General features: G+C 53.7%; 59 protein-coding genes and 1 tRNA gene (2 of these 60 running past the window's edge). 40 read left to right on the top strand and 20 right to left on the bottom strand.

Annotation, left to right across the window (positions count from 1 at the left end):
* The 3 genes in view from AC1931_RS11570 to AC1931_RS11560 are tightly spaced (at most 41 nt apart) and all read left to right on the top strand, a layout consistent with a single transcriptional unit that may run on beyond the window.
* Positions 1-538, top strand: the 3' portion of a protein-coding gene (locus AC1931_RS11570) for an ABC transporter ATP-binding protein (protein ID WP_483877448.1). Its footprint begins 170 nt before the window's first position; only the last 538 of its 708 coding nucleotides appear in the window; the start codon falls outside the window, past its left edge; it ends in the stop codon at positions 536-538.
* 41 nt (positions 539-579) lie between these two features.
* On the top strand, positions 580-1,389 hold the full coding sequence (locus AC1931_RS11565) for a universal stress protein (RefSeq protein WP_483877424.1): 810 nt from the start codon (positions 580-582) through the stop codon (positions 1,387-1,389).
* Complete coding sequence (locus AC1931_RS11560) at positions 1,356-2,798, top strand: sigma-54 interaction domain-containing protein (protein WP_483877423.1); 1,443 nt, start codon at positions 1,356-1,358, stop codon at positions 2,796-2,798. Before AC1931_RS11565 ends, AC1931_RS11560 begins: the two co-directional genes overlap by 34 nt.
* Positions 2,799-2,806: 8 nt before the next feature.
* Here the strand turns inward: AC1931_RS11560 and AC1931_RS11555 are convergent, their stop codons facing one another.
* Entirely contained in the window at positions 2,807-3,652 is an 846-nt protein-coding gene (locus AC1931_RS11555) for a DNA ligase (RefSeq protein WP_483877422.1), read from the bottom strand.
* Positions 3,653-3,772: 120 nt separating this feature from the next.
* Here AC1931_RS11555 and AC1931_RS11550 point away from each other — a divergent pair, with 120 nt between their 5' ends.
* The gene (locus AC1931_RS11550) at positions 3,773-4,075 is read left to right on the top strand and encodes an MGMT family protein (RefSeq protein ID WP_483877421.1); all 303 of its coding nucleotides are present in this window, start codon (positions 3,773-3,775) and stop codon (positions 4,073-4,075) included.
* Between the two features lie 44 nt (positions 4,076-4,119).
* On the opposite strand, the gene AC1931_RS11545 is transcribed toward AC1931_RS11550, so the two are convergent.
* Positions 4,120-5,028: a YitT family protein gene (locus tag AC1931_RS11545; RefSeq protein ID WP_483877420.1), complete on the bottom strand. Its 909-nt coding sequence runs from the start codon at positions 5,026-5,028 to the stop codon at positions 4,120-4,122.
* 335 nt (positions 5,029-5,363) lie between these two features.
* Between AC1931_RS11545 and AC1931_RS11540 the strand changes: the two genes are divergently transcribed.
* From AC1931_RS11540 to AC1931_RS11425, 24 genes are all read left to right on the top strand, one after another.
* Positions 5,364-5,441, top strand: a tRNA-Glu gene (locus tag AC1931_RS11540).
* Positions 5,442-5,532: 91 nt separating this feature from the next.
* Positions 5,533-5,991, top strand: a complete 459-nt coding sequence (rnhA, locus tag AC1931_RS11535; RefSeq protein ID WP_483877419.1) for a ribonuclease HI — start codon at positions 5,533-5,535, stop codon at positions 5,989-5,991.
* 132 nt (positions 5,992-6,123) lie between these two features.
* Positions 6,124-6,564, top strand: a complete 441-nt coding sequence (gene ndhC / locus AC1931_RS11530) for an NADH-quinone oxidoreductase subunit A (protein ID WP_483877418.1) — start codon at positions 6,124-6,126, stop codon at positions 6,562-6,564.
* Entirely contained in the window at positions 6,561-8,942 is a 2,382-nt protein-coding gene (locus AC1931_RS11525) for an NADH-quinone oxidoreductase subunit B/C/D (protein ID WP_483877417.1), read from the top strand. The genes ndhC and AC1931_RS11525 overlap by 4 nt, the downstream gene beginning before the upstream one ends.
* 7 nt (positions 8,943-8,949) lie before the next feature.
* Positions 8,950-9,462, top strand: coding sequence for an NADH-quinone oxidoreductase subunit NuoE (gene nuoE / locus AC1931_RS11520; protein WP_483877416.1), 513 nt, complete (start codon positions 8,950-8,952; stop codon positions 9,460-9,462).
* Positions 9,459-10,736 carry an NADH-quinone oxidoreductase subunit NuoF gene (nuoF, locus tag AC1931_RS11515; protein WP_483877415.1) on the top strand — a complete coding sequence of 426 codons (1,278 nt, stop codon included), beginning with the start codon at positions 9,459-9,461 and terminating at the stop codon, positions 10,734-10,736. The genes nuoE and nuoF overlap by 4 nt, the downstream gene beginning before the upstream one ends.
* 10 nt (positions 10,737-10,746) lie before the next feature.
* Entirely contained in the window at positions 10,747-13,101 is a 2,355-nt protein-coding gene (gene nuoG, locus AC1931_RS11510) for an NADH-quinone oxidoreductase subunit NuoG (RefSeq protein ID WP_483877414.1), read from the top strand.
* Positions 13,094-14,086, top strand: a complete 993-nt coding sequence (nuoH, locus tag AC1931_RS11505) for an NADH-quinone oxidoreductase subunit NuoH (protein WP_483877413.1) — start codon at positions 13,094-13,096, stop codon at positions 14,084-14,086. Before nuoG ends, nuoH begins: the two co-directional genes overlap by 8 nt.
* Before the next feature lie 4 nt (positions 14,087-14,090).
* On the top strand, positions 14,091-14,621 hold the full coding sequence (nuoI, locus tag AC1931_RS11500; RefSeq protein ID WP_483877412.1) for an NADH-quinone oxidoreductase subunit NuoI: 531 nt from the start codon (positions 14,091-14,093) through the stop codon (positions 14,619-14,621).
* On the top strand, positions 14,618-15,145 hold the full coding sequence (locus AC1931_RS11495) for an NADH-quinone oxidoreductase subunit J family protein (RefSeq protein WP_483877411.1): 528 nt from the start codon (positions 14,618-14,620) through the stop codon (positions 15,143-15,145). Before nuoI ends, AC1931_RS11495 begins: the two co-directional genes overlap by 4 nt.
* The gene (gene nuoK / locus AC1931_RS11490; RefSeq protein WP_483877410.1) at positions 15,142-15,447 is read left to right on the top strand and encodes an NADH-quinone oxidoreductase subunit NuoK; all 306 of its coding nucleotides are present in this window, start codon (positions 15,142-15,144) and stop codon (positions 15,445-15,447) included. The genes AC1931_RS11495 and nuoK overlap by 4 nt, the downstream gene beginning before the upstream one ends.
* Positions 15,447-17,306, top strand: a complete 1,860-nt coding sequence (nuoL, locus tag AC1931_RS11485) for an NADH-quinone oxidoreductase subunit L (protein WP_483877409.1) — start codon at positions 15,447-15,449, stop codon at positions 17,304-17,306. Before nuoK ends, nuoL begins: the two co-directional genes overlap by 1 nt.
* 64 nt (positions 17,307-17,370) lie before the next feature.
* Positions 17,371-18,849 carry a complex I subunit 4 family protein gene (locus AC1931_RS11480; protein WP_483877408.1) on the top strand — a complete coding sequence of 493 codons (1,479 nt, stop codon included), beginning with the start codon at positions 17,371-17,373 and terminating at the stop codon, positions 18,847-18,849.
* Positions 18,846-20,261 (top strand): NADH-quinone oxidoreductase subunit N, encoded by a 1,416-nt coding sequence (locus tag AC1931_RS11475; protein ID WP_483877407.1) that lies wholly within the window; start codon positions 18,846-18,848, stop codon positions 20,259-20,261. The genes AC1931_RS11480 and AC1931_RS11475 overlap by 4 nt, the downstream gene beginning before the upstream one ends.
* A gap of 37 nt (positions 20,262-20,298) precedes the next feature.
* Positions 20,299-20,700, top strand: a complete 402-nt coding sequence (locus AC1931_RS11470; RefSeq protein WP_483877406.1) for a CoA-binding protein — start codon at positions 20,299-20,301, stop codon at positions 20,698-20,700.
* 131 nt (positions 20,701-20,831) lie between these two features.
* Complete coding sequence (locus tag AC1931_RS11465) at positions 20,832-21,680, top strand: HDOD domain-containing protein (RefSeq protein ID WP_483877405.1); 849 nt, start codon at positions 20,832-20,834, stop codon at positions 21,678-21,680.
* 44 nt (positions 21,681-21,724) lie between these two features.
* On the top strand, positions 21,725-22,816 hold the full coding sequence (locus AC1931_RS11460) for an AAA family ATPase (protein ID WP_483877404.1): 1,092 nt from the start codon (positions 21,725-21,727) through the stop codon (positions 22,814-22,816).
* A gap of 52 nt (positions 22,817-22,868) precedes the next feature.
* A complete protein-coding gene (locus tag AC1931_RS11455) occupies positions 22,869-24,143 on the top strand; it encodes a tetratricopeptide repeat protein (protein WP_483877403.1) in 1,275 nt (424 codons plus the stop codon).
* Between the two features lie 148 nt (positions 24,144-24,291).
* Positions 24,292-25,383: a two-component system sensor histidine kinase NtrB gene (locus AC1931_RS11450; RefSeq protein WP_483877402.1), complete on the top strand. Its 1,092-nt coding sequence runs from the start codon at positions 24,292-24,294 to the stop codon at positions 25,381-25,383.
* A 19-nt stretch (positions 25,384-25,402) separates the two neighbouring features.
* Positions 25,403-26,464: a DUF4388 domain-containing protein gene (locus AC1931_RS11445; protein ID WP_483877401.1), complete on the top strand. Its 1,062-nt coding sequence runs from the start codon at positions 25,403-25,405 to the stop codon at positions 26,462-26,464.
* Between the two features lie 53 nt (positions 26,465-26,517).
* Positions 26,518-26,868: a hypothetical protein gene (locus tag AC1931_RS11440; RefSeq protein WP_483877400.1), complete on the top strand. Its 351-nt coding sequence runs from the start codon at positions 26,518-26,520 to the stop codon at positions 26,866-26,868.
* Positions 26,869-26,873: 5 nt separating this feature from the next.
* Complete coding sequence (locus AC1931_RS11435) at positions 26,874-27,221, top strand: hypothetical protein (RefSeq protein ID WP_483877399.1); 348 nt, start codon at positions 26,874-26,876, stop codon at positions 27,219-27,221.
* Between the two features lie 48 nt (positions 27,222-27,269).
* The gene (locus AC1931_RS11430; RefSeq protein ID WP_483877398.1) at positions 27,270-27,794 is read left to right on the top strand and encodes a nitroreductase family protein; all 525 of its coding nucleotides are present in this window, start codon (positions 27,270-27,272) and stop codon (positions 27,792-27,794) included.
* Positions 27,795-27,924: 130 nt separating this feature from the next.
* Positions 27,925-28,356: an FKBP-type peptidyl-prolyl cis-trans isomerase gene (locus tag AC1931_RS11425; RefSeq protein ID WP_483877397.1), complete on the top strand. Its 432-nt coding sequence runs from the start codon at positions 27,925-27,927 to the stop codon at positions 28,354-28,356.
* A gap of 78 nt (positions 28,357-28,434) precedes the next feature.
* On the opposite strand, the gene AC1931_RS11420 is transcribed toward AC1931_RS11425, so the two are convergent.
* Entirely contained in the window at positions 28,435-29,379 is a 945-nt protein-coding gene (locus AC1931_RS11420) for a rhomboid family intramembrane serine protease (protein ID WP_483877396.1), read from the bottom strand.
* A 130-nt stretch (positions 29,380-29,509) separates the two neighbouring features.
* Here AC1931_RS11420 and AC1931_RS11415 point away from each other — a divergent pair, with 130 nt between their 5' ends.
* Together AC1931_RS11415 and AC1931_RS11410 are read left to right on the top strand one after the other, a co-directional pair.
* Entirely contained in the window at positions 29,510-30,007 is a 498-nt protein-coding gene (locus AC1931_RS11415) for a SprT-like domain-containing protein (protein WP_483877447.1), read from the top strand.
* 104 nt (positions 30,008-30,111) lie between these two features.
* On the top strand, positions 30,112-30,939 hold the full coding sequence (locus tag AC1931_RS11410) for a DUF4405 domain-containing protein (protein WP_483877395.1): 828 nt from the start codon (positions 30,112-30,114) through the stop codon (positions 30,937-30,939).
* A gap of 59 nt (positions 30,940-30,998) precedes the next feature.
* Here AC1931_RS11410 and AC1931_RS11405 read toward each other — a convergent pair whose 3' ends face one another.
* Entirely contained in the window at positions 30,999-31,466 is a 468-nt protein-coding gene (locus AC1931_RS11405) for a peroxiredoxin (protein WP_483877394.1), read from the bottom strand.
* 5 nt (positions 31,467-31,471) lie between these two features.
* Positions 31,472-31,741, bottom strand: a complete 270-nt coding sequence (locus AC1931_RS11400) for a hypothetical protein (RefSeq protein WP_483877393.1) — start codon at positions 31,739-31,741, stop codon at positions 31,472-31,474.
* A 171-nt stretch (positions 31,742-31,912) separates the two neighbouring features.
* On the opposite strand from AC1931_RS11400, the gene AC1931_RS11395 reads away from it, so the two are divergent.
* Complete coding sequence (locus tag AC1931_RS11395; protein WP_483877392.1) at positions 31,913-32,746, top strand: GGDEF domain-containing protein; 834 nt, start codon at positions 31,913-31,915, stop codon at positions 32,744-32,746.
* A 27-nt stretch (positions 32,747-32,773) separates the two neighbouring features.
* On the opposite strand, the gene AC1931_RS11390 is transcribed toward AC1931_RS11395, so the two are convergent.
* The 6 genes from AC1931_RS11390 to AC1931_RS11365 all read right to left on the bottom strand — a co-directional run bounded on the left by AC1931_RS11390 (position 32,774) and on the right by AC1931_RS11365 (position 39,697).
* Positions 32,774-33,511: a FadR/GntR family transcriptional regulator gene (locus AC1931_RS11390; RefSeq protein ID WP_483877391.1), complete on the bottom strand. Its 738-nt coding sequence runs from the start codon at positions 33,509-33,511 to the stop codon at positions 32,774-32,776.
* Between the two features lie 96 nt (positions 33,512-33,607).
* The gene (locus AC1931_RS11385) at positions 33,608-34,366 is read right to left on the bottom strand and encodes a response regulator (RefSeq protein ID WP_483877390.1); all 759 of its coding nucleotides are present in this window, start codon (positions 34,364-34,366) and stop codon (positions 33,608-33,610) included.
* A gap of 11 nt (positions 34,367-34,377) precedes the next feature.
* On the bottom strand, positions 34,378-35,757 hold the full coding sequence (locus AC1931_RS11380; RefSeq protein ID WP_483877389.1) for a sensor histidine kinase: 1,380 nt from the start codon (positions 35,755-35,757) through the stop codon (positions 34,378-34,380).
* A 55-nt stretch (positions 35,758-35,812) separates the two neighbouring features.
* Positions 35,813-37,411 (bottom strand): thiolase family protein, encoded by a 1,599-nt coding sequence (locus AC1931_RS11375; RefSeq protein WP_483877388.1) that lies wholly within the window; start codon positions 37,409-37,411, stop codon positions 35,813-35,815.
* A gap of 185 nt (positions 37,412-37,596) precedes the next feature.
* Positions 37,597-39,021, bottom strand: coding sequence for a sensor histidine kinase (locus AC1931_RS11370; RefSeq protein WP_483877387.1), 1,425 nt, complete (start codon positions 39,019-39,021; stop codon positions 37,597-37,599).
* A 1-nt stretch (position 39,022) separates the two neighbouring features.
* A complete protein-coding gene (locus AC1931_RS11365; RefSeq protein WP_483877386.1) occupies positions 39,023-39,697 on the bottom strand; it encodes a response regulator in 675 nt (224 codons plus the stop codon).
* A 349-nt stretch (positions 39,698-40,046) separates the two neighbouring features.
* Here AC1931_RS11365 and prmA point away from each other — a divergent pair, with 349 nt between their 5' ends.
* From prmA to AC1931_RS11350, 3 genes are read left to right on the top strand one after another with little or no spacing between them, the layout of a single operon-like run.
* The gene (gene prmA / locus AC1931_RS11360; protein WP_483877385.1) at positions 40,047-40,973 is read left to right on the top strand and encodes a 50S ribosomal protein L11 methyltransferase; all 927 of its coding nucleotides are present in this window, start codon (positions 40,047-40,049) and stop codon (positions 40,971-40,973) included.
* A gap of 32 nt (positions 40,974-41,005) precedes the next feature.
* Positions 41,006-41,710, top strand: coding sequence for an RsmE family RNA methyltransferase (locus AC1931_RS11355; protein ID WP_483877384.1), 705 nt, complete (start codon positions 41,006-41,008; stop codon positions 41,708-41,710).
* A gap of 29 nt (positions 41,711-41,739) precedes the next feature.
* A complete protein-coding gene (locus AC1931_RS11350; RefSeq protein WP_483877383.1) occupies positions 41,740-42,987 on the top strand; it encodes an RDD family protein in 1,248 nt (415 codons plus the stop codon).
* A 1-nt stretch (position 42,988) separates the two neighbouring features.
* Here AC1931_RS11350 and AC1931_RS11345 read toward each other — a convergent pair whose 3' ends face one another.
* Both AC1931_RS11345 and AC1931_RS11340 read right to left on the bottom strand, forming a co-directional pair.
* A complete protein-coding gene (locus AC1931_RS11345) occupies positions 42,989-43,606 on the bottom strand; it encodes a hydroxyacylglutathione hydrolase family protein (protein WP_483877382.1) in 618 nt (205 codons plus the stop codon).
* A complete protein-coding gene (locus AC1931_RS11340) occupies positions 43,600-43,818 on the bottom strand; it encodes a hypothetical protein (RefSeq protein WP_483877381.1) in 219 nt (72 codons plus the stop codon). The genes AC1931_RS11345 and AC1931_RS11340 overlap by 7 nt, the downstream gene beginning before the upstream one ends.
* Positions 43,819-43,925: 107 nt before the next feature.
* Here AC1931_RS11340 and dapF point away from each other — a divergent pair, with 107 nt between their 5' ends.
* The 5 genes from dapF to AC1931_RS11315 all read left to right on the top strand — a co-directional run bounded on the left by dapF (position 43,926) and on the right by AC1931_RS11315 (position 47,598).
* Positions 43,926-44,765 (top strand): diaminopimelate epimerase, encoded by an 840-nt coding sequence (gene dapF, locus AC1931_RS11335; protein WP_483877380.1) that lies wholly within the window; start codon positions 43,926-43,928, stop codon positions 44,763-44,765.
* Positions 44,766-44,965: 200 nt separating this feature from the next.
* Positions 44,966-45,619, top strand: coding sequence for a pyrimidine 5'-nucleotidase (locus tag AC1931_RS11330; RefSeq protein ID WP_483877379.1), 654 nt, complete (start codon positions 44,966-44,968; stop codon positions 45,617-45,619).
* Complete coding sequence (locus AC1931_RS11325) at positions 45,619-46,485, top strand: deoxyribonuclease IV (RefSeq protein ID WP_483877378.1); 867 nt, start codon at positions 45,619-45,621, stop codon at positions 46,483-46,485. Before AC1931_RS11330 ends, AC1931_RS11325 begins: the two co-directional genes overlap by 1 nt.
* A 123-nt stretch (positions 46,486-46,608) precedes the next feature.
* Positions 46,609-47,058 (top strand): D-aminoacyl-tRNA deacylase, encoded by a 450-nt coding sequence (dtd, locus tag AC1931_RS11320; RefSeq protein ID WP_483877377.1) that lies wholly within the window; start codon positions 46,609-46,611, stop codon positions 47,056-47,058.
* A gap of 12 nt (positions 47,059-47,070) precedes the next feature.
* Positions 47,071-47,598 (top strand): DUF4124 domain-containing protein, encoded by a 528-nt coding sequence (locus AC1931_RS11315; protein ID WP_483877376.1) that lies wholly within the window; start codon positions 47,071-47,073, stop codon positions 47,596-47,598.
* A gap of 27 nt (positions 47,599-47,625) precedes the next feature.
* Here the strand turns inward: AC1931_RS11315 and AC1931_RS11310 are convergent, their stop codons facing one another.
* The 6 genes from AC1931_RS11310 to AC1931_RS11285 all read right to left on the bottom strand — a co-directional run bounded on the left by AC1931_RS11310 (position 47,626) and on the right by AC1931_RS11285 (position 53,117).
* Positions 47,626-48,429 (bottom strand): ABC transporter ATP-binding protein, encoded by an 804-nt coding sequence (locus AC1931_RS11310; protein ID WP_483877375.1) that lies wholly within the window; start codon positions 48,427-48,429, stop codon positions 47,626-47,628.
* The gene (locus AC1931_RS11305; protein WP_483877374.1) at positions 48,426-49,217 is read right to left on the bottom strand and encodes an ABC transporter permease; all 792 of its coding nucleotides are present in this window, start codon (positions 49,215-49,217) and stop codon (positions 48,426-48,428) included. The genes AC1931_RS11310 and AC1931_RS11305 overlap by 4 nt, the downstream gene beginning before the upstream one ends.
* A 5-nt stretch (positions 49,218-49,222) precedes the next feature.
* Positions 49,223-50,137 (bottom strand): ABC transporter substrate-binding protein, encoded by a 915-nt coding sequence (locus tag AC1931_RS11300; RefSeq protein ID WP_483877373.1) that lies wholly within the window; start codon positions 50,135-50,137, stop codon positions 49,223-49,225.
* A gap of 35 nt (positions 50,138-50,172) precedes the next feature.
* Positions 50,173-51,207, bottom strand: coding sequence for a biotin synthase BioB (locus tag AC1931_RS11295; protein WP_483877372.1), 1,035 nt, complete (start codon positions 51,205-51,207; stop codon positions 50,173-50,175).
* 124 nt (positions 51,208-51,331) lie between these two features.
* Positions 51,332-51,775 (bottom strand): rhodanese-like domain-containing protein, encoded by a 444-nt coding sequence (locus AC1931_RS11290; protein ID WP_483877371.1) that lies wholly within the window; start codon positions 51,773-51,775, stop codon positions 51,332-51,334.
* A 40-nt stretch (positions 51,776-51,815) separates the two neighbouring features.
* A complete protein-coding gene (locus tag AC1931_RS11285) occupies positions 51,816-53,117 on the bottom strand; it encodes a (Fe-S)-binding protein (protein WP_483877370.1) in 1,302 nt (433 codons plus the stop codon).
* Between the two features lie 164 nt (positions 53,118-53,281).
* Between AC1931_RS11285 and AC1931_RS11280 the strand changes: the two genes are divergently transcribed.
* Positions 53,282-54,187, top strand: coding sequence for a selenium metabolism-associated LysR family transcriptional regulator (locus AC1931_RS11280; protein WP_483877369.1), 906 nt, complete (start codon positions 53,282-53,284; stop codon positions 54,185-54,187).
* Between the two features lie 220 nt (positions 54,188-54,407).
* On the opposite strand, the gene AC1931_RS11275 is transcribed toward AC1931_RS11280, so the two are convergent.
* Positions 54,408-55,403, bottom strand: partial view of an AMP-dependent synthetase/ligase gene (locus AC1931_RS11275; RefSeq protein WP_483877368.1) — the 3' portion only. Its footprint extends 912 nt past the window's final position; 996 of the gene's 1,908 nt are visible here — the last part of the coding sequence; its start codon lies beyond the right edge, outside the window; the stop codon is at positions 54,408-54,410.

Below are 55,403 nucleotides of genomic sequence, written 5' to 3'. Positions count from 1 at the left end.
AATTCGTTTCAAGGGGCAGGAGCTGACAAAAATACCGGCGCATAAAATTGTTAAACTCGGGATCAGTCACTCACCTGAGGGGCGTCGCGTTTTTGGCGTATTAACGGTCGAAGAGAATCTGCTGTTGGGGGCATATACCCAGAGTAAGGTCAATGCCAAAACGCTGCGCTGGATTTATGAGATGTTTCCCCGTCTTGAAGAGCGCCGCAAGCAGTTAGCCGGAACCTTGTCAGGCGGTGAACAGCAGATGCTTGCTATCGGTCGGTCCTTGATGTGTGATCCGGAAATGTTGCTGCTGGATGAGCCCTCATTAGGAATCGCCCCGATTCTGGTCAAGGCAATCTTCGAACAGATAAAGGAAATCTCGCGCCAGGGAGTGACGGTCCTGCTGGTTGAACAGAATGCCAAGGCAGCGCTGAGACTTGCTGATCGCGGTTATGTTCTTGATGTCGGGCGGATCGCCCTGGAAGGAACTTCCGCGGAACTGCTGGCCTCCGATAAAGTTCAAGAAGCTTATCTGGGGAAAAAACACGAATGAACACTACCACCGGGTGGCGGTTCTGACCAAGGAGCAACATAATGAATTTAAAGGATATTCTTGTCCATATTGATGATCGGCCGACCTGCTCCTCGCGGGTTGAGGCCGCGGTGCAGCTGGCCCGTCATCAGGGTTCTTATCTGACGGGGATCTATATTATTTCACAGCTGTATTTCCCCCATCATCGCTCCGAATTAGTTGCCCGGGCCGAAACTGCGCGCAAGAAGTTTGAAGAGCAGGCAGCAAAATTCGATGTCCCTACCGAGTGGATTCTGGTCGATTGTCAGACCAGTCGTATTGATCTGATTAATGCCCTGAACCTCCATGCTCACTATAATGATCTACTGGTGATCAGCCAGACTGATACCTCGGCCCAGGAGCAGGGAATTCCTGACAACCTTCCTGAAAGGGCGATCCTTGGCAGCGGTCGTCCGGTGCTGATAGTTCCTTACGCCGGGCGCTACAAACACGATTACAAGCAGATTCTCATGGCTTGGCGTGGCGGACCTGAATCCTGCCGGGCACTGCACGACTCCATGCCGATTCTGCGCCACGCGGATCATGTCCGGGTGGTGACGGTTCACGGCCCGGGAGGGGATGAAGCCTACCATGCTCACAAGGCTGATATCAGTCAGCATATGACTCGTTACCAGCTGCCCCTTTCTTGCGAAAAGCGAGTCAGCGGCGATTTGAGTATTGGTGATCTGCTGTTGAACATGGCTGCTGATTGTGGCGCTGATCTGCTGGTGATGGGGGCAACCTCGCAGACGCGCCGTGGTCAGCAGACTCTGGGCGAGACCGGACGTCACCTGCTTAAATGTATGACGTTGCCGGTACTGATGTCTCATTAATGCCTGATCGCCCTTTGCAGGAGCTGACCAGTGAGCTCGATGCGATCATCGACTCCTCCTCCGATGGTCTGTTTGTCTGTGATGCCGGCGGGCGAATCTTGCGTGTTAACCCGGCTTCGGCACGCATCAATAATGCCACCCCCGAGCAGCTTGAGGGGCGCGATTATCTCGATGTTGCCAATGAAGGGCTGGTATTGCTTCCTTCCGCCGCCCTGGAAGCCATCAAAGCCAGAGCCCAGGTCAGTCTGCTGCAGGAGAGCCGTACCGGCCGCAAGCTGATTTCCACCGCTACACCGGTCTTTGATGATCAGCAACAACTGATTCGGGTGGTCGTCAGTGAACGGGATATCACTGAGATCGAACGGCTCAAACGGGAATTAGAAGATCAGCAGGAGATGGGGATTCAATTTCGCCGGCAGCTATCCCAGTTGCAGCGCGAGCAATTGCGCGGCCGCGATATTATCGCCGAAAGTCCGCTGATGGCAGCGACCCTTAAACAGGCCCGGCGGTTAAGTCAGGTTGATTCAACGGTGCTGCTGTTGGGTGAATCGGGGGTTGGTAAGGGGTTGATTGCCGATCTGATCCACGTCGGGTCCCATCGCGCCCAGCAGCCAATGATCAAACTCAATTGCGGCGCTATCCCGGAATCCCTGATTGAAGCAGAGCTGTTCGGCTATGAGCGTGGGGCCTTTACCGGCGCGGTTGCCAATAAACCGGGGCAGCTGGAGTTGGCTGACAAGGGAACGGTTTTTCTCGATGAAATTGCTGATTTGCCATTGTCTGCCCAGGTAAAATTACTGCGTTTTATGGAAGATGGCCGGTTAACCCGTCTCGGCGCCACCAAAGAGCGACAGATTGATGTGCGGATGATTGCGGCAACCAACTGTGATTTGAAGCAACGGGTCGAAAACGGACGGTTCCGGGAAGATCTTTATTATCGTCTCAGCGTGATCCCCGTACATATTCCCGCCCTGCGCCAGCGTCGGGAGTGCGTGGTGCCGTTGTTGAGAGCTTATCTCCAGTATTTTGCCGAGCGTGACGGCGTTCGCCGCCAGTTGACCCCCGCTGCCCTTGATCTGCTCTGCGATTATTCGTGGCCGGGAAATGTGCGCGAGCTGATGAATCTGTGTGAACGCCTGGTGGTGATGTCCGATGCGCCACTGATTGATGTCAATCACCTGCCGGCGACGGTTTTATCGAGTGGCGCGAGCGGAAGGGAGATATCCACCCGGTGGCCGCCGCCAATGACCATGGCGCAGATTCTGACAAGTGTCGAGCGGGAGGTCCTTTATCTCGCTCATAAGCGCTACGGCAGACAGTGTCTGATTGCCGAAAAACTGGGAATGAGTCAACCCACGGTAGCACGCAAATTGCGCCAATACGGGATCGGCAGGTTCAGCAGCGAATAATGCCGGCATCACAGCCCATGGTCGCTGCGTACGCGCAAATAAGATGGAAACTTTGGAATCCCGGAGGGGTAGTTACCGTAATATCGATAGCTGATCACCGCGCCGATGTCCGGAGGGTTGTCACGCTCTGCGTCAGAGAGACCGGTGCCGATTCGAAATGTCGTTCCCTTATCATTCTGTACCAGTAAGGCCCCCAGTCGCCCGCTGTTGCGGCCCTGTCCCGGCAGATGAGCAATCACTGTCGCTTCGGCGTCACTGAAGTTTTTCACCTTGAGGATTTGGGAGCGACGACCCGACTGGTAGTTGGCTTCGGGATCACGGACAATCAACCCTTCGCCGCCCGCAGAAGCGATTCGGTCCAGTTCGCCAAGAAGCTGTTCGTGGTCCTCGACAGGTATCTGCTCAATCACAAAAGCATAAGGGCAAGGGTGCTGTTCAAACCAGTCGATGGCTGTCAGAAGCCGTTGACGGAACGGCCCAGGTGCCTGTGGTACATCGAAAATCGCGAATTTCAGTTGTTGCCATCCGCGGTGGGGTTGTTGCCGCATGACGATGGAGCTGGTCTGTTCAAATGTCCCTCGACCGCCCCAGAGTTCACCCTCCAGTGAAAAGGGTGGCAGTCCGGCGGTAAATTCCGGTGGTGCAGCAAGGCGGCTCCCATTTTTACTGTACAGCTGTGAGCCGTCCCAGTAACCGCGGATACCGTCGAGTTTTTCACTCATCCACCAGCCATCGACGATTGCATCCGGCGAATAGGTTTGCGGCAGCATCGGTTCGAATGCTGTCGCAGGAGTGAAGATAAAGAGCAGCAGAGACAGACACAGCACAGCTGTGGACCTGATGATTTTTGACATGTTTCCCCTCCATGTTTTAAAAAAACGACACAAATGATCAGACGGATCTGATAATTATCTAAACAACAAATATTCCTACAGGTACAGCTATCGGTCCTGTTCGGCCGATCGGGTTCAGTTATGAGTGATGTCTCTTTGTATCAGCGGATTTATGCACTGGTAAAGCAGATTCCACCGGGTCAGGTGGTCAGTTATGGTTATCTTGCTGGTGTGGCCGGAACCTCCCCGCGGGTGATTGGTTTTGCCCTGGCGGCCTTGACCGAACAGAGTGATGTGCCCTGGCAACGGGTCATCAACAGTCAGGGCAGGATCAGCGCCAGGAAGGACAGCGACCGGGCAACGCTGCAACGGGTGTTGCTGGCAGCAGAAGGGATTTGCTTTGATTCCTCCGGCAGGGTCTTGCCAATCCATCTGTTGGACTAGGGATGCTGACGCAGTCTGATAGAGATAGCTTGTCAAAATGAGGTTCAGCCGATTGAGCTGATCTTGAAGCGTCCGGCAATGCCATCGACCTCGTTGTGATAGAGGAACGATTCCGGGTCTTTGTCACGGACGTGACGCAGCAATAAAGGTAGCTCCTCCTGGGTGACAAGCAGCGAAAGAACCTCGCGCGGGCTGTTTGAATAGCCCCCGACGCCTGTTTGTTTGGTATAGGTTCGCTCCGGAAGGATGGTTCGAACAACCCGGTCTGTTCTGCTGGCATCCGTTGTAATGATGGTGACCAGAGAAAACTTGAATTTACGAAAGAAGGTATTCAAGGTTTCGGCGCTGGCGAAAATATAGATGGCGGTATACATCAAGGTGTTGACCACCGTTGAAATATCGCCGGTTTTCATGAATTCGAGAGAAAGGCCGTAAACCGTTGACACCCCGGCAGCAACAATAGCGACGCTGCCAACGGGCTTGCGTAACCGCTCAGCGACATAGGCGCCGATGATGTCTTCATCGCCGGTTGACCCTCGATTCCAGAGGGCCAGGGCCTTGGCCAGTCCACCGATGATGCCACCAAAAAGAACCAGAACCATGCGTTCATTTTCTGATTCGGGGGCGGCAAAGTGAAGATCCGGCAAGAGCGGAATCAGCACTAGCACCGTTGCGACCGTCAGGGTCGAACGGAAGGCAAAGCGACGACTGACCTTGAGGTAACCAAAGATGATCAACGCCGTCTGGAATATTGCATAAAGAATCAGGAACAGCAGGGTCGAATCAAAATAATAGGCGGTAGCAGCGGCGATTCCTTCCGTTCCGGTCAGGATGACTTTTGCCGGAAATACGAAATAGCGCAACGAGATGGTATAGAGAATGCCTGCCAGAACCGCCAGCACCAACGGCATGATCTGGTCGCGGAAAAATATTTTAATAGCTGTTCTTTTCATGGTTCCCTTTTCTGTGGTGTTTTGTACGTTATGCTGTGAACAGCCGGATTTTTGATCGTGCCGATGGGGTAAAATCTCTGTGATTCTACCATAGTGCCAGCTTGAATGGCAGGGTTTCGGTCTGCCGGTATCCGGTTTTTGAGACGCTTACTGCTCTTTATGAACACAATTCGGGTGGAGGTGCCCGGGGCGAACTCAGACCGGTAACCACGCCAGCAGGCAGCGCTGCCAATCCCGATCATTTTTTCGCCGCAGTGACTTTTCACTTGCAACTTTTTTTTGGTTCGGGTATCTAGTTGGCCTCGGGCGCAGCAGCTACACATATTTAAGTCTACGTCCCTATCGTCTAGCCTGGCCCAGGACACCGCCCTTTCACGGCGGCGACGGGGGTTCGAATCCCCCTGGGGACGCCAATTAAAAGAAAAAACCCCATTGCGCAAGCAGTGGGGTTTTTTCTTTATCAGCTTATTGGTATAAATACCGTCAGCAAATAAGGATAGCGCCTTGACTGATCAGCGAACACAATTTGTAGAAATTTTTTCCGATGGCGCCTGTTCCGGTAACCCCGGTCCCGGTGGCTATGGAACCATTTTGCGGTGCGGCAATCATGAGAAAGAATTGTCGGGCTTTGCTGAACTGACCACTAATAACCGTATGGAGCTGCTCGGGGCTATCGCTGGGCTTGAGGCCTTGAAGCGACCGTGCCGTATCCGTCTGACCACCGATTCCCAGTATCTGATCAAAGGGGTGACTGAATGGTCTGCCGGTTGGTGCCGTAATGGTTGGCGCAACTCCAGGAAAGAAGAGGTGGCTAATCGCGACCTGTGGGAGCGCCTGCTTGAACTGGTTAAAATGCACGAAATTGATTGGGTCTGGGTCAAAGGGCACGATGGTCACGAGGAAAATGAGCGCTGCGATGAATTGGCCCGGCGCGAGATTTTAAAAGTGGCAGGTGGCCTGTGATGAGGGGCAGCTTGAAAAAAAACAACTTTTCAACACATGCCTTCTCTGATTGATGACAGATGTGGTAGTATCCTTCGCGAGTTCACCCACGAGGGTTTTAGGTAAAAAGTTTCCCCCTTTGCTGGAGCTATCATGTCCCTCCCAGATGCAGGCACTGTTTCCCCCCCGGTGACCCCGGCCGGCATCGAAGGTTTCATTTCCTTCGCCCTTTACAGTGTTATTGCCGTAAGCTTGATTCTGCTGCTGATGTTTCTCGCCTGGTTTCTCGGCCAGCGCACCACATCGGCAGAAAAAAATGCTCCATATGAGTCCGCTGTTGATCCGATTGGTGATGCCCGCCTAAGTGGTCCGGTACCTTTTTATCTGGTGGCTATCTTTTTTATCATTTTTGATCTGGAAGCAGTGTTCATTGTGTCCTGGGCCGTCGCCTACGATCTTCTCGGCTGGAGCGGCTTCTGGCAGATTTCCTTTTTTATTGTCAATCTTTTCTTAGGCCTGGTGTATCTTTGGAAGATGGGTGCACTGGACTGGGGCGTACAACCCGCGCGTAATCGGCGCAGGAGATCTTCATGAGCGAAAAACTTCCGCAAGGGGTGCTGCTCACCCGTGCCGATGACCTGATCAACTGGGGACGCAAAAACAGCCTCTGGCCTATGTTTTTCGGACTGTCCTGTTGTTTTGTTGAGATGATGACAAGTATGACGCCACGTTTCGACCTGGCGCGTTTCGGTGCTGAAGTGTTGCGCGGCACACCGCGCGAGTCGGATGTGATGATTATCTCCGGCACCCCGTTCAAGAAGATGGGCGCTTCGATCCTGCGCGTCTATGAGCAGATGCCTAACCCCAAATGGGTGATCGCCATGGGCAGCTGTGCCAATTCCGGTGGCATGTACGATGTCTACAGCGTCATTCAGGGTGTCAACCAGATCCTGCCGGTGGATGTCTATATCCCCGGTTGCCCGCCGCGCCCCGAAGCCTTTTTACAAGGGATTATCGAGCTCCAGAAAAAGATTGTCGCCGAAGAGCAACCGGCCCGTAAAGTATTTGGTATGGCTGGTGGCAGTGAGGGCACAACGGTTCCGCCGCTGGTCGATGGCGTCACCAAGAGCCGTGATCCCCGCGGTCCGGGCTACGGTAATACCCCGCTGCGTGGAACCGTGCAGCAGCCACCTGAATTCACTCACAACCGCAGCGTCAACAGCTGGCGACCGCCGCAGCCCAAGCAGGATTTTCCGCCATCGGCGGAAGCCGTCTATCGTGATGTTCAGGAACGCTTCAAAGGGGAAGTGACGATTGATCCATTAGCTGCTGACATGCCGGTGCTGATCTGTCCGGTGGCGCGAATCAGAGAGCTTCTGTATTTTCTCAAGCATGAAGCGGTTATCAAATATCAGCGCCTGGAAGATCTTACCGCCATTGATGAACGCATGCGGCGGCAGCCCCGCGATCATCAGTTTACCCTGGTCTACCACCTGCTCAACTTCAGTGATCCCGGCTATCTGCGCATCAAGGTGCCCCTGACCGGTGAATACCCGCAAGTCCCAACGATTACCGAAATCTGGCCGTCGGCCGGCTGGTATGAGCGCGAAGCCTTTGATATGTTCGGCATCACTTTCTCCGGCCATAAGGATCTGCGGCGGATTCTGATGCCGGCCGCCTGGGAAGGCCATCCCCTGCGCAAGGAACATCCGTCGCGTGCTACCGATATGCCCCCCTTTACCGTCGATACCGCCATGGACTACATTCCGGTGGCAGCGGATAAACTGGTGCCCTTGCCGGGAGCCGACGATGGCAGCATGGTGCTGAACCTCGGGCCGCATCATCCCGGGACCCACGGGGTTTTGCGTGTAGTGTTGCGGATGCAGGGGGAAGAATTGACCGATATCGATGTCGATCTCGGATATCACCACCGCGGTGCCGAAAAGATCGGTGAGCGCCAGCACTGGGCGCAGTTTATTCCCTACACCGACCGCATCGATTATCTCTCCGGGGTCCAGAACAACCTGGCTTATCTGCACTCCCTCGAAACCCTGCTCGGGGTGTCGGTTCCAACCCGCGCTGATTATGCCCGGGTGATGTTGTGTGAGCTGTTCCGCCTCGCCAGTCATCTGGTCTGGCTCGGCACCTACGCCCACGATGTCGGAGCCATGACCCCGGTCTTTTACTGTTTTGATTCGCGCGAAAAGATCTTTGACATCGTTGAGATGATCACCGGCGGGCGCATGCATCCTTCCTGGCTGCGCATTGGTGGCCTGCCGCTGGATCTGCCTGAAGGCTGGAAGCAGAAGGTTGATGCCTTTACCGGTGACTTTGACAAGCGCATCAACGAGCTTGACAGTATGCTCACAGATGGCCCGGTGTTCCGTGGCCGTAGTGAAGGGGTGGGCATTGTCAGCCTGGATGAGGCCCTCGATTGGGGGTTCTCCGGTCCCAACCTGCGTGCCAGCGGCTCCAACTGGGATCTGCGACGGACCATGCCCTACAGCGCCTACAATGACTTTGATTTTGACGTCGTCAGTTTTACCGGCGGGGACTGTTTTGATCGTTACCGCGTGCGCCTGGAGGAACTGCGCCAGTCATTGCGCATTGTCAAACAGGCGGCTGAACGGATGCCGGGTGGGCGCTGGATGACCGATGATTACCGCTACGCCTATCCGCAGCGCGGTGACGGTCTGCATGACATTGAAAGTCTGATTCATCATTTTGTCAATGTGTCGAGCGGCCCGGTCGCTCCGGTCGGCGAAGTGTATCGGGCGACGGAGTCGAGCAAGGGTGAGTGCGGCTACTATCTGGTCAGTGATGGTGGCAGCAGCGCCTACCGTTGCCGGATTCGCACCCCGTCGTTTGCCCATATGCAGGCGTTCTCCTGGATCTGCAAAGGGAGCATGCTGGCGGATATGATTGCGGTGATGGGGTCGATTGATTTTATCTTGGCGGATCTTGATCGTTAGGGGCGTTATGACACCGATTGAAATACAGACAACCAGTCATCTGCTTGATCAACAAGCGCTGGCTGAATTTATCCGTCATGCCGGCGAAATTGAGCATCCACGTGAGATGATTATCGACGTTTTACGTGCCATTCAGCTGCATCACGGCTGGGTTCCGGATGAAGGGGTGGAGCTGACGGCAGCGATCCTTGGCCTGACTCCGGTTGAGGTTGAAGAGATTGCGACCTTTTATGACAAGATTTTTCGCCGCCCGGTTGGTCGTTTTGTCATTCATCTATGCGATTCCGTCTGTTGCTGGACCCGGGGAGCCGAAGAGATTGCCGCTCATCTGCAAAAAACATTGAATATCGAATTTGGTCAGACGACGCAAGACGGACTTTTTACCCTGCTGCCATCCTGTTGCCTGGGGTGCTGTGGTATTGCTCCGGCGGTGATGATCAAACAGCAGTTTTACGGGCCTCTGACCCCGGAAAAGGTCGATGAACTGATCGCGACGCTGCGCCAGGAGGGGTCGGCATGAGTCAGACAACCCAGCTGCTGTTTAAGAATCGGGTTCCGGGGAAAACCGTTTTTCTCAAGGAGTTCAGTGCCACTGGGGGCTATCAGGGACTGAACACTGCTATCCGGACCATGTCCCCGCTGGAGATTCGTGAGCTGGTCAAGGCTTCGGCCTTACGCGGACGCGGCGGAGCCGGCTTTCCCACCGGTGTCAAATGGGGATTTTTCCCGGCCGACAAGCCGGGCATTAAATACCTGGTATGCAACTGTGATGAAATGGAGCCGGGCACCTATAAGGACGGTGTACTGCTGGGAGCCGATCCGCATCAGCTGATCGAGGGGATGATCCTCTCAGCTTTTGCCCTGCAGACCCAGGTGGGTTATATCTTTATTCGTTATGCGTATGAAAAACAGGCGGAAAATCTGCGTCGCGCCATTGCTGAAGCAACGCAGGCCGGTTATCTGGGAAAAAACATTCTCGGCAGCGGTTTCGACTTTGAGCTTCATGTCCATGGCAGTGCCGGCCGCTATATCCTCGGCGAAGAGACTGCACTGCTCAACGGCCTTGAGGGGATTCGTCCCAACCCGCGGTTAAAGCCACCTTTTCCGGCGGTGCGCGGTCTCTTTGGCCAGCCGACGACGGTCAACAATGTCGAAACGATTGCCAATATTCCGCACATTGTTACCGGTGGCGCCCAGTGGTTCAAAGAGCTGGCCCTGACAACGGATGGCTCGGGAACCAAGCTGTTCGGGCTGTCGGGACATCTCAATCGCACCGAGTGCTTTGAGCTGCCGGTCGGGATCAGTCTGCGTGAAGTGGTGGAAACCTATGGTCAGGGAATGTGGAAAAACAAGCAATTCAAAGCCTGTCTTCCCGGTGGCGCCTCAACCCCCTATCTGACGCGCGAGCACCTGGACGTCCCCCTCGATTTTTCCTCGCTGGAAAAGGTCGGCAGCCGTTTCGGTACCGCCGGCGTGACGGCCTTTGATGAAGACACCTGTATGGTCGCCGTGACCCTTAACCTGATCCGTTTTTTTGCCCGAGAAAGTTGCGGCTGGTGTACTCCCTGCCGTGACGGGCTGACCATGGTGCGCTGGTTGCTTGAGATGCTTGAATCGGGCAAAGGCACGCCTGAGCATCTTCAGATGCTCAAGGATCAGCTTAAAAATATCTCCGGCAAGAGTTTCTGCGCACTGGCAGAAGGGGCGATGGGGCCGGTGGCCGGTCTACTGAACCACTTTGAACAGGAAATTGTTGATCACATTGAGCGCGGACGTTGTCCGTTCAGTAACTAAGAAGCTGACTATGCCGACACTGACCATCGACAACCAGACAATTACCATCCCCGAGGGGAAAACCATCCTTGAGGCGGCCGAAGCCCTTGGTATCATGGTCCCCCATTTCTGTTATCACAAAGAGCTGGGCGCCGTCGGGTCATGCCGCATGTGTGCGGTAACAGTTCATACCGGTCCCATGCCGGGTCTGAAGATGGCCTGTCTGGTTGCGGTAGAGGACGGGATGGTGGTCACTACCGGAGATGAAACGTCGGTGACCTTCCGTGAGCGCGTCGGCGAATGGCTGATGCTCAACCACCCTCATGATTGTCCGGTCTGCGATGAGGGCGGTGAATGTCAGTTGCAGGAGATGACCATCTCCAGTGGCCACGGCATTCGTCGTTATCAGGGGGGCAAGGGAACCTATACCAACCAGGACCTTGGACCCTTTATCGCTCAGGAAATGAACCGCTGCATCCAGTGCTATCGCTGTGCGCGCACCTACAAGGACTACTGCGGTGGCCGTGATTTCGGCGTGATGGGTTCGCGCAATCGGGTGTTTTTCGGACGCTTCAAGGACGGGATGCTGGAAAGCGATTTTTCCGGCAATCTGGTTGATCTGTGCCCAACCGGGGTTTTTACCGATCGCACCTTCCGTTTCAAATCACGGGCCTGGGATCTGGAACAGGCTGACTCCGTTTGTCCCCAGTGTGGCGTTGGCTGTGCGACCATCCCCGGAGGTCGCCTGCGCGAACTGCAGCGGGTACGCAGTGGTGATAACCCGCAGGTTAATGCGACCTTTATCTGTGACCGTGGCCGTTTCGGCAGTGGCTATGCCAATCACCCCGAGCGTCCGCGCCAGGCACGGCAGGGGGACCAGATCATCAGTGTTGCCGATGGCCTGGCGATCCTTGAGGAGCAGATTCGTACCGCGGTAAAGCAATATGGGCCGGAAGCGGTGCTGCTGGTTGGTTCCGAGCGGGCTTCTTTAGAAGCCAATTGGCTGTTGCAACGCACGGCCAAACATTTTGGCTGTCGTGTTCCGGTGCTTAATGCCCATCGTCGCCGTCATCAGACGGCGCAGATGGCGGCTTTTGATTTATCCGAGCGCCTGGCTTCATTGCAGGATATTCGCTCCAGCGATCTGGTGTTGGTCTGCGGGGTTGATCCTCTGGCCGAGGCTCCGCTGCTGGCACTGGCCCTGCGTCAGGCGGTACGCAAAGGTGGCCGGGTGGTAGTCTATGACCCGCGTCCGGTAGAACTGCCTTGCGATGCCGATCGGGTAGCTATTACGCCGCTGGCTTTGCAGGAGCTGCTTGACGATGGAGGTGTCGAGGGACGTCACCTGCGCGATTTGTTTGGACAGGCAAAGAACCCGATCATTGTTGCCGGTGCCGATCTGCTGGGTCTTGCCGGGTTACAGAAAATTCAGAAATGGGCTGAAAAGACATCGAATGCAGAACGTCCCTGCCTGGTTTATCCGGTACTTGCCGGACCTAACAGTTTTGGCACGGCATTGCTGAGTCTGCCGGAGCAGGATGATCTGTTGACCCGTCTGGATAGTGGCAGGGTCAGGATGCTGGTCTGTGTGGAAGCTGATCCCCTGTTGGAGGCTCCCGAGGGTGAGCGTTTTGCGGCCGCCCTGACCAATCTTGAACAGGTGGTGGTGCTCGATTATCTGCCAACCTCGTTAAGTCGGCATGCCAATCTGTTTATCCCTACCTGCCCGCCGGTTGAGGACAGTGGAACCTTTATCAATAATGAAGGGCGTTTGCGTCGTTTCCAGCGGGTACTTAAACCAGGCTTGAGTCTGGCCCGGACAGTGGCCGGGGAACATCCGCCGCGCGAGTTTTCCCTGGGCACCCCGGGCAGCGATCCGCAACCGGCAGCCCTGTTGCTGCAACGTCTGATCGGCCAGGAGCAATCCCTGACAGAACTGCATCTCCAACTGGTGCAGGAACAACCACGTCTGGCCGCTTTGACCAGGCTTAAAGCGGGAGAAGCAGGATCACGGGTGCCCTCTGCCGTGGCGCGGCCGCAATCCAGTGGTCAGCTGCCTGAGCAACCGGCGCAGACCCTCGAACTGGTCGTGTCACCGGCACGTTATGGTGGCGATCTGTTCAGCCGCTATGCACCTAAGCTGGAACCCCGCAAACGGCCACCATCTTTCTATCTGCATCCTGATGAGCTTAAGGCCCACGGGTTGAAAGACGGTGATAATGCCGTTGTTGAGACCGACTTTGGCAGCTTTAAACTACCTGTGCGCAGTCAACCCGACATGGCTTTAGGTTGTGTGCTGGTTGAAAGCAGTGAGGCTTTCCCCCAGTTAATACCGGGGGCGGGGCTCAGCTATTGTGTCATCAGTCCTGGAGGTGCCGATGAGTGAAATGCTGGTAACTCTGGCTCTGATCCTGGGAAAACTCCTGTTTATCTTTGGTGTTGTCCTGTTTATGGCCGCCTATCTGGTGCTGGCAGAACGCAAGATACTCGGACGCATGCAGCTGCGTTATGGCCCCAACCGGGTCGGGCCGTTTGGCTTGATGCAGCCCCTTGCCGATGTCATCAAACTCTTGACCAAAGAGGACTTTGTCCCGGCGCGGGCCGACAAGTGGTTGTTTCTGGTCGCGCCGGGGATTACTGCGGTCACGGCCCTGCTGGTTTTCGCCGTGATTCCTTTTGGCCCGACGCTGGAAGTCTATGGCCGGCAGGTTCCCCTGGTGGTGGTTGATCTGAATATCGGGGTACTGTATTTTCTCGGTGTATCATCCATGGCGGTCTATGGTGTGGTACTCGGGGGGTGGGCTTCCAACTCTAAATATTCCCTGCTTGGTGGTGTTCGCGGACTGTCGCAGATGGTCAGCTACGAACTCTCTTTGGGCCTGTCGCTGGTGCCGGTTATTATGATGGCCCGGTCATTTTCGTTGACAGATATCGTTATGGCTCAGCAGTCGCTCCCCTTTATGCTGCTTAATCCGGTTGCCTTCGGGGTCTTTTTTATCTGTGTGTTGGCGGAGAGCAACCGTATTCCTTTCGACCTGCCTGAAGCGGAAAACGAACTGGTTGGCGGCTTTCACACCGAATACTCAGGGATGCGCTTCGGCCTGTTTTTTGTTGGTGAATACATCAACATGGTGGTTCTCGGCTCACTGGTGACGGTCTTTTTCCTCGGTGGCTGGCACGGCCCCTGGTTACCGCCGCTACTCTGGTTTTTATTCAAGGTTCTGGCGGTGTGCGCCATGTTCATCTGGATCCGCGCCAGCATGCCGCGCCTGCGTTACGATCAATTGATGAATCTGGGCTGGAAAGTTCTTCTACCCCTGTCGCTGGTCAATATTCTGGTGACCGGCGCGGTCTTGTTGGGATTGGGTTAACAGCATGCATGTTGTCAGAGGAATTCGCGGAACCTTGCAGCCCTTCTGGGTGACGTTGCGCAATATGTTCCGTAAACCGGTGACCATTCAATACCCGGAAGAGAAACAGCAGCTCCCCGAACGCTATCGGGCGCGACTGATCTTGACCCGCGATCCGGACGGGGCCGAACGCTGTGTCGCCTGTCATCTGTGCAGTGCCGCCTGTCCGGTCGATTGCATCTCCATGCAGGCAACCGAAGCGCAGGACGGACGTCGTTATGCCGCCTGGTTTCGGATCAATTTTACCCGCTGTATTTTTTGCGGACTCTGTACCGAGGCTTGTCCGACCCTGGCGATCCAGGTAACGGCAGATTTTGAACTGGCCGGGCGCGATCCCTTGAAGCTGGTGTACGAAAAAGAGGATTTGCTGGTCGATCACTGCGGCAACAACAAGAGCTATAACTTCTATCGGCAGAGCGGGATCGGCGTTGCTGCGCCACGCGGTACAAACCCCGGTGAAACTCCCCCGGCGGATGTCAAGGATCTGATGCCATGATTGCGACCCTCATGTTTTATCTGCTCGCTGCTGTGGCCCTGGGAGCAACCGGGATGGCTATTATCCAGCGTAACCCGGTCTATGCTGTGATCTATCTGGTCAAAAGTATCTTCGCCCTGGCGCTGATTTTTTATCTATTAGGCGCTCCGCTGGTGGCCGCTTTACAGGTCATCGTTTACGCCGGTGCGGTCATGGTGCTGTTTCTGTTTGTCATCATGATGCTTGAGATCACACCGACCAGTGCCACCGAAGCTACCGCTCCGGGATGGGCTCAGTGGGTTCCGGTGCTGTTTCTGGCTCTGACCCTGGTGTCCCTGACCCTGATCTTGATCGGGCTTGATCCGCTGGCCTCTGAAGGGGTGCCACGCTGGCATGCCAGCCCCCGTGATTTTGGTTATGCCCTGTTTAAAGAATATGCGCTGGCGGTCAAGATTATTTCGTTCCAGCTCTCCTTTGCAGCGGTAGGGGCTTTCCATGTCGGCAGGACCGAGCGCAGGCGCGCGCGGCAGGAGGATGAATCATGATTGTGCCGATGGAACATCTGCTGGTTCTTGCAACCCTGCTCTTTGCCCTGGGTCTGGGGTGTGTGCTGGTTCGCCGTAATCTGATTATGATTCTGATCGGGGTAGAGATCATGATTAACTCTGTCGGCCTGGTGCTAATCGGAGCTTCGGCTTTCTGGCAGCAGGTCGATGGCCAGATCATGGTGTTGATCCTGATGGCTATTACAGCTGCCGAGGTGGCTATTGGTCTGGCCCTGGTGGTTTATCTTCACCAGCAGAAAAAGAGTATTGATGTCGGTATTTTCGATGAGATGAGGGGCTGATGGATATTCTTCTGACCCTGATACTGCTGCTCCCATTGGCTGGTGGCGTTGTCAATGCCTGCTTCGGTAAGCGTCTGCCGCGGCCGGTGCCGGTGTTTATTGCCTGCGGAGCAGTGATCGGCAGTCTCCTTGCCGCCCTCGGCAGTTTTACCCTGGCCACGGGCGAAGGCTATCGGCTGGTGCTGTTTACCTGGCTGAAAAGTGGTGATTTTCAGGCCGATGTCGGTCTGCTGTTCGACCCGCTGGCAGCGATCATGACGCTGATGGTAACCGGTGTCGCCAGCCTGATTCACCTCTATGCTGCCGGCTATATGGAAGATGATTCCGATCAGGTACGTTTTTTTGCTCTGCTCAATCTGTTTGTTTTTGCCATGTTGACGATTGTCCTGGCCGACAACCTGCTGTTGCTGTTCCTTGGCTGGGAAGGGGTTGGTTTTTGTTCCTACGGCCTGATCGGTTTCTGGTATCGCAAGACCGAAAATGCCGATGCCGGGCGCAAAGCCTTCATCGTCACGCGGATTGGAGACCTGTTTTTTGCGGTGGCGCTGTTGTGGTTGTTTGCCCTGTTTGGAACCATCAGCATCGAGGGGATTAATGCCCAGGTGGCGGGGTTGGATGCGACCACTATCACCCTGCTCAGCCTGCTCCTTTTAATCGGCGCCTGCGGCAAGAGCGCCCAGCTGCCGCTGATGAGCTGGCTGCCGGATGCGATGGCCGGGCCCACTCCGGTGTCGGCACTGATTCATGCAGCCACCATGGTCACCGCCGGGGTTTATCTGCTGTGCCGCATGTTCCCCCTGGTTTCGCTATCACCGTCGGCAATGGCTGCCATTGCCCTGGTTGGTATCACGACGGCTCTGTATGCTGCCACTTGCGCCCTGGCGCAAAATGAAATCAAGCGCGTGCTGGCCTATTCCACCATGAGTCAGGTCGGGTACATGTTTCTTGCGGTCGGACTGGGAAGTGTCTCGGCGGCGATGTTTCATCTGATCACCCACGCTTTTTTCAAGGCGTTACTCTTTATGGCTGCCGGCTGTATTATTAATCTGGCCGGCCACGAAAATGACATCCGCCGCATGGGTGGCATGCGCCAGCGCTCCCCTTTGGTGTTCTGGCTGTTTATTGCCGGACTCTTGTGCCTCGCCGGGGCACCGTTAACCAGCGGCTTCTTCTCAAAAGATTTGATTCTGGCAACCGCCTTTGCCCAGGGTGACGTCTTCCACCAGGGGCTGTATGGCCTGGGGGTGGCGACTGCGCTTCTGACGTCGTTCTATTGCTTCCGGCTGGCCTACCTGGTGTTCGGCGGCGATTATCGCGGTGATGAACTGCCCCATGAACCCAATGGCTTGATGCTATGGCCGTTGTTGCCGCTGGCATTGTTGGGCCTGGGCGGCGGGCTGCTCAATCTGCCCCATCTGTTTGCCGGCGAGTCCTGGCTCTCGACTTGGCTTGGCCGCGAACAGGATGTCTTGCATCTGACCATCGCCAGCGAATATCTGCTGATCGGAACGGCTCTGACGGTTTTTGTCCTGGGCTGGTTGCTGGCAGCTTTGCGTTATCGTCGTTATACTCACCGGCCGGGATCCGCAGCAGGTGAATTTTTGCTCAGTGGCTGGCGCGCTGACGACCTGTTTGATCTGCTGCTGGTGCGGCCGTTCAAGAAAATCGGGCGCTTTTGCTCTCAGGGCGTAGAGATCGGACTGATTGAAGGGGTGCTCAGTGGCACCGTCCGTGGTTGTAACGATCTGGGAACGCGCCTGCGTGGCATGGGTGCCGGCAAGGTTAATCTTTATCTGCAGGGTCTGGTGTGGGGCTTTGTAGTGATTGTCGGGTGGTTTTTATTGCGTACCCTGGTTTAGAAACGTTTTATCAAGGAATGTATCTGATGTTGATATTGCCGGAAAGTAAAGGATAACTGCAATCATGGCGATTGACTTTCCCCTGTTAAGCCTTGTGTTGTTTACACCGTTAGCGGGTGCCCTGTTGTGTCTGGTGCTCGGGATGGGAAACAGCACGGCCCCGCGTTGGGTGGCACTGGTGACCGCTGGCAGCGTGTTTGTTTGCAGTCTGCTGGTGTGTCTGCTACAGACACCGAGCGCGGGTTGGTTGCTTTATGAGGATTATCGCTGGATTGAGCAGTTCGGCATCCGCTATACCCTGGGGCTTGACGGTCTTTCGTCGGTACTGATTCTGTTGACGGCTTTTCTCCAGGTGCTGGCGGTGCTGGTATCCTGGCGCCAGGAACGTGCGCCCGGCGCCTATTTTGCCCTGCTGCTGGTGCTTCAGATGGCAGCGATCGGGGTTCTGCTGGCTTTGGACCTGATTCTCTTCTATCTGTTCTGGGAACTGATGCTGATCCCCATGTTCTTTCTTATCGGTGTCTGGGGTTATCAGCGGCGCTTTCAGGCTGCGGTTAAATTTTTTCTCTATACCCTGATTGGCAGTTTGTGTCTGCTGCTGGCAGTGATCAGCCTGTATCTGCTGCACGGGGATCAGACCGGCACCTATACCTTTGCCCTGGAAGCTTTAAAACAGACCGAGTTAAGCACAAGCCAGGAATTGATTTTCTTCTTCTGTTTCATGGCGGCTTTTGTAGTTAAAGTCCCCCTGTTCCCCTTTCATAGCTGGCTGCCCGATGCCCATGCTGAAGGTCCGACTGCCGGTTCGGTTGACCTGGCCGGTCTGTTGCTCAAAACCGGGGTCTACGGCATGATCCGCTTTGCCTTTCCGCTGTTTCCCGTTGCGGCCCAAAAAGCCCTGCCGTTGCTGGCGGTACTGGCGCTGGTGGGGCTCTTCTATGCCGCCTGGGTGGCTTTCCAGCAGGTCGATATCAAACGGATCGTCGCCTTCTCGTCGATCTCGCACATGGGGTTCGTTATTCTTGGTCTGGCGGCCTGGAACCAGACCGCCTGGGAGGGAAGTTTGCTGCTGATGGTGAATCATGCGATAACGACGGCGGGGCTGTTTGCCGTGGTCGCTATGATCGAACAGCGTACCGGTACCCGCAGTCTCGATCACCTGGGTGGGCTGTGGAAAAGCCATCCGAATATGTCGGCGTTTTTTCTGCTGTTCAGTATGGCGTCCCTGGGTCTTCCGGGACTGGCAAACTTTGCCGGAGAAATACTCATCCTTATCGGAGTGTTTACCGTCAAACCCCTGTGGGCGGTGATTGCAGTAGGCGGCATCCTGTTTTCTGCAACCTATACCTTGCGATTGGTACAAGGGACCCTGTGGGGAAACAATTGTGAGCCTCATGACAAACAGGATCTGCACTCACGTGAATGGCTGGTATTAATTCCCCTGGCCGTCCTGGTGGTAGCTCTGGGATGTTACCCGCAACCGGTGCTTGACCTGCTACGAGAACCCCTGAGTTCCCTGCTGCTGGTGGGAGGGATGCCATGAACCTGGAGTCGTTACAGTCATTACTCCCTCAGATTCTGCTGGCTTTGGGCTCAACCGCCATCCTCCTGGGTGGCGCCTGGGTGCGCAACCGGCGCCTGTGGCTACTTGTTGGTAGCATGGTGGCTGTTGTTGCCGCCCTGGCGGCGGTTTTTGTTGAACCGGCACAGGTTGATATCCTCGGCATGTACTCGGCTTCTGCCTATGCACGCTTTTGTACAGTGCTGTGGTCGTTGACCGTTGCCGCGACCCTGATCATCAGCTGTCGCTACGTGGATATTTTCCGTTTTGGGGGCGGTGAATATGCGTCGTTGATGCTGTTTGCGGCGGCTGGGATGAGTCTGCTGTCGGCGGCAACCTCTTTCGTTGGATTGTTTCTCGGGCTGGAGGTGCTGACCCTGGCTCTGTACATCCTGATTGCCTTCCGTCATGGTGACAGCCGGGGCGCGGAAGCAGGAATGAAGTATCTGGTATTTGGCGCGGTGGCAACGGCTTTTCTGGCCTTTGCTATCGCTCTCATCTATGCCGCGACGGGTACCTTTAATCTGCGGGCGGCGGCCATCGGTTTGCAGCTCGATGGTAGTTTGCGCCCTCTGGGGCTGGCCGGCTGGGCGCTGCTGCTGGTGGCTGTCGGTTTTAAAGTTTCCCTGGTGCCATTTCATCTGTGGACGCCCGATGTTTATCAGGGAGCTCCGGCGCCGGTCAGCGGTCTGCTCGCAACCGCCGCAAAGGGCGCTGTACTGGCAGCGTTTCTGCCGTTACTGGTGATGACCGGCGAAGGGATAGCGGACATCAAAGCGATTCTCTGGCTGCTGGCGATTGCCACCATGCTGGTTGGGACTTTTGCCGCATTGCCTCAGACCAATATCAAGCGCATGCTTGCTTATTCTTCGGTTGTGCACATGGGCTATCTGATGATTGCTCTGATTGTCGCCGGGGAAGATGGCAGCCGCGCCCTGCTGTTCTATCTGGTGGTTTATTCCCTGGCAACCTTCGGCGCCTTTGGAATTGTAACTACCTTTGCGGATGAGAATGGCGAGCTGCAGGACTATGACGATCTCCGTGGTCTGGCTGCACTTCACCCGCGCCGCTGTGCCCTGCTCTCGGTATTTTTGTTGTCCCTGACCGGGATCCCACCGCTGGCCGGGTTTTTTGCCAAGTTCGGACTCTTTCAGGCGGCATTTCGCGGCGGCTATGCTGAATTGGCAGTGATCGGGGTAATCGCATCGATCATTTCAGTGTACTACTACGTGCGACCGGTCATCGCCTTATATGCTGCCGAATCAGCGTCTGTCTGTCGCGATGTTGCGGCCCAGTCGGAAACCCTGTTGCTGGTCGGTTGTGCGGCAGTTATCGTCATTCTGGGTGTCTACCCGACTCCCTTGCTGACACTGGTGGCACAGATTATTCCCTGAGAACAGCACGCATGATTAAGCAATGAGGATACCGCTTATGTCTGTTGACGCAAAAGTTAGTCAATTCCTCCAGTCTGAAGTTTTTGCCGTAGCTGGGGCATCATCAAAACCGGATAAGTTCGGTAATAAAATCTTTAAATGCTATCAACAAAAAGGTTATCAGGTGATACCGATTCATCCCCTGGAGAAGCAGATCGAGGGGGTTGCCTGTGTTGCCAATGTTGCCGACCTTCCTGCCGAGGTGGTCAGCATCTCGGTGGTCACGCCACCTGCTGTTACCGAGAAACTGGTGGTTCTTGCGGCAGAAAAAGGGATCAAGAATATCTGGATGCAGCCTGGAGCTGAAAGTCCGACTGCCGTGGCATTTTGTGAGCAGCAGGGGATTAACGTCATCGCGGATGGTACCTGTGTACTGGTTCGTTTCGGCTGTCACCATTAAACCGGACAGCTAGATATCATCTTAGTAAAACCCCTGGCCGACTGTCCAGGATAACAGCCTCTTTAAAGGGCTTTGCAGTACCACCCTTTTTGCCATAAAAAACGCAAATATCAGCTCCGTGGATAGGTTGGATGTTCAGAGATTTTGAGTCCATCGTGAAAAACATGGGTGATCTGCCCCCTTCTCCCGTGGTGGCTACCCGGTTGCTGGAGCTCTTGCGCGATCCGGAGTTGCGGATTAAAGATCTGGCCAACGCTGTTTCCCTGGATCCGGTTATCTCGGCTAAACTACTCAAGATTGCCAATTCCGTTATGTATCATCAGGTCAAGCAGGTCAGTTCCGTTGATCGCGCCTTGATTGTGGTTGGGGAGAATGTTCTCAAAAATCTCGCTCTCGAATATAGTTTGCGCAGTACTCAGAAAACCTATGGGTTGCTGGAGCGAAAACTCTGGGAAAACTCCATTGGTTGCGCTGTCGCAAGTCGCATGATTGCAGATAAACTGACGGATCTGGACAAAAGTGAGGCCTATCTTGCCGGGTTACAGCGCCATATCGGTAAAGTAGTGATGATTAATCGTGACAAGGACCGCTATCGCGAAGTGATGCAGATTGTCGAGCGGGGAGAAGGAACCTTGCGCGATGTCGAGCGCGGCCTGTTCGCCTATTCTCACGAACTGGTCGGTGCGGCGCTTCTCGATTTCTGGAATTATCCGAAACGGATTGTCGATGCAACCCTGTATCATCACGACCTTGACAAATTACGACAGCTTGATGAAGCAACTTTCACCTTATGTGCAGTTATTTCTCTGGCAAGCAGTTTCTGTAGCTATTTTGGTATTGGTTTTGAGCAGGCGAAAGAATTTGATTTGACCCTGAGCGACGGCTCGTTGGCCCTCGAAGCCAATCCAATGGTACTGGAGGATCTGAAAGAGCAGTTCTACCCGGAGTTTGTAAAGGAGCGCAATCTTTTTCTGACGTAACAATGAGCCAGCTGTACGGCTGTACGCAACAGGGGATCTAGTCAATGTGTAAAAAGATATTTATTGCTGCAACCGGCCAGAATTGCGGCAAAACAACAACCAGTCTGTCGCTGTTGCATCGCGCGCGGGAAAAGTATTCACGTATCGGCTTTATCAAGCCTTTTGGTCCCAAGCGTACGATGTATCGGGGGCGCCCGGTTGATATAGATGCTGCTCTGATAGCGCAGGTGTATTCCATGGATGATCGGCTTGATCTGATGTCGCCGGTTGTTCTTGATTCGCATACTACGCGGAGTTATCTCGATGGCGAAACAGACAGCTCGACGTTGTTGGAGCAAATTACCCGGGCGGTACGGCAACTCGAGCAGGAGTGCGATTTTCTTATCATCGAAGGGGCCGGGCATTCCGGGGTCGGCTCGGTCATGGGGCTGAATAACGCCCAGTTGGCGCGCCATCTGGAGGCCCCGGTGCTGATCGTAGCGGGGGCCGGGATTGGTAACGTGATTGATGATCTGCATCTGAACCTGGCCCTGTTTCGTGAAGCGGGTGCTGATGTCCGGATGATTCTGTCGAACAAGTTGTTGAAAAGTAAACGTGATGCGACCCTTCACTATCTGCAAAAAGCGTTCGCAGGAACCGGGATCCGGGTGGTTGGCGGCTTCAACTATTCACCGGTGTTAGCGAATCCAACTCTGAAATACCTCTCTGAATTATTGCAGGTGGATCTTAAGGCAGAACCGGATCAGGTCAGTCGTATTGTTCACCACGTCCTCATCGGCGCTGCCTCGACCCAGCGGGTGGTGGATCTTTTGCACGATTCGAGCCTGGTGATTGTCAACAGCAGCCGCGATGAAGTGCTGGTCATGTTGTCGACGCTCTATACTCTGGAACGGTTCCGCAACGAGCTGGCCGGGATTGTCATCGCCGGTATTGTGCCGGTAGCACACATCGTTCAGCAGGTCATTGATGACTCAAAAATTCCTTATTTGCGGAGTCAATCGACAGTGGCACAGGTCTATACGACGATTCAGGCCGATGTTGCCAAGATTGGCATTGATGATCATGAAAAGATTGAACTGATTCATCGTCTTGCTCAAACGGAACTCAACTTTGACCTGATCGATAGCATCTTTTAACTACCAACCGGGTCGCCTGGTCCTGAGCCGATCACCCGAGGAAGCTGCACTCATGGGACTATTCAGCAAGTTGTTCGGCAGTAAACCCAGTCTTGGGTCATTGCAGCGCGCGGTGGAGCAGAAGCGGTTTGCCGATGCCATCTACCTGGCAGATGAATTGAACGGTCACCCCCTTGACGATGCCGCCGCCGCGTTGGTAACGCGATGGCGAGCCGAGGCAGGTGATGGTCTGGCGCGCCTGAATCTGCTTGAAGCCAGGGCCAAACAGGATAGTGGCGAAGCTGCAGAAGCAAATGATTACTTTGCCATGGCCTTGCAGTATGTTCATAGTGATGATTTAAAAGAAGAAATAGCTCAGGCGCGGTCGATCCCTTTTGAAGTTTTGCCTTCCGCTGAGTCTGACCCCGGGCCTGGATGTCACAGCTGTCATGCAGCAGATGGTAACCAACGAGACCTGGATGCTGTGGCCGATGTCGATGATGCAGTCCGTTTCGATTTAATCCTGACGTCCTATCCGGAAAGTCAACGAGAGCGTTATCAGCATCGGGGAAAAGACTTCGTTGCCGCATTTTTGCTGGCTCATGAGGGAAGGGATGTTCAGGCTAATGAGCTGTTCAAAACTGTTAATGACGCTGAGCGAGATGATCTCTATTGGTTTGAGGTTGGTTCGCTGCAGGCGCGCATGGGCCATTTAGCTGAGGCCAGAGAATCACTTGAGCAGTCATTGCAACAAAATCCGGAGCTTTTTTTAGCCGTTGAGGCTCTGGTCCAGGTATTGCTGACATTGGGACAGACCCAGGATGCTCGCACCTTTATCGAGGGAAAGATTTCTGCAGACAATGAGGAGGACTTCTCTTTCTACCACGCTCTGCTGGTAAGTATTCACAGTCGGCGTCACGATTGGGCAGCGGCGGCCGTTCATGTGCGCCATTGTCTGCAGGCAGGTCACAGCGATCCGGCCTTTCTGCCTCTGGCGGCGGCGGTTATGGAAAAGGTCGGAGATCTTGCAGCGGCCGAAACCTTGCTTAAAAGACTGCCGAGTGGTGGTGGTTGTAAGGGCAATCATATCAATCTGCAGCTGGCCGAATTTTACCTGCGCCATGAACGCGAATCGGAAAAGGTCTTTTCCAGTTTTAATGCGGCGGTTAAGCAGGATCCCGACAACCCGCGCTGGCGTTTGCGTCTCGCACAGACCTGTTTTGCCCGCAAATGGCACAAGGATGGCTTGCAGTTGTTACGACAGCTTGGAGACACCCCCGCTCTGCCGGCGGAGATAGAAGACGAAGTGGAGCGGATGCTGGCTCATTACGGCAATTCGCCAGTCTAAGCAGGGTCATAACTGTTTTTGGTGAAGAGAACAGATCGTAAGGATGGCCCTACGACCTTTTATTAGTTTTCTTGAATAATGTGATGGTGTTGTTATAATGCGTCTGCATCTGACATGGACGGGTTTTCACGGCGGCAAGGATATGTGAATGGATGGTAGTGCGGTAGATATCGTCAATCAGCAATTTAAAAGCCCTTGGGGCTTTGCACAGCTGCTGGAGCAGATCGACATGGGTATTCTCGTGCTCGATCTTGGCCGGCGGCAGGTTGACTATTGCAATGCCGCTCTGTTCGATGTGCTGGAGGAAGACTCGCTATGCCAGAGCTACGAACGTCTTTATGCCTTGTTTGTCGCACCGGCTGAACAGTCTGAAATACCATCTCGCAGCTCCCACCAGGTGCTTTACCAAGATCACCTGTATGGCTACACTATTTATCGGGCAGCACCACGTTACTGTTGTATTTTTGTCCGTGATATCACCGAAAAACAGCGTCTGGAATCGATTGCCCAGGCCATCAACGCCATGGATAATCTGGGGTTTGTTTTTTCCGGCATTCGCCACGAAATCGGCAATCCCCTTAATTCGCTGAAAATGGCGTTGATGGCCCTCCAGAAAAGCCATGTTCATGAGAGTCGAGAAACCCTGGATGAATATGTTGAGCGCGCATTGGCTGATGTCGGAAGGATGGAGTACCTGCTTAAATCGCTGAAAGCCTTCAGCTTGTATGAACGGGTAGAACTTCATGAGATGTCTCTTATCGAGTTTATGGAAAAATTTATCGCCCTGGTTGAACATGATTTTCACGCCGGTGGTATCAGAATCCGCACCGCGATTCCATTGGATATCGGTAAAGTCCGGATTGATGAGCGTGCCCTCCATCAAGCTCTGCTTAATATTTTCAATAACGCTGCCGAGGCATTAAAAGGGCGTCGGGATCCGGAAATACACATTACCACGCAAAAGCGTGGAGAGTTGGTGTGGTTGAGGATCCGCGACAACGGTTGCGGGATCAAGACGGAACAAAAGAAGCATCTATTCCAGCCATTTAACACGAGTAAGCCGCAAGGTAACGGGCTGGGGCTGGTTATTACCAGAAAGCTGCTGGCGATGATGAATGGTGATATCGCTGTTGACAGTTGGCCGCAGCGCGGAACCGAAGTCAGAGTCAGCCTGCCGTTGGCGGAAGCAGACCAAAAGGAACCGACACCAGCAGATTCCTTGCCCTCCATAATAAATTGACCTAGTGGGTGGATGTGACATGAAAAAAGTCCTAATTGTAGACGATGAAGCTTCATTTTTGCTGTCGCTGAAAGATGTTCTGAAGACTCATCGGGGCACATTTGAAATTCTTACAGCAAAAAATGGCAGTGTCGCTGTTGATCTGCTGCGGGAAACCAATGTTGATTTACTGGTAACCGATCTGCGCATGCCGGAGATGAATGGATTCGAGCTGCTGGCGTGGGTGAGTCGTCATCAGCCCCAATTGCCGGTGATTGCCATGTCGGCTTTTGGTACGCCGGAGATAGAAGCACGGTTAAAAAAAATGGACACGCTTCAGTTTATTGAAAAACCGGTGGACCTACCGATACTTGAAAAAGCCATTTTCAGTGGCCTGAAGGCAGGGGGGAAGAGTTTTATCCGGGGCATTACCCTGGCGACTTTTCTGCAGCTAATGAATGTCGAGAAAAAAAACTGCACGCTCAAGATTGCTGCACCGCAGGGACCTGCCTATCTGTTTGTCGCCAATGGCGACTTGATCGATGCTGAATATGCAACCATGAAAGGTTTGGATGCCGCCCTTGAGATTGTCAGCTGGGATGATGCAGAAATCGAGATGGATGGAATATGTCGGCGGCAGGACGATGTGATCAATCTGCCCCTTGGCCATTTGTTGATCGAAGCATTTCGGATCAAGGACGAAACGGCAGAAGAAATCAAGAAAAGTACGACAGCAGAAGCCCAGCTTCCCCCCGCTGAAGCAGCTGTGACCGCGGCCGTCGATTCTGTCCTGGCGCGGTCGCTGAGCAGCATCGCCAGTGTGCAGGAATTTGCTGTTTTCGATATGCAAAAAAAACTGCTCGCAACCAACACCGGAGCCTGCACGGTTGCGACATTTGATGTCAATGCATTTACCGAAGCCCTGACAGCGGTTACCCAGGACCTTGGCTGGAGTCAATACCGCTCAATGGCTCTAGGTACGACAAAGCGTAATCGCTATCTGTTACTTAATCGGCAACAACAACAGCTGGTGCTCAAGCTCAAGCCGGGTGTACAGGCCGCCCAGGTCATGAAGGAAATTGAGCGCATTGTCGAGCCGTGAATGGTCGATAGGTTGATGCCCAACAATGGTCGTACCGGAGGAAGTGAAAAAGTATGAGGTATGTTATTGACGAGCTAAAAATGATTCCGGGAGTCCTTGGAGCCTGCCTTGTCCAGACAGATATCGGAGTCATTGCAGCTAATCTGCCGGCTGTCTTCAAGAAAGAACGGCTCCAATTGATCGGCAGCACCCTGGCAAAAATCTATGCCGCCGGGGCAACCACCCTGGATGGTTTTTCCTGTTTGACGCTGCACTTTGATGAGTCAGTTGTCGTTGCCCGCGCTGTTGATACTGACACCTTTTGTTTCGTCATCTGCGACCCCGCTTTTAATCTCAATACCCTGACCATGACCCTGGATGCGCTGCAGGCAGAGATTGGTGACCATAGCGGTCGGGAAGGATAGCAACTATGGCAACAGCAAAGGACTTTGTCGTACGGATCAGCAAGGTGTCCGGTGTTTCCGGATGTTTATTGATCAAGCGTGACGGCACTCTGGTTGGCCGTGCCATTGAGGACCCGGAAAACTACACGATCCTGATGCAGATCAGCGGCAGTCTGGCTCATGATATCCAGGAGAATATCGGGGCAAGTAACTGTCGTTCTGTTAATTTTGGCTGCCGGAGCGAGGATAGCTTCTATGTTTTTCCTATCGACAATTATCTGCTGGGCGTTGTAGCTCAAGTCGGAGCAGAACAGAACCTGATGCTCGACGAGGTTTATCGCTTGATCGGCCGGGTAACAACTGGAAACTCCTGACCCGGCTTGCGGCGATGGAGTGCGGGATCGGTCTTTAAGGGAAATTTTATGCTGGATTTAGTGCGTCAACGGCGCAGCGTGCGCGTCTTTAAACCGCAGCCGGTCGAGGCTGAAAAGATCGAGTTGCTTGCTGAGGTCCTGTTACGTGCCCCTACCTCGAGAAATCTGCAGCCCTGTCACTTTGTGATGATTCAAGAGCGCCAGATTCTCGATAAACTGATCAATGCCAAACCCCATGGGACTGTGTTTTTTGCAACCGCGCCGCTGGCTGTAGCAATAGCTGCTGACCCTTGTATTTCGGATGTCTGGATTGAAGATACTGCTGTTGCTGCTACCTTTGTGCAGTTAGCCGCTGAGGATCTGGGATTGAAAAGTTGTTGGGCCCAATTGCGTTTGCGCCGGCACAATGATGACATCAGCGCGTCTGAATACGTCAGAGACCTGCTTGAACTGCCGGCCGGAATGGAGGTTCCGATCGTCATTGCCATTGGCTATCCCGATGAAAAAAAGGCTGGTCATGCAGCCAAAGCATTACGCACTGAAAAAATCCACCATGAACGTTTTAACCCTTAGGTAATGCTGTTATTGATCAGTTTTTTGTGCCAGGGGGTTGATTTCCATTTAAGGAAATGACACCCTGAGGAACAAAACAAGGCAAATGTGGTGCCTTGTCTATTTGTGACTTAAAAAAACAGGAGATGACATGACAGCAGTAGCAACAGGGAGCAAAATCAAAGTTCATTACACCGGCACCTTTGATGATGGCGAAGTTTTTGACAGTTCACGTCAGGCTGAACAACCTTTCGAATTTGAGGTAGGTGCCGGTCAGGTGATCCCTGGGTTTGACAACGCCGTAGTCGGTATGAAAGCCGGAGAGACCAAGCAGGTGCGGCTGACCGAAGAGGAAGCCTATGGACCTTACAATCAGGAAATGATTTTTGATGCTGATCCTAGTCAGTTTGAGGACGGCTTGTCCCCTGAAGTGGGGCAACAGTTTCAGACCCAGATGCAGGACGGAACCCCGCTGTTGCTAACCGTTAAGGCGGTCAGCGATGACAAGATCACCCTGGACGCTAATCACCCGATGGCTGGTAAGGCCCTCAATTTTGATCTGGAAGTAATCGAAGTGGGTTAATTAAGCCCGGATCAATGTCCAAAGCTTTATCCGGCCCGGTATTATTATATCGGGCCTTTTTACGTGCGCCCGAAAGATTCAGCGGCTGATAGCTAACCCCCAGGCAAGGATGATGAGTAGCAATGCCAGGATGCCGCACAGGAGATTACTGCGTTTCGAAGTTTTATTCTTTCCGGGACAGAGGGAAAAACATACGCCCAGAATTGCTCCGCTGATGAAACCAAACAGATGGGCACCGATGTCGGTATTTTCGTCACCCACCCCGAGCATGGCAAGCAATCCTACTGCGGCGGCAAGGGGTAATGGCCAGCGTCGCCATAAACTGGAGCGATAACGAAACAGGTTGTAAAGGCCAAGTAAACCAAGCGCACCAAAGACTGCGGTAGAGGCCCCGATGGAACGATGAGCAGGGGATTGCACCAGAGCGTTGAGACTGTTACCCAGAGAGCCTGCAACCAGCACAAGGAAAAAAGCTACCCCGGATCCCAGGGTGCGGCACAACCGCAGAATCAGAATCCCGCCAAATGTAAGGTTGCTGAGCAGGTGCAAAGGGCCGGAATGCAGGGTAAGGGCGGTAATGACGCGCCACCACTGGCCGGTACGGATAAAGCTGACATCGGCGCTACCCAGTGCAAGCCAGTCGATGTTCTGTGACCCGAACAGTGACAATTGCTGATAGCTCAGAGGATGGAACAGGAGCAGGGCAAAGATCACCCAGACGGTCGTTGCGTAATTGTCTTTTAACCGGCTAGCGGCGGGTGGCGGTGGTGGCCAGTTGCGGTTTTCCTGCTCGTAGCAGTTTAATTCCTGCAGCGCTTCCTGAAAAGAATCGACAGGAACCAGTAACTGGAGAATGTCCCCATTTTTTTCGCTGCGCCAGGGGATGTTTCGTGCCTGGAGAACCAGGGTCCAGTGTTTCAACTGGCGCTTGCTTAACGAACGGGTGGAAAGCCCATCCTGAAGCTGAGTGGGAACAGCAACCCAATCGGGGCGATCAATGTCGTGAGCCGATTTCAAGTCCATGCCCTATCATGACAGAAACCGATTGTTAAGTGGCGGGCTTTTTGTTGATCAGAACAGGATCACAATCCCCTTGAGGAGGGAGGCAGATACGGCGATGGAAAAATATTGCACAAGGGGGATGAGTGTGCGGATGCTTGCTGGCGAATTGAACCTGTGGCGGCAGATTGTCATCGCCGTTGAAGCACAGTGCACCACTGATCCGGGTCGGCAATTGCTGGAACAACTCGCAGACATTCCGGTGGCGCCGAGCAGGGCCAGCAGAAGACTTGGCTGCTATACATTTCGTGGCAATGAGCCGGTGGCCATCAGGCTGCAGTTTGCCCAGGAAGCGGACAATCTGCGTCAGACGTTTTTACACGAGATTGCCCACGCCTGTGACCATCTGAGTCAGCACGGTGAAAAGCGGCGGGTCGGACATGGCAACAGCTGGCGACAATGGGCTCTCGCCCTGGGTATCGACACCGCCACAACCGGTCGGAGCGCCGCTGTTACTGCCTTGCATCAGCAGCGGCGCAAACTGGTGGCTATTTGCCTGGAGTGTGGTGCAGAAATCTATCGGGTGCGGCGTCTGAACCGTAACAATCGTTATTTTCATCCTCCCTGTGGCGGGGTCCTCAAGCCGTTGTAAATAAGACTTTACCTGTCCTTAACAAATTTTGACATTCTCTTGCTGATAAAATCTGCTATCTTCCGCCAACCGTTCTACTACTTATCACCCGGGAGATTCCTGCGATGAACATGCGTAAAATTACCTCTCTGACTTCTCTGGTTGCTTTTATTCTGCTGTTGCTCAGCAGTGCTGTACTTTATATTGTCCCCGCCGGCCGGGTGGCTTATTGGGCCGATTGGAGACTGTGGGGATTAACCAAGGAAAGCTGGGGGGCTGTGCATATCAACCTTGGTGTCCTTATGCTAATAGCGATGATTTTTCATGTTTATTACAACTGGGGAGCGATTGTCAGTTATCTGAAAAATCAGTCGAAGGAACTGCGAATTATCACTCCTGATTTTATTGTATCAGTTGTGGTCACTCTGCTGGTTATTGTTGGTACTCTCGCGGGCATTCCGCCATTGAGTAGCATTATTCATCTTGGAGATAAAATTTCCGAAAGTGCCAATGTCAAATATGGTGAGCCTCCTTATGGACATGCCGAGCTGTCGGCTTTTTCTGATTTTGCCAGGAATATCAATGTGCCTCTTGAGCAGAGCCGGTTGAAGCTGGAACGGGCCGGTATTCGGGTAACTGCACCCAGTGAAACAATCCAAAGTATTGCCGCCAATAACAATATTGCCCCGCAGGCAATTTATCTGTTGATTAAACCGGAAGCAGGGGAAGCGTCTGCGGCGATGCCGGAAACAGCGCCGGCAGGAACCGGCAATCGCACTCTGGAACAACTCTGCTCTATGTATCAGCTTGATGTCGCGCGGATTATCGCCGGTTTGGCACAACAGGGCATCACTGCGGAGCCGCAGCAGACCATGAGAACGATTGCTGTAGGCCACGGCGTTGATCCTCACGCTATTTACGCAGCAATCTACGCCATCGTCACCGTAAAATAATCGTCAGCGCCAGATGCCAAAACTTCGGCTGCATGCTCCGGCACCTGGCGCTGGTGGTATTAAAGTGTCAGGAGAAAATCAAGAACCTGTTGTGGATGTTCGGCGGCTTTTGCCACCTTGGGCCAATGTTTGATGACCGTTCCCTGCTCATCAATGAGCACCGTTGAGCGGATGCAGCCGATGCTGGTTTTACCGTACATGGTTTTTTCACCCCAGGCCTGATAATTTTGCATCATGGCTGTATCAGGGTCGCTGAGCAGGGTGAACGGCAGGTGAAACTGGCTGATGAATTTATCGTGGGACTCCAGGCTGTCCTTGCTGACGCCGAGCAGTTTGACATTCAACTGCAACAGCTGGTCATGCATCTCAGCAAAAGCGCAAGACTCCTTGGTGCAACCAGGGGTATTGTCTTTGGGGTAGAAATAAATGATGAGTTTGCTGCCGGCATAGTCGGCGAGCCGGTGCTGTTTGCCATCGCTTCCGTGCAGACAGAAATCGGGAGCAGTATGTCCTGGTTGAATTGCCATAGGAGTTATCCTTTCTTGTCTTCGTCTAAAAGTTGTTTGAGCTTTTCCAGTTTATCACTGATTGCTGATTCGACCAGCTCTTCGCCGAACATCCAGCGCAGTTGTCCCAGCATCAGGGTCGCATCGGCCAGTTCTTCAATAACCTCTTGCCGGGTGACTTTGCCCCGCTTGAAATGTTTAAGAGCGGCAATTAATTCGGCACATTCTTCTATCGCCTGGTCATATTGAGCGTCAACTCCCCAGCGGGCAATGGTGGCCTGGTAGATTTTATTCATTGATCGAGCCTTGTCGAAAGGTAGAAGTTAGGTCTATAGTTGACTGACAACTATATATTTTCATTAATGGTGAGAACAAATCAATACTGTCGGCAGTTTTTAACGGGATTGATGATGTCTGTTTTATCTGACACGCTGTTCTTCCAGTAGGGGTGTGGTCAGGGTGTTTAAGTGAATCTTCTCATTGCCTTGATGTTGAGTTCCGGCAGTTTGTTTCTGCTGGTGTCCCTGCTTCCGGTTGCCAGAATTATAAATCATCCGGGGGCCAAAGGCATTGTTAATTACTGGCGTCTGCTCGCTGTTCTGATTTGTCTGTTTCTCTGCGGATACCTGACATATACGTGGTTTTTCTGGTGGAACTATAGTGGTCTGATCGACCTGATTGTTCCTACTATTTTTTTCTTTGGAGCGGTTTTTGTCCTGCTGGTAGCCATGCTGGCACTAAAAACAACCCAGGAGTTACAGCGAACTTTCCAGTTGGAACAAGACAGCATTATGGATTCCCTGCTCGGAATTTATAACCGCAGTTATCTGGATCGACGTCTGCCCGAACAGTTTTCCAGTGCCAGGCGCTATGGTCATGATTTGTCGGTGCTGATGATCGATATAGATCACTTCAAGTCAGTGAACGATAATTGGGGCCATCAGATTGGGGATCAGGTATTGCAGGATGTCACCCGCATGATCAAAAATCGGGTGCGTGAAACAGATATTTTGTGTCGCTATGGTGGTGAGGAGCTGTTCATTATCCTTCCTCACACCGGTGGCTCCGAGGCAATGGTCAAGGCCGAGCTGATTCGCGTCGAGATTGAAGGGGGAGAAAATTACCCCCAGGCACTCACGGTGAGCATTGGTGTTGCTGCAGTATCGAGCCAGGTCAGTTCAGCGCCGGATCTGGTGTGGCAGGCTGACATGGCACTTTATCGCGCCAAGAAAGGGGGGCGTAATCGCTCCGAGTTCTATACTTCCCTGGATTCCAGAAAGTTTTCGCACAGGGTAGGTTGATGCGCTCTGCCTGCCACAAAGTTTTTTTCAGAGGGTGTCCGGGCGTTCTTTATTTAAAAACATCGCCAGTTTTTCTTCTACCAGATTCAAGTGCTCCAGCATTTTAGCTCGAGCCCGTTCCGGATCACGGGCTTCAATGGCCTCCAGAATTTCACGGTGATGATTTAGCAACCGTTCAACATACCCCTCTTTGCTGTAAAATTCTCCAAGGGCGACCATAATTGTGGTTTGAAACAGGGTCTGAATCGTGTTCAGGACGTGAACCTGAATGGTGTTGTGGGTTGCTGCGGTAATCGTCAGGTGAAACTGGAAGTCGATTTCCGGGTCCCAGCCGCCGCTTTCAGCCTGTTCCTCCATGACCGTATAGATTTCACGCAAGCGATCGATTTCCGGTTTTTCTGCGCGCTTTGCAGCCAGGTATGCGGACCAGGTTTCCAGTCCCATGCGAACCTCGGTCAGGGCATGGAGCATACGGGGATCCCGGCGTTCGACCATGCTCGCTAGAGGGTCAGCCATGGCAACATCGGCAAGGGAGCGGACATAGGTGCCTCCGCCTTGACGGGACTCAAGAAAGCCCATCGCTTCAAGAACCATGATCGCCTCACGTACCGACGGGCGGCTGACTCCTAAGAAAGTAGCCAGTTCACGTTCAGACGGGATGCGCTGACCGGGACCGAGATCACCACGTGAAATCAGCTCTTTAATCTGGTCAACTATTTCTTCTGATAACTTCTTGGGACGTATCGGTTTGAATACTGTGGCCATCTCTGTCTCCGGATTACATGGTAAGACCTTTTAGCATAGCTATAGAGTAAACACAAGAGATGAGAAAGCCGGCGAAGAAGGGTTGTCGTCGGTGATTTATTGACGGGTTTTTTGACTGCGCTTGTAACGGGTAAACCATTCCTGGAAATCCTTTTCCTCATGTTCCATTTCAAAAGCATTTACCAGGCCGCGGGCCAGGGAAACAGCAACGGCACGATTGCGCAAGTTAAAGGAATCACCATATTTTTCGCTGTGAAACTGTTCCTGATCGAGGCCCAGTTTGTTGTACAGTGAGTTGAGGCGACTCTGGATGCCGCGCCGTGAGAGATAACGGCGCTGCGCCATCAGATTATCGGTCAGTCCCAGGGAAATATCGAGTAGCGCCTCATACTCGATGTCAGAGAGGGCCGTCAAGCTGTGACCGGCACGCCCCTGAACTTTTCGCACTTCAGGAGCGATCCAGCATTGTTCATCGATCAGGACAGTGCGAATAGCTGAACTGATCTGGTCTTTGCTTGCGGACTTAAGAACATAGCCGTAGACCGTTTCCGGCGGAACAATTTTAACCAGGGAGCGCACGTACATTTCATCTTTGAATTGACTCCAGAAAACGATTCGGGCCTGAGGCTGCTTGCTCCACAACTGGCGGGCAAATTCAACCCCGTTGAGTTCCGGCATTTGAATGTCACTGACAATCAACGGTTGCTCGCGTTCGCTGCCAATTTCCAGAGCGATCTGGCCGGTTGGGGCACGGGTGACGCTGACCTGTTCCGGCCATTGGGAAAAAAGTTGTTCAAGAAACTCTAAGTCTTTAGGGTTGTCTTCAGCAATAAGGATTTCCAGGCGGGTGGACATGCTTGTCTCCGTCAGCTTGAGATGGCGGTGTGCAGGGTCAGTTCAAAGCGGGTACCGCTCGAGAAGCGTGACGGCTTCCACTGGACCTGGGCACCTATGGCTCGGGCGCGCTCACGTATATTATTGAGTCCGCGCCCCTGTTCGAGTTTCCGGTCGCTATTAAAGCCACAGCCGTTATCTTCAACAGAAAACACCAGAGTTTTTTCGCGTAGTTCCAGGTTAACCTCGTAGCGGCTGGCTGCCGCATGTTTGTGAACGTTCTGGATGGCTTCAATGGCAATACGATAGATGGTCAGCTGTTTAATTCGATCGAGATGCAAGTCAGCCACCCGTGAGTCGATATGAAGATGACAGGCCGGGCTGCCGGGGGGCTGCCCGAGGTGATCGATATGGGCTTCAATGGCTGCACCTAAACCAAGAATATCGAGGGTTTGCGGGTGCAGGTTGTTCATGATGTCGCGCAGGTTGGCGATTGCGCGGTTGAGATCACGTTCGAGGTCGCTGACGTGGTCACCAACAGCATCCGGAGTCTGCAGGTCGGTCAGAGATTGCAGGCCGCGTAGAACGCCGGACAAGTCGGACAGTGATTGGTCATGGAGATCCATGGCAATACGGCGACGTTCTTCTTCGGCCCCTTCGAGGAGTTTTTCAGTACCAACGACCTGAATCAATCGGGTCGCCATGCGATTGATGGAACGCGCCAGAACATCCATTTCATCTTGAATCCGTTCAGGTACCGGTGGCAGATCGAGGCTACCGTCGGCGATACGGGCGGCATTGGTGGAGATGGTCTGGATACGGCCCAGAATACGCCGACTGAAATAGATGGAGATCGACAGCCCCAGCAGTACGGCAATAATCAGCACCCCTATCGTCACCAGAACCGTCCGTTCAACCAGTTGGTTGATGTCCTGTTCATGGGCCTGGCGCAAATGATTGCGATGGTTCTGGGTCAGACTGGAGAGCCCCGAAAGTTCGGCGCGCAGTTGGGCAAACAGGGGTGCCGTGTTTTCAGGTTCGAGACCGGCAGCGGGATTAAGGCTGCGCGCCAGGTCGGCCAGGTAGGCAATCTGTTCGGAGCTTTTTACGGTTCCAACGGGTTCAATCCGATCAATGGCAGAGAGCAGGCGTTCATATAGATCAATGATTAATGCCAGGTCTTCAGGGGCAGCCATGCCGCTGTGCTGAATGACACGCAGTAAAACGTGCAGTCTGCGCGCCGCCATATCCGCTTCAGCCAGAGCAACAAAGGTGGTCTCAGCCGCTTTAATGCTGCGTCTTTTGCTGTTGAGGTCCCAGTAGGTGTAGTGCATGAATCCTAGCAGCAGCAGGAGCAGCAGGAGGATCATCGCTGGGGCGAGCAGTATCTGTTGTTTGACCGTTATGCGCATCAGCGGATGCTATCATGTTCATTGACGGTTGAAACTGTGCGGATGCGCAGAGACGTCATTTTTTCAGGCCGAGATGGCGAAATGCCGAATCAGCGAGATCGACCATCCCTTCGATGGTTTTTCTGTAGAGTCGGCGGATCGGCACATCATTCACATGGAGCTGTTCATCGAGCTTCTGCAGAAGAATCTTGTCCCCTTTGGCAAAGGTCTCAAGTGCGGTGGCGGCCTGGGGGTCAATGCCGATCAGGAAGCGGACGTCATGCTTTTCGTAGCGGACGGTAATTAACAGCAGGGTACGCTCAATGTCGCCACTGCGGAAATTGTGCCGCGATGTTTTAGCCAGTAGACGAGCCACGCAGCGTTGTTTTTCACCAAGAACCGTCTCCAGGCTCATGCTTGCGGGTTTAAGCCGGCCGAGGAAAATCTCGTCACTGTATTGATAGTTTGATGGTTTGCGATTAAGAAAACTTTTTTCGGTTTCCAGCAAGACGACCACGTTATTGTTGATTGGACCACCAATGGAGTGTGAGAGCGCCGCCTGGTACTGGCCGCTGGTCAGAAAACGGTGGTTTTCAACGATTTGGACCATGCCGGTTGCCCCCAGCGGATGACCGCGTCCTTTCAGGCCGCCGGTGAGATTGGTTGGAAAACGCCCGGCAGGGCCGGTAAGGCTATCATCGAGGAGCCCTTCCAAAAGCTGCCGGCGGGGGATAACGCCAAGATCGACCAGGTTGATCGGCCCAAAGCCGTTAAATGGGTCGTGCATGTTGATATGGATGTTGCCGGCTAACTGACTCAGGTCACTGAGTTTGGCCTTGTCGAGGGCCTGGGCGAGGGCGATACGGGTGGCTGGAAAACTGGTAAAGGTCAGACGGTCGGCAATGGTGGGGATGTCGGTTCCGGAACCGATGCCGCTGACCCGGACAGCACTCGGGGCAGCGGTCAAAAGGCAGGCAGCGACGCCATCCGACATGGGACAGAAATCGTAGTAATGCAACGGGTCGTAGTAAAGATAGTTTCTGCCGTTTTTAAGGTCAGCAAAATAGGTGTCAACGGGGAGCTCATAATTCAGATGGGCATCAGGGTTTTGTGCGGCAAAGCGGTGTGCGCGTTCGGTCAGGCGTGCCGAAAAAGAAGTCCATTCGTCATCTGACAGGTTGAATTCGTCCATCAGGCTGCGCGCTACCAGGGCGCCACAGGCCGGCATGGTCAGGCCGTATTCTGCTTCTTCACGATCAATCACCCCGGCGACAATGCGTGTTGCCGCAGAGGTTGTGGCATCGGTCATTTTCTGGATGCCGATGGCCAGAACCTGATCGTGCTGCCCGGAAGCGACCTCAAGATAGGCAGCCTCAAAAGCGCTGGCGCCGGAGGACGAGGCGGTATCAACCAGAACCGATTTGGCCCCGCTGATGCCAAGGCGGCCACTGATTTTCGCAGCCACATTGTCGATGCCGGAAAAGGCGAAAGGATTCTGGCTGCCGACAATAATACAGCCAATTTTCTGCTGTGGTGAATGATGATTTTCCACCAGGGGTTTGAGCTGATCGACAAGTTCAAAGAAGCTCATTGCCGGACGGTGGTGGCCGTTATATTTGCCAACCGGGAGCATGAAGGAGTCTGACAGGTACACTGGTCGTGGTTGGAAGGACATCGGCTGTGCCTTCTGTTGTATGTTAAATAAAAAAACCCCGAAGACCTGGAGGGGGGGTAGGTCTTCGGGGCCGGAGTCTCCCGAAAGAGCTCCATTGCTTTAAACGTTACACGATGAGCTAAAGGTTGTAAAGTAAAAAAATAGTCCAACCCTGAAAAATGATTGTCCTAAAGAACCGCCCGAGTTTATCCCCTGGAGCAGTTATTCTGGCTTTTCGGCAAGGTCATGGTAAAGCTGCTTCCTTGTCCGGGGGTGGAAGAGACGCCGATGGTTCCATGGTGGGCGTCAACAACCCATTTGACAATGGCTAAACCCAGACCTGTGCCACCATCGTATTGGTGGATTTTTTTATCTACCCGGTAAAATCTTTCAAAGATATGCTGAAGGTGACGCTCTTCAATACCGATTCCGGTGTCGCTGATCGTTATTGTCACCGCAGATTCGGTAACCCCGGCCGCGATGGTAACGACCCCTTGAGAGGGGGTATAGCGAATAGCATTGGTCAGCAAATTCAGCAGTGCCTGTCTGATGCGCAGTTCGTCAGCGTGGATAACGGCCCCATTGTCTGGACAGTCCAGCTCGAGCAGGACCCCTTTCTCCCCGGCAAGAATTTCCCCTTGACGCTGCAAATCGTTCAGCAGTCGATGCAGGTCAATAGTTGTCGGCTGCAGCGGGATTTCCCCCAGATCGCTTTTGGATAAGGTCAGCAGATCGTCAACCAGAAAACTCATGCGCGTTATCTCTTCCAGATTAGACTCAAGCACCTGGCGGATTTCCGCAGTTTCACTCTTGCAGCGCAGGGCAATTTCCGTTTCACCACGTAAAATTGTCAAGGGTGTGCGCAATTCATGAGCAACATGCGTGGCAAATTGACGGGCTCGATGCAAAGCGGAAAACATTCGCTCGTTCAATCGATAACAGCTCTCGGCGAGCTGCCGTAACTCGCGTGAGTTGAGTTGATCTGTGGCCAAAGGCTGGGGAGGCTGGTCAGGCCTGATATCGTCAATATGCCTGAGTAACCGTTTCAAATCTTTGGACTTGTGATGGCGTTGCAGATGCAGAAAACAGGAAGCGGCAGCCGCCATGATAAGGAGCGATCCAAGCAGCAATGCCAGGCGCCAGCGCAACAGTTGTGCCGAGAAGGTGCCGAGGTCGGTACTTAAGAGCTGATAGGACGTTATTTTATCTGAATCTTTTGCCGGCCACGCCAGTGCGCGCCGGGTATTTCCCTGGCTGACGGTAAAAAAAAGGGTCTTGTTTTCCGCTGGTCGCTTGTCCGGCATGGCAACCTGTGAGTGGCTTCCCGATGTAGACAGACAGATTATCTCACCATCGGGCGAATAGCGAGCAAAGTGCCACTCGTCAAGAAACAGTTGCAGGGGCGCCGTGACCAGATCACATGAAATGGCTGTCGTTCCCGCTTCAGGCGAGAAGGTTTGCTGCAGATAGTCCAGTGTGCCGGCAGCCAGTTGCAGTTCTGTATCAATGCGGTCCAGCCTCTCGTGATACAGGGAAGATTGCCACAAAAAACCGCCGATTCCCAGGATGGCTGCCAGAACCATGAGGGGAGGAAATAAAAACTGTCTGCTGAAGGTGGTAAGGAAGGTCAATCTATTCTGACTCCCTGAGCATATAGCCAACACCTCTTACCGTGTGGATCAGTTTTGTGTCAAAACCGCGGTCAATTTTTTTGCGCAGATAGTTGACGTAAACATCGATAATGTTGGTGAAGGTGTCAAATGTATAATCCCACACTTGCTCAGCAATCATGGTGCGTGTTAACGCCTGATTAGGATTACGCATGAAGTATTCGAGCAGCGCGTATTCCTTGGAGGTCAGGTCGATTTCCTTGTCGCTTCTCCAGACCTTGTGCGATACCGGGTCGATACGTAGATCAGCAAACACCAGTTCGGCACCGCGATCCCGCGCGTTGCGCCGAATCAGGGCCTTAACGCGAGACACCAGTTCCGCAAAGGCAAAAGGTTTGGTCAGGTAGTCATCGCTGCCGTTATCCAGGCCGGCGACGATATCTTCAACGGTGTCTTTGGCAGTCAGGCAGAGTATCGGGGTGCTGATGTTTTTCTCGCGGAGGGCTTTAATTGCGCTGAGCCCATCCATTTTCGGGAGCATGACATCCATCAGAATCAGGTCGTAATTGCCCGTGGTCGCCCGCGCCACCCCTTCCTCGCCATCCTCAGCCAGATCGACAGAAAGGCCTTCTTCCTCGAGGCCACGCTTGATAAAGCCGGCGACTTTTTTTTCGTCTTCAACCACCAGGATACGCATGAACTGTCTCCTTTGAATTTTAACTAACCAGGATGGTGCTCGCAGTTAATTCTAATGTATGAGGGTGAACTGCTGTGGCAACCAAAGATTGTAAGTCCCCTATTTTATAGGGTGAGTTTTGAGGTCATCTACTTCGAGTAGTGAGGGCTCATGAGAAGTTTTCGGAAACTTTAGCAGACTGGCATGCTGAGCGCAAGGATAATAATAGTGTTTTTTAATTTTATCTTTGAAGGTTGAGTTGTCAGTGAAGCTGTGATGGGGTTGTTCACTTAAGTTCCAGTTGGGTAAAACCGGGCAATAAGGAGATTATTTGTTGATTTTTATATATAGTTTCTGTTAATTAGTGAGCATGAAAGAAAACTATTTATCTATAGATGTTGGGCTTAAGGGTGTATTGGTTGAGATGGCATGCGCAGTGTTGATGGAACAGCAGTGCTGTGGCATCTTGATCGAAGATCAGCAGTTGGACACATTTGAAGTCCCCGACAAACCTTTGGATATGGATAAAAATTACACCCTGACGGCCTATTTTGTCTCGGATGTCCCGGCTGCGTCGCTGCTTAAGCAACTGGGGTCGGCTTTTGCTGTGCTGCCGGTGTTTGCCCCTGGTACGCTCAGCATGAAGGTCAGTCAATCTTTGCCGCAGATTGATTGGGCTCAGAGCTGGAAACAAAACTTCACCAGTTTTCAGGTTGGCAATCGCCTGATTGTTCACCCTAGCTGGGAAACTCCATTTGTAGAAAAAGCCCAGGTAGCTATCGAAATTGACCCTGGTATGGCCTTCGGCACCGGCACCCATGCGACAACGCGATTGTGTCTGGAAGCCATTGCCGAACATCTGGATGGGCATCAGCGCCCCCTGCAATTGCTTGATGTTGGTACTGGATCAGGTATATTAGCAATAGGTGCTGCGGCATTGGGGTGCGGGTCGGTGGTTGCAACCGATATCGATCCCGTTGCTTGCGAGGTTGCGCGCGAGAATGTTGCGCGCAACAGTCTTGCCGGACGGGTTACCATTACCAGCGATTCCCTGGAAAACATTGATGGTGTTTACGATCTGGTGGTTGCCAACATTCTTGCCGAGGAAAATATCCGCCTTAAGGATGCGTTGCTTCAGCACTTGCAGCCCGGAGGATGGCTGATTTTATCAGGGATCCTCAAGGAAAAAGAACCCCTGGTCACGGCAGCGTTTGCCGTCGCGGAGTTGAGCGCGTTGCCGCCACGTTACCGTGAAGATTGGGTCTGTCTGGTGTACCAACGACGACAAGTGACATGAGAAGTTTTTTGGCAATCGATGTGGAGTTTCGATTGGACGAATGCATCATGTTACCTGAGGGGGTCCAGCATCATCTGGTCCGGGTATTGCGTCTCGAACCGGGTGCGACATTTCGGCTTTTTGACGGCTGTGGGCGCGTTGCTGAAGCGGTTTTGCAGGATGATGGTCGTGCCCGCCTGGGCCACATCTACGACAGTTTGCCGCCACCCTGTCAGATCAGGCTGATTCAGGGTGTTCCCAAGGGAGATAAAACCGAGCTGATCCTGCAAAAGGGGACAGAGTTGGGAGTCAGTCACTTTCACCTGGTTACCACTGAGCGTAGCGTTGTCCGCTTTAAAAACGACTCGCGTCAGTCCTTGCGCTGGCAGAAGATTATCCAGGAAGCGGCACGCCAGAGTGGCCAGTATCATCTGCCCAGCCTGCAGTGCAGTAGCTCCCTGCAAGGGGCTCTCGAAGAAGATCCGGCGGATTTGAAGCTTCTTCTGTGGGAACAGGGCGAGACGCCATTAACGGATGTTCTGGATGATAGTAGACACCATCGGTACCAGCGGATTTCGGTCATTGTTGGCCCCGAGGGCGGAATCACCGAAGCCGAGGCGGCTGAGGCCGTTTCGCACGGATATCGGCCCGTCAGTCTGGGACCGAGAATTTTGCGCACGGAAACCGCCGGACTTGCGATAATCGCTGTTTTACAATATCTTTATGGAGATTTATCCGGTAGCACAGGCTCAATTTAGCGAACCTATTTATCTGGAAAGGACATGTCATGAAGTGCCCCAAGTGTGGCTACAACAGCTTTGATTACCTCGACAGCTGTAAAAAGTGTGGCAAGGATCTGGTAGAGTTTAAGCAGCGCTTCGGAATCAAAAGTGTTCTGTTTCCTGGTGCTACCGCGATAATGGCAACTGATCTGGCTGAAGATGGCGATGAGGCTGCGGACTTAGCCGCCGCGACGGCTCTCGGTACCGCAGAGGTCTCCGCCGGCGCTAAAGTTTCGGAACCAGCGGATGAGAGCTCCTCGGGAGACGACTTCGGTTTTGACTTTATGGGCGAAAGCAGTGAAGAAGAAGATCTCTCCTTCGATGAACTGTTTGAAGAGGCTCCGCAAGAAGACGATATGGAAGAGTCCCTTGACGCGCCTAAAGCTCCCGAGGCTGCAGAGCCACAGGAAAGTGATTTTGCTTTCGATGTGCCCGAAGCCGATGATAATCTGGAAGACGATTTCGGTTTTGACGCCGAGGATGTTGCGGCTCAGGATGTTGAACCGAACAAAACCAAGGGATCTGCGGAGGGTCCCTCCGACCCTTTTGATTTACCGGAGTCTTCGCCTGCGGTGAGGGCTCCGGTTAAGACTAATCCTGCTTTCGTGTCAACGACTTCTGAAGCGGCGACGTCATTCGCCGCTGGCGAGGTGCGGTGGGCGGATGACCCGGCACAGATAGAGGAAGAAGTTTCCCCTGAGCCCGCTGCCGCGAGGTCGTTATTCGACGCGTCAGATGTCGGCCAAAGCAAGGGGCGGTTTTTGCCTGAAGGCGCAGCTGCTGAGGCGCAGAATGAAGGGGCGATTCCGGTAGTGCTGCCGGCATCTCTGGGTGGGCGTTTTGCCTCCTTTGTTTACGATGCGGTTATTCTTCTTGTCATTGGGCTGGGCTTCGTTGTTGCTGCCGAGCTTTCCATGTCCAGAGAAACTGGACCACTACCGACGATTGACACGCTGATCGACCTGTCGATCCCCTACTTTCTGATCCTTTTTTCTCTCACCTTTGGATATTTCACCTTGTTTCATTTCCTCGCCGGACAGACTCCCGGAAAAATGCTGACCAGCTTGCAGGTAGAAACCAGTGGCGGTGAGCCTCTGACCTTTTCCCAGGCTTTTCTGCGCAGTGTCGGCGGCTTGCTGCAGCTTCTTCCCTTAGGTTTAGGCTATCTGCAGTTGCTGTTCAGTGGCGATGGTCGTGGCTGGAATGACCAGCTCGCGGGGACCCGGGTTGTCAAGGTTGCATCCAGAAAATAATTTAACCCATTCTTAAGTCGATAAAGGATTTCAGATCCGGGCACTTGATAAACTCATTGTGCTCAAGTTCCCAGGCGATGGTGGAGCTCGGCATCGGACCGTAGTCGTGGCCGGGATAGACCCGCGTCGCCGGCGCCAGCTTTTTCAAACGCTGCAGGCTGGTGTAGAGCTGGCGCACGTCACTGCCGGGCAGGTCGGCCCGGCCGCAGCGGCTGACGAACAGGGTGTCGCCGGATACAATCGCATCTGCTGTGGCAAACACCACTGAGCCGGGGGCGTGTCCCGGGGTATGCATGACGGTGACGGATGAATTGCCGATGGGCAGTTGCATTCCCTCTGCCAACGGGATATCGGCATCGGGAATCGCATCCGGGTGAGCCGCGAGTCGAATTGCCCCGGCGGCGAGAATGTCGCCGTTGCCTTTGATATGATCCTGATGGCCGTGGGTGTTGAGCAAAAGTTTCACGTTCACCTGACGCCTGGCGGCTTCATCGAGGACAAGCTGCGGGCGCATCGATGGATCAATGATGGCACCCTCACGGGTCTGTGGGCAGTAGACCAGGTAGGAGAAGTTCTCCATATCACTTGTCTTGATCTGAACGATTTCGAGGGCTACCATGGGTAGGTCACCGGTTCCTGTTTGCCGATATAGCGAATTTCCATATCGATGATTTTGAAACGGTCACCGGTTTTGTGCACCACCCATTCATCTCCTTCTTCAGGGGGTTGGGGAAATTCGCGGGAACCCAGAAAGACGTCGTCATTATCGATCATCCCCCACCAGTCGAGGGAGCCGGTCTGCCAGATCTTGGTCTTCAGAAAAAAAGCCATTGTTTCTCCTGTGCTTGGCGGTAAGTGGTTGAGCCGTGTCAAATTAACCCTTATAGTAGCAGAGAGGGTTGGGCAGCGACAACCATGGAACGAGGAGGGCTGGAAGAATGAAATTCACCAAAATGCATGGCGCCGGCAACGACTATGTTTATGTCAATTGTTTTGAAGAACAGATTGATGATCCGGTCAGTCTGGCACAACACATCAGTGATCGCCACTTTGGTGTTGGTTCAGATGGACTGATCCTGATTTTACCCTCTGACTGTGCCGATTTGCGCATGCGCATGTTTAACTCCGACGGTAGCGAGTCGGAAATGTGCGGAAACGGAATTCGGTGTGTTGCCAAATATGCTTATGATCATGGCCTGACGCAAAAAACCGACATCCAGATCGAAACCGGGCATGGCATTCTTGGCCTTCATCTGTTTGTTGGCAGCGCTGGTCGGGTTGAGCGGGTGCGGGTTGCGATGGGGCGCCCCGGAGTGACCCGGGCGGTGATACCGATGACCGGCCCGGCCAACCAACAGGCACTCAATGTTCCGCTTGATCTTGCCGGCCAGTCCCTCGAATTGACCTGTGTTTCCATGGGTAATCCCCACGCGGTGATCTACGTTGACGATGTAGAACGGTTTCCGGTTACCCAGGTTGGCCCCCTGATTGAGCGACATCCCTGGTTTCCCAAACGTACCAACGTTGAATTTGTTCAGATCCTCTCCCCTGTCGAGGTGGTTCAACGTACCTGGGAGCGCGGTGCCGGCGAAACCCTGGCCTGCGGTACCGGAGCGTCAGCGGTGACGGTTGCCGGAGTCCTGACCGGTCGTACCGAACGCAGTATTACCAACCATCTGCGAGGAGGTGACCTGCTCATGGAATGGCGTGACGACGGCGAGGTGTTGATGACCGGCCCGGCCGTCGAGGTTTTCTCCGGTGTCTATGCTCCGGGCTAGTCCCTCTCCACAGACCGCTCTGTTAAGCAATCTAAGAAGGTGTCAGGCCGCACATTTTATCGTACGGCGTAAAAGACTACGCTCTCGCTCGAACGTTTGATGTCTTTAACCTTGTGAAAGACTTCCGGTTTCCGGATCACAAGCCCGTTTAAGGTTTCTCCCGGGTTTTCAGCCGGGCACCAGCGAGTCAAAGGTTTGGTATGAAAGCACTACTTTTTGATCTGGATAATACCCTCTATTCGCCGGGGTGTGATCTGTTTTCCCTGATTGATGTGCGCATTAACCGCTATATGGAAGAGATCGCCGGTATTGCCCTGGCGGAAGTCGATGGGTTGCGCCGCCGCTATTGGCGCGACTATGGGGCCACGTTGCTGGGGCTGATTCGTCATCATGAGGTCGATCCGGAGGATTATCTTGTCTACGTTCATGATGTGGATGTTGGTAGTCGTCTGGTGCCTGATCTTGCCCTGCGTGCTGTACTCAAGGCCTCCGGTATCCCCAGCTATGTCTTTACCAACGGTTCACGTTGTCACGCTGATCGGGTTCTGGGTGCTCTTGGTATCGATGACCTGTTTGTTGATATCTTCGATATCCGTATTGCGGGGTACCAGCCCAAACCCAATCCCGACCCCTATCAGCAGGTGCTGGACCGGCTTGCTCTGCAGGGGAAAGACTGCGTGATGGTTGAAGATCAGTTGCAGAATCTGCACACCGCAAAGACATTCGGTATGACCACTGTTCTGGTTGCCCCTGAAGGTCAGGTTGGTGGCGATGTTTCCTGTGTCGACAGTCATCTTCACGCAGTGAGCGATATCGCCCCCTTGCTCAACGGCTGGCGCACCGGTAGTCGTTGATGGCTGATCCTGCTACCTCCCGATTGCTGCTCGGTACCCATGTTTCGATTGCCGGGGGAATGGAACGGGCCTTTTCCCGTGCCGGTGACATCGGTGCTACCGCCATTCAGATTTTTACCCGTAATGCCAGTCGCTGGCAGGCCCCGCCCCTGACGGAAGAAACTGTCGCCGCATTTCGCGCGGCCCGACAAGCAAGCGCTGTGCGGTATGTTGCTGCCCATAGCAGTTATCTGCTGAATCTCGCCAGCCCCGATCCGGATCAGCAGCAACGCTCGATCCTCTCCTGCATTGATGAACTGGATCGCTGTCGGCGGTTGGGTATTGAATCGCTCGTCATCCATCCCGGCTCGCACAAGGGGGAAGGGGTTGCTGCCGGGTTGACAACCCTGTGTCGAAGTTTTGAGCAGATTTGCCGACAAGGCGGTGATGAGGTCATCATCCTGCTGGAAAATACCGCCGGCCAGGGTCATTCCCTCGGGGCATCATTTCAGGAGTTGGCCTGGGTGCTTGATCGTCTCGACCCCGGACGTTTTGGGGTCTGTCTTGATACCTGTCACGCTTTTGCTGCCGGTTATGATCTCAGCACTTCACAGGGTTATAAACAACTGATGGAGGAGGTTGATCGGTTGGTCGGCATTGAAAGGTTGCAGCTCTTTCACTTGAACGACAGTAAGAAGCCCCTGGGCTCCAGGGTCGATCGTCATGAACATGTCGGGCAGGGGTTGATCGGTGTTGAGGGATTTCGGCGCTTGATGCAGGATCAGCGCTTTGCTCTTTGTCCCAAAATTACCGAAACGCCGCCGGGAGAAAATCACTGTCACGATCTCGAGAATCTGGCATTGTTGCGGAAGTTGGTGCAAGGATAGGGGCTGCAGGTTTTTTGTACCTGCTTCAGCACTTCTTAAGTGGACGGACGGTGAAAAGATTTTTCACCACTACTGGAGTGCTGTGCAGAACCAGATATAATTTAAGCGTAAAAAGGACAAACCATGCGGGCGGTCGTACAGCGAGTGACTCAGGCGGGAGTGACGGTAGCAGGAAAAAAAGTCGCAGATATTACCGGTGGTTTGCTGGTCCTGCTGGGGGTTGAGCAGGGAGATAATGAAAAGGATGCCGTTTATCTCGCCGACAAGATCGCCGGACTGCGGATTTTCGAGGATAAGGTTGGCAAGATGAATCTGTCGGTCGTCGACATTCAGGCAGAGGTGCTGGTGGTGTCGCAGTTCACCCTGCTTGGAGACTGTCGTAAAGGGCGGCGTCCCGGTTTTTCAAACGCGGCAGCACCGGAACTGGCTGAACCTTTGTGCGACCGTTTTGTTGTCTTGTTAAGGGAGCACGGGGTTACAGCGCAAACGGGGGTTTTCCGGGCCGATATGGCGGTGGATCTGGTGAATGATGGGCCGGTGACCATGCTTATCGACAGCAGAAAGCTGTTTTAGCTGGAGGGTAAAATGAGAAGACTGATTTTGATGGTGGTTTTATGTCTGGCGCCAATGATGGTAGAGGCGACCTTGTACTCCTGTCGTGACAGCGAAGGGCGACTCCATGTTACCGATAATCTGCAGTCCCTGCCGGACGAGTGTCGGGCTGATGTGCGTGAAGTGGAGGCCGGCGACCCTGATAATCTGAATTTTGTTCCCGAAGCTACTCTTCCTCCGGTAGAGGATACCCGTTCACGTTTTGAGCTGGAAGTGCTCCAACAGCAGCGACGTCAGCAGGAGCAGGAACAACGTGAAGAACAGTTGATCAGTCAGGCGCGGGGTCTGGTTGACCAGTTTGAGCAGGCTCAGCAGGATCGGCGTAATGCCATCAGGAGCTGGAGTTATGATTCACGTGCGACGATTGAACGTGCAGCTGATGACATGACCGCAGCTCGCAACGGTAAACAGCGGATGCTGACGAATCTGGAGCAGCAGCGGGTGTCGGTCAGGACCTCTGAACAGGTGCGGTCAATTCTTGAGCAGATCACAGAGCCTTGATCTGTGAACCGATTGGTGAAGATACCTTCATTTGTCCTTGAGTAGTTCGTTGATGCGTGTACGTAGCCGCAAAAAGGCTTCATGGTCAATGGTACGGGCCTTTGGGAGATCGATCCGGATGTCATGACTGATCCGCCCCGGATTCTTGTCAAACAGCAGGATCCGATCACCGAGCAGCAGCGCCTCGCTGACATCGTGGGTCACAAAGAGAATGGTTGGTGCGAATTGTCGCCGTAATTCCTGCAACAGACCCTGCATCTGCTCACGGGTCTGGGCATCCAGGGCGGCAAAAGGCTCATCCATTAATAAGATCCGGGGCTGCAGAATCATGACCCGTGCCAGTGCTACCCGTTGTTTCATTCCTCCTGAGATCTCACGCGGCAGATAATCTCCAAAACCGCTCAAGCCCACCAGATCAATAAAACGATCAACTTCAGATTGCTTCTGTCGCCGGCTCAAGGAAAGATTAGCGAGGCCGAAAGCGATATTTTCCCTGACTGTCAACCAGGGGAAGAGGGCGTCCTCCTGAAAAACCATGCAGCAGGCCGGACCTGAATGCTGCAGGGGTTCGCCATTGAGGCGGATATTGCCGGCGCTGGGTTTGATAAAGCCGGCCAGCAGTTTGAGCAGGGTCGACTTGCCGCAGCCGCTGCGACCAAGCAGGCAGACCAGCTCTTTTTGCGCAACAGTGAAGGAAAGCTCCTCCAGGGCGCAGATCTGCTCATTAGCGTCTGAAGTGAAGCGCTTGGCCAGTCCTTTGACCTCGAGAATCACCGGTTCAGCAGCTGTATCCTGTCGAGAGTGAATAATCTGCAGGTGGCTGCGGCTCATGTCATTCTCCGGGCGCTCTTGAAAAACAGGCGCAGCAGCAGGTGCAGGCCGGTATCGCACAAGCGACCGATCAGGGCTATCAGGATGATGCCGACGATGATGATATCGTTGCGTCCAAGCATACGGGCATCCATGATCACGGCGCCGAGACCGTTGGGGACGCCGGTGAGCTCACCCAAAACCAGATAGGCCCAGGAAATCCCCATCCCCAGGCGCAGACCGGTGACAATGTGGGGCATGGCAGCCGGAATCAGCACTCGATAAATCCGTCGCCAGCGGTTCATGCCAAGCATGGTCCCAGCCTGAATCATGGTGGGATTGATCTGGCGGGCACCGGCCTCAGCATTGAGAAAAATCGGGAAAAAAGCTGCCAGTGCCACGAGAAAAACCGTCGTTTTGAGGCCGATACCAAACCAGATCAACGCCAGGGGGAGCCAGCAGATGCCGGGTACCGCACGCAGGGCATTGAGGGTGCTGCCCAGCAATAACTGGATGCGGTTAAGCCTTCCGGAGAGGAGCCCCAGCGGCAGGCCGATGGTGGTGGCCAGAACAAAACCGAGGAGCACGCGGCCAATGCTGGCGCTGAAATCACCAATAAAACGTCCGGTATAGATGCCTTTTTGCGGATCACCCACCATATAATCAAATCCGGCAACCAGGACCTGTTGCGGATGGGGCAGAAGATAGGTGGGAATCAACTCCCTGCTGCTGACCAGGGACCAGGCCAGCAGCAGCAGAAGTGGCAGCACCCAGGGTAGAACGCGTTGCAGCAAGGGATTGGTTGTCATCTTCCTCATGGGTTACTGTTGATCTTCCGGACAAAGGACAGATCCAATAATTGTTCGTAGTCAGGTTGCCGGCTGATGATGCCAAGGGCCTGCATCTGCGCACCCAGAGCCTGAACCTGGCGGACAAAGGTATCGTCCATGTTCCAGGTCAGTTCCATGTTGCCGACTGCCTGCTCAAGAATCGACAGCGGGGTACCGAACTCTGCCGCAGTAAGTAGCCATTGTTGCGGGTTAGCATTAAGCCAGTCGGTAGCAGCGGCATGGGCGTTGACCAGTTGCTGGACCAGCTCAGGATTTTTCACAATCGTGGAGCGGTTGACGATCATGGCGGCATTGATGGTGCCGACGGAGTCTTGGAAGTAAGGGTAAGAGAGGATGCGCCCGTAGCCTTGATCAATCGCCAGGGTCGGGAAGGGTTCACCCGATAAAAAAGCATCAATGTTCCCTCGCGACAGGGCTATTCCCATATCGAAAAAATCAACCCGCATCAGCCTGACATCGGTTGCCGGTGAGAGGCCATTGCGCTGCAAGGTTTCACGTAACAGAATTTCATGCATGGTGCCCGGCACATAGCCGATGGTTTTGCCTTTGAGATCGGCTACCGTCTCAATCCCGCTGTTGCTGCCGACCACCAGAGCTGAAGCGCGGTTACACAGGGCGGCAACAATGACGACCGGTTGCCCGAGGGTGGCGGCGTGGATGGCATGGGCGAGGGTCGTGCCGGTCATGGTCAGGCTGCCGGCCAGCAGGGCGGTTTTCTGATCTGCCGGGTTGGTGAAGGTGCGCACGTCGACCTTGACCTGTGCGGGGAGAAAATTATGATAGAAAAACGGCTGTATGGTCTGAGCCGTTTTCCAGGTGCCTACCCGTAATTCATCGGCAACGCCCGCTGTCGAAAAACCCGCGAGCATCATCAACATCAGTGCTGCTGGCAACCTGCGAAGAAGAAAAATGTTCATCCCTGGACCCGGTGGCCGGTCCCTGCTGCCGGTAAGCGATAGCAGTTGGAGGAAAGCAGGGGGTCAAGGTTCATCTCGCGCTGGATCTGTTGACAGGTTTCAATGCCGTGCCCCCGTCCTTTGCCGGTATCGTCGATACCGTCTCTGGGGCTGGAGCCCACCTCCGGAAAAAACAGATTGGCGCCGGCCATCAAAGAGGCAGCATGGGGTTCATGGGTACAGTGGGCTTGCGGGACATTGCCCATGATCAGGCGGCTGATGGCCACCAGACGCGCCATTTCCAGTTCAGTAATCATGCCGAACTTTTCCATGGGCGAGCCTGGGAAGTTGATGCGGCGCATGACCCCACTGTAGCTCGCCTTATTGTCCCGCGCCAGCAACATCAGCTCAACCATCTCTTCAGCACTGTGTTCCGGACCAACGGGCTCAATGCAGTTGGCCCAACCCAGGCCGACATCTCGCAGCACCTTGATAGTGGCAATTCGTTTATCACGATTGAGCGGGGTATCACGCCCTTCCCCCAGCCTGACCGCGTGGTAGGCACCGACAAATCCGGCCTTGAGCAGCTCTTCGCCTTCACGATGATTAATGTCACGCGTATTTGCAACCAGCGGGGTTGACACTTCGCGCCGGAGGATTCGACCAATTTCCAGCAGTTTTTCGAAGGGGTAGGTACCGGTGGTCATCAGATTTAGAGCGTCAGCCTGATGACGCTCTGCTTCTTTTGCCCAGGTGATCACCTGCTCCAGTGAAAACTCGGTTTTTTCAGTAAAGATACCGGCCGTGTAGGTCAGGCTGCAAAACAGACAATCCAAGGGGCAGGGCTCAACATTCAGACCGATGTGGTAGTGATTCTCGCCTTTGAGCCCGAACTGCTCCTTTGACATCCGGTCTGCGGTGGCCATTAACTGATAGCAAACCTCAGAGTGGAGGGGGATCGTCATCAGTTGCAGGGCTTCTTCTCGCGTTAAGGAGGCGTATTCAAGGGCTTTAGAAAAAATATCCTGATAGCGCAGGTGCTGTAATGTCACTGCCGAGGCCTTTCTGTAAATCAAGCGTTATTCTGTCAAAATAACACAATTGCCGGTGTGGAAGCACCCATCACCGGCAATTGAATCATACTTTTTCTGTTGAAAAATGACGGACAGTTTGTTCTCAGGGTTTAACAACATCACCAGGAAAAACTTTGTTATAGGTTTCCTGTCCTTTTGTCAGAACAAACAGCCGTTTGCTGTCAATGCCGTTTTTTTCAAGATAATCATAGGGGCGGGTAGCGCCGCTCCCTCCTCTGGGGCAAATCACAACGATATCCTCGGTCGTTTTCTGTGCGCGGGCGAGGATGATATCCAGCTTGCGATAATCTTCTTCGGTTTCTAGTGGGCGAGCAAAGGTCTGGATGGCCTGGGGCAAATAACCGGTGGAGAATTCTTGGGGGTTCTGGGTTGAAAAGACCATTAACTTGCCGTTTACGATATCCCCTGAATCCATTCTGGTTTTGAGTTCCTGGGGGGAAATCTGATTGTAGCTTTTGGCGGTGACGATAGAGGTCAAAGTCAATGACAGGGCGAAGGTCAGGCAGAGGATCAGGTACTTGTTCATTTGTTTCTCCTGGAGTTGTGGACCAATGGCAGCGTCCGGGTTACGAGGATTTTTTAAACAGCGGTGAATGGTTATGAATCTTCTGATGAATCACGTGAAGCAGCGAAACGCCGGCGATCACTCCCTTCATGAGCAGAGCAACAATGGCGATTGATCCGGGCTTTCTGGCCGGAGGCGGGACAAAGGTGCGTTCCCGGGTTGTTGCTGCCGGGAAATCGCGCTGTAATCTTTTCTTGAATTGCAGCCGCCGCAGATAAGTAAAAGGAGCTTTGGTGACCTTGTGGTTAGCTGTTAACGCGGTCTGCGGTTGAAATATCAGATCCAGAACATGAGCTGTTTTGGTTTTTCCGCTGAAACTGCTGGTGCAACCGGCGCAGTAACTGACAATCGACCGGCCCTGTGCCTCCTCAAGGCGCTGATCGATCCATAGTTGTGACTGTTCCGGCACCAGACAACTCGTGCCGCCACCCTCACCACAGCAGATAGTTTTTTCCCTGCTGTGGGGCATCTCCTCAATCCGGGTTCCGGCCTTTGACAGCAGCTGTCGAACTGCATCTTGCACGCTGGCATCTGAGCGGGTAACGCAGGGGTCGTGAACAGTTACAAGGGGTTTTCTTGCGGCATCTGTGAGTGAGGGTGCGGGTGGGTGTTCGGCGAGAATCTCGTAGACCGTCCGGGTGGTCAGTTCGGGTGCGTACTGAGTGAACACCCTTGAACAATTGGGACAGGCGACCAGCACCGTCTTGATGCCGTGCGCTGTCAGGTAGTTGCGCAGTTCATCAAACATGACTGAAAAAAGGTGATCATCGCCTAAATCGTGGGAGGGTTTATTGCAGCAATCAAGGACAATGCCGACCGCTGGAATGACGCGCTGCAGATGTTTAAATAACTTGCCGGTGGTATCAGCGCGGCTTCCAACCAGTGCGCAGCCAGGGAAAAAGACAGTGTCACAGCCTGTGGGCAGGGCGTACCAGTTGTAGGTTTTTGCATTGCCGGTGCGTTCGTATGTGCGCAGGCCCCGATGCTCAGGCAAATCCGACAGTCCACGAGTAAAAGCTTCGCGGCGCATTTCGAGAAACATGCGCGCAGGATCGAGACCATCCGGGCAAACCTGGGTACAGAGTCCACAGAGGTTACATTCAAAGGATCGGGCCAGCAGTTTCGGATCATCGGGATCATAATCAGCCGCCTGTTGCAGTGGATCACCATAGCGCATGAGGAAATGGCATTCAGCAACGCAGACGCCGCATTGGGTGCAATGATGCTGATGTTCGTCAAGTTCCCGGCGCAGGTTGTGGTTGATTGTTTCAGTAACGGCGGCTGCTGTCTGGGCGGAGGGCATTCGTGCTGTTCCTTGGATAATTGGGGCCGAATCAGAAGGCTCTGATGACAAGCAGAATGAATATTTCACATCGGCACGCATGCTAAAAGGTTGACCTGGCAGGGTCAAATGGATAATTTTGATGAATCCGATGGTATCTATTGTGTTAACCGATAGGAGAGCATATGACCCTGCGCCAGCTTGAATTGTTCGTCGCGGTCGCCGAAACCGGAAGCTTTTCCCGTGGTGGCGAACTTTTGTCCCTTACCCAGTCAACGGTAAGTCAACATATTGCCGCCCTTGAAGAGGAGTTCGGCACACGACTGCTGGATCGAATCAGCAAGGGAGTCGTTCTTACTGCCGGCGGAAAGATCTTTTTGCATCGGGCGCGGATGATTCTGGCCGAGGTTGATCAGCTGAAACAGGCGATGAACCGTTTTCATGGCATCGATCATGCTCACCTTGAACTGGGGGCGAGCAATATTCCCGCAAATTATCTGGTGCCACGGTTGCTGCCGTTATTGCAAAAGCATTATCCGGGAATTTCAATGACGGTGGGGATGGGTGATACCCAGCAGGTTCTCAATGATATCCGCGCGCAGCGGGTGGAACTGGGACTGGTCGGCGGTCGAATTGAAGATGATCTTTACCGCTACACGCCGATCATGTCGGATGAATTGATTTTGATTGCCGGTGCCGATCATCCCCTGTGCCAGGGTGGAACAATCAGTCTCGAGCAGGTGTTTGAGTTGGGATTGGTGGTTCGTGAAGCGGGTTCCGGAACCTGGCAAAATCTGAATAATGCCCTCATTAAAGCGGGTTATGACCCGCAGACGCTGCAAGTGCTGGCGCGACTGGGAAGCAATGAAGCGGTGCGTCGTACTGTCGCCGCCGGCTATGGTTGTGCCTTTGTCTCCGATCTGTCGGCCAGGGAAAGTATCCAGCGCGGGGAATTGTGCCGGATCAAGGTTGATGGACTGCAGATTGTCCGGCAACTTTGGCTGGCAGAGATGGCTGAACGCACCAGTTCCCCGGCGGCCCAGGCAGTAAAGCAACTGGTTCTTGATACCTTTGGAAGTGGGGAAAGCTAAGTTCGGTCAGAAGTGCATTAACATTAGCGGGACTCTGAACAATCTGGTTCTGGTGCTTGCGCAATCAGGGCGCCGTGCAGAAGCGCTGGCAGTAATTGATCAAGCGATCGCCCAAGGTGGAATCACCAGGGTGGGGGTCCGCCAAGCCCGGCAGAAAGTCGTCGCTGATGCAGTTCCAATCAAAGGAACTGATGTTGCTCCAGCGCCCGGCCAACCCTGTTTATTTTAGTAGTTTGCTGATAATTTCCCGGTACTTGGTTTCGATGACGTGGCGCTTTTTTTTCAGGGTGTTGGTCAGCTCTTCGCCGGCGGTAAATTCCTTATCAAGAAAATGAATATTCTGGAGTTTTTCAAAGGGTTTAAACCCCTTTTTGGCGTTCAGCAGTTTATTGATTTCGGCTTTTACCCGATCGAGGACCTTTTGGTCAGCAAGCAGCTGATCCTTGGTCTCTGCCAGTTGTTCCGCCTTGTCGGCGATGAATTCACGTAACAGCTCCATGTCGGGAATGATGAGTGCCCCCAGCCCTTTTTTGTCCTGTCCGACCAGAACCGCATCGGTGACGAAGGGGAGCTGGGTAATGGTGGATTCAATCCGACTGGGATCAATGTTCTCGCCGCTGGCCAGGACAATAATTTCTTTAGAGCGACCAGTAATAACCAGTTCACCGCTTAAGGTCAATTTGCCCAGATCACCGGTGCGAAAAAACCCGTCCGTGGTGAAGGCGTTGAGATTTTCAGTATCGTCCTGATAGTAGCCCGGAAATACCTGTTCCCCGCGGACCTCAATCTCCCCCTCTTCTCCAGCGGCCAGTATTCGACCATCATCTGCGACAATGCGCAGCTCTGTCCCTTTTGTGGGTGGCCCCAGGGTGCCGAATACCTCACAGTTCAAAGCCCGTCCGGCAATAGCCGGAGCGCACTCGGTCATGCCGTAGGCGTTGACGATGCGGATGCCAATGGCATCAATCCACTCATCCAGATAGGTCGGCAGGCTGCCCCCGCCACTTATCGCCATGCGTAAGCGACCACCGAAGCGTGCCTGTACCGCGGCTAGTTTTTTTTGAGCGAAACAGTAAGGCAAAAACAGGGCGACTAATGTAGCGAAGGAAATCAGCTTTTCCCAGACAACAAGCAAAGGATTGCGTTTGCGAAAACGTGGGAGCTGATCTTTCAGACGACGGCGGTGAAAGCGATAAGCAACCGAGATAGCGACGAG

The sequence above is a fragment of the Pelovirga sp. C15f genome (genome assembly GCF_057178085.1).
This window is presented reverse-complemented; position numbering and strand designations above follow the sequence as displayed.

What these genes read in the sequence shown, in the direction of transcription:
- ndhC (WP_483877418.1), top strand. Translation starts at nt 6,124, where the DNA reads ATGTCCCTCCCAGATGCAGGCACTGTTTCCCCCCCGGTGACCCCGGCC.
- AC1931_RS11325 (WP_483877378.1), top strand. Translation starts at nt 45,619, where the DNA reads ATGGCTGATCCTGCTACCTCCCGATTGCTGCTCGGTACCCATGTTTCG.
- AC1931_RS11290 (WP_483877371.1), bottom strand. Translation starts at nt 51,775, where the DNA reads ATGAACAAGTACCTGATCCTCTGCCTGACCTTCGCCCTGTCATTGACT.
- AC1931_RS11435 (WP_483877399.1), top strand. Translation starts at nt 26,874, where the DNA reads ATGGCAACAGCAAAGGACTTTGTCGTACGGATCAGCAAGGTGTCCGGT.
- AC1931_RS11375 (WP_483877388.1), bottom strand. Translation starts at nt 37,411, where the DNA reads ATGTCCTTCCAACCACGACCAGTGTACCTGTCAGACTCCTTCATGCTC.
- AC1931_RS11555 (WP_483877422.1), bottom strand. Translation starts at nt 3,652, where the DNA reads ATGTCAAAAATCATCAGGTCCACAGCTGTGCTGTGTCTGTCTCTGCTG.
- AC1931_RS11550 (WP_483877421.1), top strand. Translation starts at nt 3,773, where the DNA reads ATGAGTGATGTCTCTTTGTATCAGCGGATTTATGCACTGGTAAAGCAG.
- dtd (WP_483877377.1), top strand. Translation starts at nt 46,609, where the DNA reads ATGCGGGCGGTCGTACAGCGAGTGACTCAGGCGGGAGTGACGGTAGCA.
- AC1931_RS11410 (WP_483877395.1), top strand. Translation starts at nt 30,112, where the DNA reads ATGAACATGCGTAAAATTACCTCTCTGACTTCTCTGGTTGCTTTTATT.
- nuoK (WP_483877410.1), top strand. Translation starts at nt 15,142, where the DNA reads ATGATTGTGCCGATGGAACATCTGCTGGTTCTTGCAACCCTGCTCTTT.
- AC1931_RS11285 (WP_483877370.1), bottom strand. Translation starts at nt 53,117, where the DNA reads ATGCCCTCCGCCCAGACAGCAGCCGCCGTTACTGAAACAATCAACCAC.
- AC1931_RS11475 (WP_483877407.1), top strand. Translation starts at nt 18,846, where the DNA reads ATGAACCTGGAGTCGTTACAGTCATTACTCCCTCAGATTCTGCTGGCT.
- AC1931_RS11565 (WP_483877424.1), top strand. Translation starts at nt 580, where the DNA reads ATGAATTTAAAGGATATTCTTGTCCATATTGATGATCGGCCGACCTGC.
- AC1931_RS11385 (WP_483877390.1), bottom strand. Translation starts at nt 34,366, where the DNA reads ATGTCCACCCGCCTGGAAATCCTTATTGCTGAAGACAACCCTAAAGAC.
- AC1931_RS11495 (WP_483877411.1), top strand. Translation starts at nt 14,618, where the DNA reads ATGATTGCGACCCTCATGTTTTATCTGCTCGCTGCTGTGGCCCTGGGA.
- nuoI (WP_483877412.1), top strand. Translation starts at nt 14,091, where the DNA reads ATGCATGTTGTCAGAGGAATTCGCGGAACCTTGCAGCCCTTCTGGGTG.
- nuoF (WP_483877415.1), top strand. Translation starts at nt 9,459, where the DNA reads ATGAGTCAGACAACCCAGCTGCTGTTTAAGAATCGGGTTCCGGGGAAA.
- AC1931_RS11330 (WP_483877379.1), top strand. Translation starts at nt 44,966, where the DNA reads ATGAAAGCACTACTTTTTGATCTGGATAATACCCTCTATTCGCCGGGG.
- AC1931_RS11545 (WP_483877420.1), bottom strand. Translation starts at nt 5,028, where the DNA reads ATGAAAAGAACAGCTATTAAAATATTTTTCCGCGACCAGATCATGCCG.
- AC1931_RS11405 (WP_483877394.1), bottom strand. Translation starts at nt 31,466, where the DNA reads ATGGCAATTCAACCAGGACATACTGCTCCCGATTTCTGTCTGCACGGA.
- AC1931_RS11450 (WP_483877402.1), top strand. Translation starts at nt 24,292, where the DNA reads ATGGATGGTAGTGCGGTAGATATCGTCAATCAGCAATTTAAAAGCCCT.
- AC1931_RS11415 (WP_483877447.1), top strand. Translation starts at nt 29,510, where the DNA reads ATGCTTGCTGGCGAATTGAACCTGTGGCGGCAGATTGTCATCGCCGTT.
- AC1931_RS11420 (WP_483877396.1), bottom strand. Translation starts at nt 29,379, where the DNA reads ATGGACTTGAAATCGGCTCACGACATTGATCGCCCCGATTGGGTTGCT.
- AC1931_RS11300 (WP_483877373.1), bottom strand. Translation starts at nt 50,137, where the DNA reads ATGTTGATGATGCTCGCGGGTTTTTCGACAGCGGGCGTTGCCGATGAA.
- AC1931_RS11445 (WP_483877401.1), top strand. Translation starts at nt 25,403, where the DNA reads ATGAAAAAAGTCCTAATTGTAGACGATGAAGCTTCATTTTTGCTGTCG.
- AC1931_RS11425 (WP_483877397.1), top strand. Translation starts at nt 27,925, where the DNA reads ATGACAGCAGTAGCAACAGGGAGCAAAATCAAAGTTCATTACACCGGC.
- AC1931_RS11480 (WP_483877408.1), top strand. Translation starts at nt 17,371, where the DNA reads ATGGCGATTGACTTTCCCCTGTTAAGCCTTGTGTTGTTTACACCGTTA.
- AC1931_RS11380 (WP_483877389.1), bottom strand. Translation starts at nt 35,757, where the DNA reads ATGCGCATAACGGTCAAACAACAGATACTGCTCGCCCCAGCGATGATC.
- AC1931_RS11345 (WP_483877382.1), bottom strand. Translation starts at nt 43,606, where the DNA reads ATGGTAGCCCTCGAAATCGTTCAGATCAAGACAAGTGATATGGAGAAC.
- AC1931_RS11525 (WP_483877417.1), top strand. Translation starts at nt 6,561, where the DNA reads ATGAGCGAAAAACTTCCGCAAGGGGTGCTGCTCACCCGTGCCGATGAC.
- AC1931_RS11440 (WP_483877400.1), top strand. Translation starts at nt 26,518, where the DNA reads ATGAGGTATGTTATTGACGAGCTAAAAATGATTCCGGGAGTCCTTGGA.
- AC1931_RS11310 (WP_483877375.1), bottom strand. Translation starts at nt 48,429, where the DNA reads ATGAGCCGCAGCCACCTGCAGATTATTCACTCTCGACAGGATACAGCT.
- AC1931_RS11315 (WP_483877376.1), top strand. Translation starts at nt 47,071, where the DNA reads ATGAGAAGACTGATTTTGATGGTGGTTTTATGTCTGGCGCCAATGATG.
- AC1931_RS11340 (WP_483877381.1), bottom strand. Translation starts at nt 43,818, where the DNA reads ATGGCTTTTTTTCTGAAGACCAAGATCTGGCAGACCGGCTCCCTCGAC.
- nuoH (WP_483877413.1), top strand. Translation starts at nt 13,094, where the DNA reads ATGAGTGAAATGCTGGTAACTCTGGCTCTGATCCTGGGAAAACTCCTG.
- AC1931_RS11390 (WP_483877391.1), bottom strand. Translation starts at nt 33,511, where the DNA reads ATGGCCACAGTATTCAAACCGATACGTCCCAAGAAGTTATCAGAAGAA.
- prmA (WP_483877385.1), top strand. Translation starts at nt 40,047, where the DNA reads ATGAAAGAAAACTATTTATCTATAGATGTTGGGCTTAAGGGTGTATTG.
- nuoL (WP_483877409.1), top strand. Translation starts at nt 15,447, where the DNA reads ATGGATATTCTTCTGACCCTGATACTGCTGCTCCCATTGGCTGGTGGC.
- AC1931_RS11465 (WP_483877405.1), top strand. Translation starts at nt 20,832, where the DNA reads ATGTTCAGAGATTTTGAGTCCATCGTGAAAAACATGGGTGATCTGCCC.
- AC1931_RS11365 (WP_483877386.1), bottom strand. Translation starts at nt 39,697, where the DNA reads ATGCGTATCCTGGTGGTTGAAGACGAAAAAAAAGTCGCCGGCTTTATC.
- AC1931_RS11455 (WP_483877403.1), top strand. Translation starts at nt 22,869, where the DNA reads ATGGGACTATTCAGCAAGTTGTTCGGCAGTAAACCCAGTCTTGGGTCA.
- AC1931_RS11470 (WP_483877406.1), top strand. Translation starts at nt 20,299, where the DNA reads ATGTCTGTTGACGCAAAAGTTAGTCAATTCCTCCAGTCTGAAGTTTTT.
- AC1931_RS11560 (WP_483877423.1), top strand. Translation starts at nt 1,356, where the DNA reads ATGTATGACGTTGCCGGTACTGATGTCTCATTAATGCCTGATCGCCCT.
- dapF (WP_483877380.1), top strand. Translation starts at nt 43,926, where the DNA reads ATGAAATTCACCAAAATGCATGGCGCCGGCAACGACTATGTTTATGTC.
- AC1931_RS11280 (WP_483877369.1), top strand. Translation starts at nt 53,282, where the DNA reads ATGACCCTGCGCCAGCTTGAATTGTTCGTCGCGGTCGCCGAAACCGGA.
- AC1931_RS11305 (WP_483877374.1), bottom strand. Translation starts at nt 49,217, where the DNA reads ATGACAACCAATCCCTTGCTGCAACGCGTTCTACCCTGGGTGCTGCCA.
- AC1931_RS11400 (WP_483877393.1), bottom strand. Translation starts at nt 31,741, where the DNA reads ATGAATAAAATCTACCAGGCCACCATTGCCCGCTGGGGAGTTGACGCT.
- AC1931_RS11350 (WP_483877383.1), top strand. Translation starts at nt 41,740, where the DNA reads ATGAAGTGCCCCAAGTGTGGCTACAACAGCTTTGATTACCTCGACAGC.
- AC1931_RS11460 (WP_483877404.1), top strand. Translation starts at nt 21,725, where the DNA reads ATGTGTAAAAAGATATTTATTGCTGCAACCGGCCAGAATTGCGGCAAA.
- AC1931_RS11430 (WP_483877398.1), top strand. Translation starts at nt 27,270, where the DNA reads ATGCTGGATTTAGTGCGTCAACGGCGCAGCGTGCGCGTCTTTAAACCG.
- nuoE (WP_483877416.1), top strand. Translation starts at nt 8,950, where the DNA reads ATGACACCGATTGAAATACAGACAACCAGTCATCTGCTTGATCAACAA.
- nuoG (WP_483877414.1), top strand. Translation starts at nt 10,747, where the DNA reads ATGCCGACACTGACCATCGACAACCAGACAATTACCATCCCCGAGGGG.